The 57,671-nt window shown below is 52.3% G+C and carries 46 protein-coding genes and 2 pseudogenes (2 of these 48 only partly in view); 23 read left to right on the top strand and 25 right to left on the bottom strand.

What is annotated here, in order from left to right; all coding sequences use genetic code 11:
• The 11 genes from ABV298_RS04490 to ABV298_RS04440 all read left to right on the top strand — a co-directional run.
• Positions 1–2,725: the 3' portion of a SusC/RagA family TonB-linked outer membrane protein gene (locus ABV298_RS04490; protein ID WP_353720991.1), read on the top strand. Its footprint begins 473 nt before the window's first position; only the last 2,725 of its 3,198 coding nucleotides appear in the window; its start codon lies beyond the left edge, outside the window; it ends in the stop codon at positions 2,723–2,725.
• A gap of 27 nt (positions 2,726–2,752) precedes the next feature.
• Positions 2,753–4,582 carry a RagB/SusD family nutrient uptake outer membrane protein gene (locus ABV298_RS04485; protein ID WP_353720990.1) on the top strand — a complete coding sequence of 610 codons (1,830 nt, stop codon included), beginning with the start codon at positions 2,753–2,755 and terminating at the stop codon, positions 4,580–4,582.
• 86 nt (positions 4,583–4,668) lie between these two features.
• Positions 4,669–5,565 (top strand): sugar phosphate isomerase/epimerase, encoded by an 897-nt coding sequence (locus ABV298_RS04480; protein WP_353720989.1) that lies wholly within the window; start codon positions 4,669–4,671, stop codon positions 5,563–5,565.
• Between the two features lie 119 nt (positions 5,566–5,684).
• Positions 5,685–7,052 (top strand): DUF1080 domain-containing protein, encoded by a 1,368-nt coding sequence (locus ABV298_RS04475; RefSeq protein WP_353720988.1) that lies wholly within the window; start codon positions 5,685–5,687, stop codon positions 7,050–7,052.
• A gap of 125 nt (positions 7,053–7,177) precedes the next feature.
• Positions 7,178–8,518: a Gfo/Idh/MocA family oxidoreductase gene (locus ABV298_RS04470; protein ID WP_353720987.1), complete on the top strand. Its 1,341-nt coding sequence runs from the start codon at positions 7,178–7,180 to the stop codon at positions 8,516–8,518.
• A gap of 11 nt (positions 8,519–8,529) precedes the next feature.
• A complete protein-coding gene (locus ABV298_RS04465) occupies positions 8,530–9,567 on the top strand; it encodes a PmoA family protein (protein WP_353720986.1) in 1,038 nt (345 codons plus the stop codon).
• A gap of 178 nt (positions 9,568–9,745) precedes the next feature.
• Positions 9,746–10,294, top strand: coding sequence for a DUF1697 domain-containing protein (locus tag ABV298_RS04460; protein WP_353720985.1), 549 nt, complete (start codon positions 9,746–9,748; stop codon positions 10,292–10,294).
• Between the two features lie 93 nt (positions 10,295–10,387).
• On the top strand, positions 10,388–10,801 hold the full coding sequence (locus ABV298_RS04455) for a Dabb family protein (RefSeq protein ID WP_353720984.1): 414 nt from the start codon (positions 10,388–10,390) through the stop codon (positions 10,799–10,801).
• 38 nt (positions 10,802–10,839) lie between these two features.
• A complete protein-coding gene (locus tag ABV298_RS04450) occupies positions 10,840–11,226 on the top strand; it encodes a helix-turn-helix domain-containing protein (RefSeq protein ID WP_353720983.1) in 387 nt (128 codons plus the stop codon).
• A 51-nt stretch (positions 11,227–11,277) separates the two neighbouring features.
• Complete coding sequence (locus tag ABV298_RS04445; protein WP_353720982.1) at positions 11,278–13,014, top strand: glycoside hydrolase family 9 protein; 1,737 nt, start codon at positions 11,278–11,280, stop codon at positions 13,012–13,014.
• A 353-nt stretch (positions 13,015–13,367) separates the two neighbouring features.
• The gene (locus ABV298_RS04440) at positions 13,368–14,726 is read left to right on the top strand and encodes an acyl-CoA dehydrogenase family protein (protein WP_353720981.1); all 1,359 of its coding nucleotides are present in this window, start codon (positions 13,368–13,370) and stop codon (positions 14,724–14,726) included.
• A 34-nt stretch (positions 14,727–14,760) separates the two neighbouring features.
• On the opposite strand, the gene ABV298_RS04435 is transcribed toward ABV298_RS04440, so the two are convergent.
• Positions 14,761–16,131, bottom strand: a complete 1,371-nt coding sequence (locus tag ABV298_RS04435) for a hypothetical protein (protein ID WP_353720980.1) — start codon at positions 16,129–16,131, stop codon at positions 14,761–14,763.
• A gap of 168 nt (positions 16,132–16,299) precedes the next feature.
• Between ABV298_RS04435 and ABV298_RS04430 the strand changes: the two genes are divergently transcribed.
• Both ABV298_RS04430 and ABV298_RS04425 read left to right on the top strand, forming a co-directional pair.
• A complete protein-coding gene (locus ABV298_RS04430; protein WP_353720979.1) occupies positions 16,300–16,668 on the top strand; it encodes a hypothetical protein in 369 nt (122 codons plus the stop codon).
• 51 nt (positions 16,669–16,719) lie between these two features.
• Positions 16,720–17,166 carry a GNAT family N-acetyltransferase gene (locus ABV298_RS04425; protein WP_353720978.1) on the top strand — a complete coding sequence of 149 codons (447 nt, stop codon included), beginning with the start codon at positions 16,720–16,722 and terminating at the stop codon, positions 17,164–17,166.
• A gap of 68 nt (positions 17,167–17,234) precedes the next feature.
• Here the strand turns inward: ABV298_RS04425 and ABV298_RS04420 are convergent, their stop codons facing one another.
• Entirely contained in the window at positions 17,235–17,618 is a 384-nt protein-coding gene (locus ABV298_RS04420) for a hypothetical protein (protein ID WP_353720977.1), read from the bottom strand.
• 221 nt (positions 17,619–17,839) lie between these two features.
• Between ABV298_RS04420 and ABV298_RS04415 the strand changes: the two genes are divergently transcribed.
• Positions 17,840–18,508, top strand: coding sequence for a hypothetical protein (locus tag ABV298_RS04415; RefSeq protein WP_353720976.1), 669 nt, complete (start codon positions 17,840–17,842; stop codon positions 18,506–18,508).
• Positions 18,509–18,546: 38 nt separating this feature from the next.
• On the opposite strand, the gene ABV298_RS04410 is transcribed toward ABV298_RS04415, so the two are convergent.
• Positions 18,547–19,290, bottom strand: a complete 744-nt coding sequence (locus ABV298_RS04410; protein WP_353720975.1) for a lysophospholipid acyltransferase family protein — start codon at positions 19,288–19,290, stop codon at positions 18,547–18,549.
• Positions 19,291–19,431: 141 nt separating this feature from the next.
• Here ABV298_RS04410 and ABV298_RS04405 point away from each other — a divergent pair, with 141 nt between their 5' ends.
• A complete protein-coding gene (locus ABV298_RS04405) occupies positions 19,432–20,421 on the top strand; it encodes an acyl-ACP desaturase (protein ID WP_353720974.1) in 990 nt (329 codons plus the stop codon).
• A 39-nt stretch (positions 20,422–20,460) separates the two neighbouring features.
• On the opposite strand, the gene ABV298_RS04400 is transcribed toward ABV298_RS04405, so the two are convergent.
• The 12 genes and pseudogenes from ABV298_RS04400 to ABV298_RS04345 all read right to left on the bottom strand — a co-directional run.
• Positions 20,461–20,832 carry a gliding motility-associated C-terminal domain-containing protein gene (locus tag ABV298_RS04400; protein WP_353720973.1) on the bottom strand — a complete coding sequence of 124 codons (372 nt, stop codon included), beginning with the start codon at positions 20,830–20,832 and terminating at the stop codon, positions 20,461–20,463.
• A 70-nt stretch (positions 20,833–20,902) separates the two neighbouring features.
• Positions 20,903–22,453 (bottom strand): SprB repeat-containing protein, encoded by a 1,551-nt coding sequence (locus ABV298_RS04395; protein WP_353720972.1) that lies wholly within the window; start codon positions 22,451–22,453, stop codon positions 20,903–20,905.
• Between the two features lie 159 nt (positions 22,454–22,612).
• The gene (locus ABV298_RS04390) at positions 22,613–24,058 is read right to left on the bottom strand and encodes a S41 family peptidase (protein ID WP_353720971.1); all 1,446 of its coding nucleotides are present in this window, start codon (positions 24,056–24,058) and stop codon (positions 22,613–22,615) included.
• Between the two features lie 313 nt (positions 24,059–24,371).
• A complete protein-coding gene (gene iolE, locus ABV298_RS04385) occupies positions 24,372–25,274 on the bottom strand; it encodes a myo-inosose-2 dehydratase (RefSeq protein ID WP_353720970.1) in 903 nt (300 codons plus the stop codon).
• 90 nt (positions 25,275–25,364) lie between these two features.
• A complete protein-coding gene (gene iolD, locus ABV298_RS04380) occupies positions 25,365–27,230 on the bottom strand; it encodes a 3D-(3,5/4)-trihydroxycyclohexane-1,2-dione acylhydrolase (decyclizing) (protein ID WP_353720969.1) in 1,866 nt (621 codons plus the stop codon).
• Positions 27,231–27,290: 60 nt separating this feature from the next.
• Positions 27,291–28,211, bottom strand: coding sequence for a ketose-bisphosphate aldolase (locus ABV298_RS04375; protein WP_353720968.1), 921 nt, complete (start codon positions 28,209–28,211; stop codon positions 27,291–27,293).
• Positions 28,212–28,329: 118 nt separating this feature from the next.
• Positions 28,330–29,940 carry a sodium/solute symporter gene (locus tag ABV298_RS04370; protein ID WP_353720967.1) on the bottom strand — a complete coding sequence of 537 codons (1,611 nt, stop codon included), beginning with the start codon at positions 29,938–29,940 and terminating at the stop codon, positions 28,330–28,332.
• Positions 29,941–30,242: 302 nt separating this feature from the next.
• A complete protein-coding gene (iolG, locus tag ABV298_RS04365; protein WP_353720966.1) occupies positions 30,243–31,280 on the bottom strand; it encodes an inositol 2-dehydrogenase in 1,038 nt (345 codons plus the stop codon).
• A gap of 78 nt (positions 31,281–31,358) precedes the next feature.
• On the bottom strand, positions 31,359–32,825 hold the full coding sequence (locus ABV298_RS04360) for a CoA-acylating methylmalonate-semialdehyde dehydrogenase (protein WP_353720965.1): 1,467 nt from the start codon (positions 32,823–32,825) through the stop codon (positions 31,359–31,361).
• 15 nt (positions 32,826–32,840) lie between these two features.
• A complete protein-coding gene (gene iolC / locus ABV298_RS04355) occupies positions 32,841–33,848 on the bottom strand; it encodes a 5-dehydro-2-deoxygluconokinase (RefSeq protein WP_353720964.1) in 1,008 nt (335 codons plus the stop codon).
• Positions 33,849–34,003: 155 nt separating this feature from the next.
• Positions 34,004–34,726: a 5-deoxy-glucuronate isomerase gene (gene iolB, locus ABV298_RS04350; protein WP_353720963.1), complete on the bottom strand. Its 723-nt coding sequence runs from the start codon at positions 34,724–34,726 to the stop codon at positions 34,004–34,006.
• A 46-nt stretch (positions 34,727–34,772) separates the two neighbouring features.
• A pseudogene (locus ABV298_RS04345) lies at positions 34,773–34,868 on the bottom strand (5-deoxy-glucuronate isomerase); the annotation flags it as partial.
• 126 nt (positions 34,869–34,994) lie between these two features.
• Here ABV298_RS04345 and ABV298_RS04340 point away from each other — a divergent pair.
• Positions 34,995–36,026, top strand: a complete 1,032-nt coding sequence (locus ABV298_RS04340; RefSeq protein ID WP_353720962.1) for a LacI family DNA-binding transcriptional regulator — start codon at positions 34,995–34,997, stop codon at positions 36,024–36,026.
• 87 nt (positions 36,027–36,113) lie between these two features.
• Here ABV298_RS04340 and ABV298_RS04335 read toward each other — a convergent pair whose 3' ends face one another.
• From ABV298_RS04335 to ABV298_RS04320, 4 genes are all read right to left on the bottom strand, one after another.
• Positions 36,114–37,805, bottom strand: a complete 1,692-nt coding sequence (locus tag ABV298_RS04335; protein ID WP_353720961.1) for a RagB/SusD family nutrient uptake outer membrane protein — start codon at positions 37,803–37,805, stop codon at positions 36,114–36,116.
• 10 nt (positions 37,806–37,815) lie between these two features.
• Positions 37,816–40,758, bottom strand: a complete 2,943-nt coding sequence (locus ABV298_RS04330) for a TonB-dependent receptor (RefSeq protein ID WP_353720960.1) — start codon at positions 40,756–40,758, stop codon at positions 37,816–37,818.
• A gap of 526 nt (positions 40,759–41,284) precedes the next feature.
• Positions 41,285–43,828: an FtsX-like permease family protein gene (locus ABV298_RS04325; RefSeq protein ID WP_353720959.1), complete on the bottom strand. Its 2,544-nt coding sequence runs from the start codon at positions 43,826–43,828 to the stop codon at positions 41,285–41,287.
• 13 nt (positions 43,829–43,841) lie between these two features.
• Positions 43,842–44,516, bottom strand: a complete 675-nt coding sequence (locus ABV298_RS04320; RefSeq protein WP_353720958.1) for an ABC transporter ATP-binding protein — start codon at positions 44,514–44,516, stop codon at positions 43,842–43,844.
• A 170-nt stretch (positions 44,517–44,686) separates the two neighbouring features.
• On the opposite strand from ABV298_RS04320, the pseudogene ABV298_RS04315 reads away from it, so the two are divergent.
• Positions 44,687–45,395: pseudogene (locus ABV298_RS04315) on the top strand (arylesterase).
• Between the two features lie 38 nt (positions 45,396–45,433).
• On the opposite strand, the gene ABV298_RS04310 reads toward ABV298_RS04315, so the two are convergent.
• From ABV298_RS04310 to ABV298_RS04300, 3 genes are all read right to left on the bottom strand, one after another.
• Positions 45,434–45,985 (bottom strand): hypothetical protein, encoded by a 552-nt coding sequence (locus tag ABV298_RS04310; RefSeq protein ID WP_353720957.1) that lies wholly within the window; start codon positions 45,983–45,985, stop codon positions 45,434–45,436.
• Positions 45,986–46,050: 65 nt separating this feature from the next.
• The gene (locus tag ABV298_RS04305) at positions 46,051–47,190 is read right to left on the bottom strand and encodes a T9SS type A sorting domain-containing protein (protein WP_353720956.1); all 1,140 of its coding nucleotides are present in this window, start codon (positions 47,188–47,190) and stop codon (positions 46,051–46,053) included.
• Positions 47,191–47,310: 120 nt separating this feature from the next.
• Positions 47,311–47,475, bottom strand: coding sequence for a lmo0937 family membrane protein (locus ABV298_RS04300; RefSeq protein ID WP_353720955.1), 165 nt, complete (start codon positions 47,473–47,475; stop codon positions 47,311–47,313).
• 225 nt (positions 47,476–47,700) lie between these two features.
• On the opposite strand from ABV298_RS04300, the gene ABV298_RS04295 reads away from it, so the two are divergent.
• From ABV298_RS04295 to ABV298_RS04270, 6 genes are all read left to right on the top strand, one after another.
• Positions 47,701–48,519: an alpha/beta hydrolase family protein gene (locus ABV298_RS04295; protein ID WP_353720954.1), complete on the top strand. Its 819-nt coding sequence runs from the start codon at positions 47,701–47,703 to the stop codon at positions 48,517–48,519.
• A gap of 29 nt (positions 48,520–48,548) precedes the next feature.
• Positions 48,549–49,796 (top strand): acetylxylan esterase, encoded by a 1,248-nt coding sequence (locus ABV298_RS04290; protein WP_353720953.1) that lies wholly within the window; start codon positions 48,549–48,551, stop codon positions 49,794–49,796.
• Between the two features lie 35 nt (positions 49,797–49,831).
• Entirely contained in the window at positions 49,832–51,085 is a 1,254-nt protein-coding gene (locus ABV298_RS04285) for a sugar MFS transporter (RefSeq protein ID WP_353720952.1), read from the top strand.
• 138 nt (positions 51,086–51,223) lie between these two features.
• Positions 51,224–52,126, top strand: a complete 903-nt coding sequence (locus tag ABV298_RS04280; protein ID WP_353723136.1) for an ROK family protein — start codon at positions 51,224–51,226, stop codon at positions 52,124–52,126.
• Positions 52,127–52,271: 145 nt separating this feature from the next.
• On the top strand, positions 52,272–53,468 hold the full coding sequence (locus ABV298_RS04275; RefSeq protein WP_353720951.1) for a heparan-alpha-glucosaminide N-acetyltransferase domain-containing protein: 1,197 nt from the start codon (positions 52,272–52,274) through the stop codon (positions 53,466–53,468).
• A gap of 23 nt (positions 53,469–53,491) precedes the next feature.
• Positions 53,492–54,922, top strand: a complete 1,431-nt coding sequence (locus ABV298_RS04270; protein ID WP_353720950.1) for an SMP-30/gluconolactonase/LRE family protein — start codon at positions 53,492–53,494, stop codon at positions 54,920–54,922.
• 22 nt (positions 54,923–54,944) lie between these two features.
• Here ABV298_RS04270 and ABV298_RS04265 read toward each other — a convergent pair whose 3' ends face one another.
• The 3 genes from ABV298_RS04265 to ABV298_RS04255 form a co-directional block, all read right to left on the bottom strand.
• A complete protein-coding gene (locus ABV298_RS04265) occupies positions 54,945–55,361 on the bottom strand; it encodes a hypothetical protein (RefSeq protein WP_353720949.1) in 417 nt (138 codons plus the stop codon).
• A gap of 450 nt (positions 55,362–55,811) precedes the next feature.
• Positions 55,812–57,488, bottom strand: a complete 1,677-nt coding sequence (locus ABV298_RS04260) for an alpha-amylase family protein (RefSeq protein ID WP_353720948.1) — start codon at positions 57,486–57,488, stop codon at positions 55,812–55,814.
• A 128-nt stretch (positions 57,489–57,616) separates the two neighbouring features.
• Positions 57,617–57,671, bottom strand: the 3' portion of a protein-coding gene (locus ABV298_RS04255; protein WP_353720947.1) for an MFS transporter. It continues 1,082 nt past the right edge of the window; 55 of the gene's 1,137 nt are visible here — the last part of the coding sequence; its start codon lies beyond the right edge, outside the window; the stop codon is at positions 57,617–57,619.

Raw genomic sequence — 57,671 nt, 5'->3', positions numbered from 1 at the left:
AAACCCGCAATCGGTCCAGGATGTGCTGCGCGGCAACGTACCGGGGATGAATGTAGGGTTTTCGACCTCCGCAAAAGGCGGCGGCAGCCTTTCGGTACGCGGGCAAAACTCGATTAATGCTGGTTCAAGTCCGTTGATCGTGCTGGACGGTACCATTTACTACGGCGGTTTGGAGGACATCAATCCCAATGATATCGAGACGATCGATGTCCTCAAAGATGCGAGTTCTTCGGCGGTATTCGGTGCGAAGGCGGCCAGCGGCGTTATTCTGATCACCACAAAAAAAGGCAAGGAAGGCAAGCCGGTGATTAACATCAACAGCAATTTCGGTTTTGCGGAAGTAGCTAAAAACCAGCCCGTACTCAGTCCGGAAGGCTTCATTTCCTGGCGGCAGGAGGTTATGCGGAACATCAATGCGACCGCCGAGCCCGCCCGATTCGCCAATCCCAACAAGCTTCCCGCGGGCGTAACGCTCGAAGAATGGCTGGCTTACGATGGCTCCAACGGCGACCCAACGACCGTATGGCTTCAACGGCTTGGAATGCAACCTGCGGAAATTCAGAACTACAAGGATGGCAAGAGCGTCGATTGGTATTCGAAAGTATTTCAAAAGGGTTTCAGGCAGGATCACACCGTAAGCCTTTCCGGGCGAAACGACCGTATTTCGTACTATATGTCGCTTGGCTACCTCAATAACGAAGGCATTGTCGTGGGGGACAAATACAGCACCGTCCGCGCGCGGTTGAACCTGGAAGGGAAAGTCAACAAGCACCTCTCGGTAGGAATGAATACGCAATTCGCCCGAAGGGACGAAAGCCAGGTGCCGGTTAACTATGATCTGGCGAGGATATTGTCGCCCTGGGGGTCCGAATTCGATGCCAACGGCAATTACTCCTGGCGACCGAACGGCGAGGCGAGCGGTGGGAACCATCCCTATTATGCGCCCAGCTTTACCACGCGTGACCAGGGCGCGCAAACTTTGAATTCCGTCATTTTTGCAAAGGTCAATCTGCCGTTCGGGTTTACGTATCAATTCAACTTTACCCCCCGCTTCGACTATTCGCATCGCTATAACGCCGAATCGGCTAAGCATGCCGAATGGGCGGCGGAAGGTGGCCGGGCTTCGAGGAAGGATTCGACCGTGTTCAACTGGCAGGTCGATAACATTCTCAAATGGACAAAAACGATTAACGAGAAGCACAACATCGATCTGACCTTCCTGGCGAATGCGGAACGTTTCAAAAGCTGGCGCGACAGTATTTCGAACAAAGGCTTCACGCCGACCGACGTGCTCGGCTATCATAATATGCAGGCGGGCGGCCTTCCCGTCGTTTACACCGACGACCAGACGAGCACCGCCGATGCATTGATGGCCCGGTTGTTCTACTCGTTTAAAGACAAATACATGATCACACTGTCCAGTCGCCGCGACGGTTATTCTGCCTTCGGGCAGAAGAACCCCCGGGCGGTATTTTCATCGGCTGCGTTGGGCTGGGTGTTTACCGAGGAAAAATTCCTGGGCGGCAAATGGCTGAACTACGGCAAGCTGAGGGTTTCGTACGGGAACAACGGTAACCGGGATATCCCGCGCTATGACGCCCTCGCCGATCTTGCTTCCGGCAAATACCTGCATGTGAAGCCCGACGGCACTGTGTATCAGGTGAGCCAGCTGTATGTAAGCCGAATGGCGAACCCGAATTTGAAATGGGAAAAAACAAGTGCATTGAATGTCGGGCTCGATTTCGCGTTCCTTAATAACCTGGTCGAAGGAAGTATCGAACTGTACAAATCGACGACGAAAGACCTGCTCGTCAAACGTGCGCTGCCGAACATACTCGGTTTCGACAACGTCTGGGATAACCTCGGCGAAGTGCAGAACAAGGGGCTGGAAATCAGTTTGAATTCCAATAATATGCGCCGCGAGAACTTTACCTGGCGCAGCAGTTTCAATTTCCAGCTGAACCGCAACAAGATTGTCCATTTGTATGGCAATTATGTCGATATCAAGGACGCCTCGGGGAATGTGACCGGCCGGAAGGAGGCCGACGACGTCACTAACCGCTGGTTTATCGGCCAAGCGCTCGATGAAATCTGGAACTATCGGATTCTCGGCGTCTGGCAGAAGGAAGAGGAAGCCGAAGCCGCTAAATACGGCGTTAAACCGGGCGATTTCAAGTTGAAGGACGTCAACAACGACGGTAAATTCACCAACGACGATAAGGAATTTCTGGGCTACACTTCGCCTCGTTTCAGATGGACGCTACGGAACGAGTTCAAGCTTTTTAAAAGTCTCGACGTGTCGTTTATGATCTATTCTTACTGGGGCCAGAAAGGCCCGTTCAACCAGATGAAGAACCGCGACGGCTTCGTGGATCGTACCAGTTCCTATGTTTTTCCTTACTGGACCGAAGAAAACCGCTCGAACGAATGGGCCCGCCTGTATTCCAGTGAGGGGTCGGCGACGGGTTACGGCGTTTACAGGAGCAAGTCTTTTGTGCGTTTTGAGAACCTTTCGGTGGCTTATACCGTGCCGAAGGCCGTTACCCGGAAAGTGGCCGTACAGAACCTCCGCATTTATGGAAACGTGCGTAATATCGGCTTTTGGGCGCCCCAATGGAACTTCTGGGATCCCGAGAATGGAACCAACGGCAGCACCAACGCCAGCATCGCCACATCGGTGCCAAGCCCGCGCATCTACACCATCGGGCTAGATATTACCCTGTAACCTTGATCACACAAAACCGCATGGATTATGTTTAACCAAAAACTGAAATATATCGTGGCATTGGGTTTGCTTGGCGCCGGATTGACGATCACGTCCTGCAAAGAAACATGGCTGAAACCCGAACCGCTTTCGTTTTACGAGCCCGATATGACTTTTAAAGACCTGGCCGGGTTAAAAGCGACGCTCGTTGCGTGCGAGCGTAACCTGCGCCAGGAATGGTACGGCGATGCGATGCCGATGATAACCGAGTCGATCTTTTCGGATATTGCCGTCGAAGGTACAACCGACAAATCGGGACCGGCACAGAACCTGAACCTGCTCATCACACCCGATGCTCAGCTTAACCACATCGATTACAACCGGATCGGCTGGTACTGGCTGGAACAGTATAAAGGGATCAAATATGCCAATACGGCCATTTCCCGGATAGATTTGCCCACCTATAAAAACGAGCAGGAGAAAAATGAGCTGCTGGGCGCGGCCTATTTCCACCGCGCGGCACGTTACTACAGGCTAACGCAGCAGTTTGGTGATGTGCCGCTGTTGCTGAACGAAGTAAACGGCCCGAAACTCGATTTCCAGACCACAAAGCGCGAGGTAATCCTGAAAAAAATAAAGACGGACCTCGAATTTGCGGAACAATGGGTACCGGCTGTTACAGATAAGGGGACGGTAAATAAAGGCTCTGTGAGCCATTTGCTGACGAAGGTCAATCTGGCGCTGGGGCTGTTCGACGACGCGATCAAATCGGCGACGAATGTGATCGATGGCGGCACCCACAAGCTGATGACCTCGCGCTTCGGGGCGAACGCGAACGATGCCAGCCGTAATGTGGTCTGGGATTTACACCGGCCACAGAACAAGGCCCTGGCTATTAATACCGAGGGACTAATGCTGGTGATCGACCGGCTGAATATAGAAGGCAATGTCGATGGCGGAATGCTGATCATGCGGAATTGCGTGCCGCTTTGGTTTAACAATATCAACACGCCGAATGGCAACCGGGGTACGATCGATACGTACGGCATCGAAATCGACCAGGTAAGCAAGCTGGGGCGGGGAATCGGACGTTTACGGCCAACCGACTATTCGCAGAATCAGATCTGGGACGATAAAAATGACCTGCGCCACGCGCCGGGCAACTGGATGCGCATGGAGGATATTTTGTACAACAATCCAAAGCTTGTACAAGATAAAGACAGCTATTATGGCAAAAACCTGCAACTCAAAAATGCCGATGGCGTGGTACTCACCATCGACACGATACGCTGCTGGTTCGACTGGCCACATTATAAGCTGTTCGTCGAAGATCCGCAGCGCGTACAGCCCCAGGGAGGCAATTCCGACTGGTACGTGTTCCGACTGGCCGAAACCTATCTGCTGCGTGCCGAAGCCTATGTATGGAAGGGTGATCTGGCAAAGGCGGCGGAGGACCTGAACATCGTCCGCGCCCGCGCCAATTGCGCGCCGATCCCGGCGGGAAGAATCAATATCGGCACGATTCTCGATGAACGAGCGCGCGAGTTGTATTTTGAAGAACCGCGAAAAACCGAGTTGACGCGCATCGCCTACATTTTTGCCCAAACCGGTAAGGCCGCACCGAATGGCAAAACTTACAGCCTCGACAAGTTCTCGGACGACAACTACTTTTACGACAGGGTGATGGAGAAAAACGATTTTTATAATAAAGGCGTCAAAACACGGCACGCCGACGAATACACCATGAGCCCTTACCATGTGTTATGGCCCATTCCACAGTCGGCGATCGACGGAAATACGCAGGCGAGGATCAATCAGAACAAGGGATACGCGGGATATGAGAAGAATGTGCCCCCTTTGACGGAGATCCCGAAATAAATTTACAAGCAATGGCCCGTAAATAGCGGGTCATTGCCATTTTATATCGTCTGGGAGTTTAGGATTTAAACTCATCTTAACCTGAAATGAACAGACGGAATTTTCTGCAAAACACTTCGCTGGCCATGGCCGCCTCCATGGCGGGGACCGGTTGGCTGGAAGCCGCCGTGAAGAAAGGCGATATAAAAATCGGTTATTCGGCCATTACCTGGGGCGGCAAGGACGAACAAGCCATGACGGAGCTGGCAGGCCTTGGTTTCAAGGGCATCCAGTTGAGGGCAAACACGTTCGGACCTTACCGCGGCAAGCCTTCCGAGCTGAAAGATGCTTTGATTAAGAACAACCTGACGCTTTGCATGTTTTCGAGCGGCAATGTGGAGATTGATCCCGCAAAGTTCGATAGCACTGTCGATACTCACGTAGCACATGCGAGTTTTGTAAAAGCATTGGGCGGCAATGCGTTGCAGCTTACGAATAGCCTCCGCCCGAAAGACCGTGCTCCTTCCGTCGACGAGCTCAAAAAACTGGCACAGGTGATGAACGAAATCGGCAAGCAAACTGCCGATCTGGGCGTACAGGCCGTTTACCACAACCATATGAACCAGCTCGGAGAAACACCCGAAGAAGTGGACGTGATCGTACAGGCCATGGACCCGCGTTATATGCGGTTGCTGCTCGATATCGCGCATTACAAGCAGGGGGGCGGCGAACCGCACGAAGCCGTGGTTAAATACAAGGATATCCTGCACTCGCTGCATTTGAAGGATACCAAACCCGCCGAAACCAAGAGCGGCTATAAGTTTGTGGAGCTGGGACAAGGCAGGGTGGATGTTCCGGCGGTTTTCAATGCCCTTGACAAAATCAAATTCAAAGGCTGGGCAGTGGTGGAGCTGGACGGCGTGCCCGATCCGGGAAAATCGCCGCTCATTTGTGCGGAAATCAATAAAAAGTATATTACCGGGGTGTTGAAGTACCCTGTTTAGTCTCCTGAACTGGATTTGTAGGGGTATTCCTATTAATATTTCGTTATTAATGTGATAACTGATATTAGATAGGGTACCCTTTCGCATTTTTCAGTTATTCATCACCATTAATCAATCCAATGAAAAAATTAAGATTACCGCTGGTCGGTCTGGCCGCGTTCCTCCTCGTTTCTCCGCTTCGGGCACAGAAGTCGAAAGACGGGTGGCAGAAACTTTTCAATGGCAGGGACCTGTCCGGCTGGAAACAGCTCAACGGCCAGGCCAAATATGAAGTAAAGGACGGCGCGATAGTGGGTACGTCCGTCATGGGCACGCCCAATTCATTCCTCACTACCGAAAAAGATTACGGAGATTTTATCCTTGAACTGGATGTAAAGGTCGATAACAAACTGAATTCGGGAATACAGATCCGCAGCTTGTCGAAACCGGAATACCAGAATGGCCGTGTGCATGGGTACCAGGTGGAAATCGATCCGAGCGACCGCGCTTATTCGGGAGGGATTTATGACGAGGCGCGCCGCGGCTGGCTTTACCCGCTCGACCTGAACCCGGAAGGTAAAAAAGCGTTCAAAAGGGATGCGTGGAATAACTACCGCATCGAGGCTATCGGCCATTCGATCCGCACGTTTTTGAATGGTGTGCCGGTGGCGCACGTGGTCGATGACATGACGCCGGTCGGATTTATATGCTTGCAGGTGCATGCAATAGGCAGCAAGGAAATGGAAGGGACCCAGGTAAGCTGGAAGAATATCCGGATCAAAACGTCGAACCTGAAACCGAGCCCTGCTACGAATGTCCGTGTCGTGAACCTCATTCCCAACAATCTGGATGCGGCGGAAAAGGCGCAGGGTTATTCATTATTGTATGATGGAAAATCAGTGGACCAATGGCGCTCGTACGGCGGCACGGAGTTTCCGGCCAAAAGATGGAGCTACCAGGACGGCGCGATCGTAATTTCCAAGTCGGACGGGTCGGAGACCGGCAACGACATCGTTACCCGCAAGCTGTATGGCCCCGCATTCGAATTCCAGTTTGAATTTAAACTGACCGAAGGCGCCAACAGCGGCGTCAAATATTTTGTGGACCAGAAATTCAATTCCAATGGCAAATCGGGCATCGGCTGTGAATTCCAGGTTCTGGACGACGAGCGCCATCCCGACGCGAAACTTGGCAAAAACGGTAACCGAACCATCGCTTCGTTTTACGACGTAATCCCGGCCGTTCGTCCGAAAAATGCGGTCAAGAAAATCGGCGAATGGAATCAGGGGCGTATTGTGGTGCAGAAAGACGGCACCGTGCAGCATTTCCTGAACGGATACAAGGTAGTGGAATACGTGCGCGGCTCCCCGCAGTTCAAGGAGTTCGTCGCGGGATCTAAGTTCGCCAAATTCGATGGTTTCGGAATGTCGCAGGAAGGTAACCTGCTGTTGCAGGACCATGGCGACAATGTGTTTTTCCGCAGTTTGAAAGTGAGGGAAATCAAATAGCCCGAAACGCCGGAAAAAAGGTAAAAAAATACAGTAGATAAGCGGGTACCCGGGATTTAGAAACGATTGCCCGCAAATCGGACCCATAGGCAATCATCAAGTCAACTTTTATTCAATCCAATATCATGACCAGTAGAAGGGATTTTCTTAAAAATGCAGCACTGGCTTCTGCGGGTGTCGCAGCAGGCGCCAATGCTTTCGGGGCGGCAAGCTACCGCCGTATTCTGGGCGCAAATGATCGCGTGAGGGTAGGTATCATCGGTTTCTCCGACCGTTTCCGCAGCTCGCTGGCACCTTCCTTCGGAGATCATGCCAAAGAACTGAACTTTGAGTTTATGGGTGTTTCCGACCTCTGGAACCGTCGCCGCGACGAAGCGGAGGCATTTATCAAAGGCAAGCCATATGCGGCCAGCGAATTTGTGAAAGCCCGCAACAACGAAGAACTGCTGGCCCGCAAGGACGTGGACGCGGTGATCATCAGCACTGCCGACTTCCAGCATGCACTGCATTGTGCGGAAGCCGTGAAATCCGGTCGCGACGTGTATGTGGAAAAGCCGTTTGCCGAAACGCTGGAAGATGCGAAAGTGGCTTTAAAGGCCGTCGAAGCATCGAAACAGATCGTACAGGTAGGATCGCAGCGCCGCAGTGCGCCCAACTACTGGGCCGCTTATGAGTATATCAAATCAGGGAAGTTCGGGGATATTACGACAGTAGAAATGACCTGGAACGTGAACCAGCCAGGCCGCTGGCGCCGCAAAGACCTCGTGGCGCAGATCCGCAAGGAGGATACCGATTGGGACCGTTTCCTGATGAACCGTCCGAAAGTAGAATGGAACCCTCGGTATTACCTCGAATTCCGGTTGTTCTATCCATATTCGTCGGGTATCCCTGGACAGTGGATGGCGCACCAGATCGACACGGTGCACTGGTTCTCGGGCCTCGACGCCCCGCGGAGCGTTGTAGCGAACGGCGGCATTTATACCTGGAAAGACGGCCGTACCAATGTGGATACATTCAGCGCCGTGTTCGATTACGGCCCGTTCGAGGACAAAACCAAAGGCTTCCAGGTGATCTACTCGTCGCGTTTCAATAACGAAGCCGGCGGTGTGAAGGAATATTACTTCTCGAACGGCGGGATGATCAACCTCGATACCAACAAAATTTCTCCGGAAGGTGGTTTGAAAGAAAAGGATGCCAGGGGAATGGGTATGCAGGCCAACCTGCTTCCTGAAATGTCGCTGAAATCCGGCGACAAGATCGCGACGGATGCCAACACCGGTGCTGATCCGATGACCTCCCTACATATGCGTAACTGGATGGAATGTATCCGCAGCCGAAAAGAGTCGAATGCGCCCGCACGGGTGGGTTTCAACCACTCGGTGGCGAACATCATGGCAACCAAGGCACTGCATTCGGGGAAACGCGTTACCTGGGATCCGAAGAAGAAGGAAATCGTGCTTAGCTAACCATTTAAAAGATGAATTTGAAACATACTGCTTTGGCACTGACAGCTTTGGCCTTCGCCGGAAACGCTTACGCCCAGAGAGTCGACCTGGTCCGAAATGACAAGGATAAAAAGGTGGAGGTAAAAATCGACGGCAAGCCGTTTACCGCCTACTATTATCCGGGCGAAACAGTGCTTAAAAAAGCTGTTTTATACCCGGTAATGACGCCCCGGGGCACGGTGATCACCCGCGGCTGGCCTCTCGATCCCCGCGCCGGCGAACGCGTGGACCATCCGCACCATGTGGGAATCTGGCTTAATTACGAGGACGTAAACGGCAACGACTATTGGAATAACTCCAACGCCGTAAACCACGAAAAACGTGCTTACGGGACCATTATCCATACGGGGATCACTTCCATAAAAAGCGGCAAGGATAAAGGGGAGCTCACCGTAACCGCCGACTGGGTCGATAAAAACGGCACACTGACGTTGAAAGAGGTAACCAGATATACTTTCAGCGGCAAAGGTAATTCCCGCATTATAGACCGGTCCACGACGCTCACGGCCGCGCTGCCGGAAGTAAATATGCCTGATGTAAAAGACGGTATGTATGCGATCCGCGTTGGGCGTGAGCTCGAATTGCCGTCCACCAAACCCGAGATTTTCACCGATGCAAGCGGTATTGCCACAAAGGTGCCCGTCATGAACAATGAAGGCGTAACCGGCAATTACCGCAACAGCAATGGCGTGGAAGGAGAAGCGGTGTGGGGAAAACGCGCGATCTGGTGCAATCTCACCGGGAAGATCAAAGACGAAAACATCAGCGTCGCGATGATCGACCATCCGAAGAATGTGGGCTATCCGGCCTACTGGCACGCGCGCGGCTACGGGTTGTTTGCCGTGAACCCGCTGGGAATGAAAGCGCTCAGCGACGGTAAGGAAACGTTAAATTTTAAACTGAAAAAAGGGGAATCAACCACTTTTCGCTACCGCCTGGTAATCGCTTCGGAGCATTTGAAAGATGCGACGCTGAACGACCTCGCTGCGGCGTATGCAAAGACGGAATAGATTTGTAACCGGTTGATTGGAAGGGTAGCCAGCGAAAGTCGCTGGCTACTTTTTTTATCCGGGAATCCGCCGGGTATGCGAACGACGCGATTTTGTTAAGAAAGACGTGCAGTGTGCGCGCTTATCTTTTCTTTTTCCGGGGAAATAGTTGAAAATTGTAGCTGCTAATTATTAAGATATGCCTAACGAAACATATATCGCGATCCTCCGGGGCGTCAATGTCGGCAGTACGCAGGTGAAAATGGCGGTTTTGCAAAAGATATTCGAGGATGCCGGTTATGAAAAAGTACAAACGTACATCCAGAGCGGCAACGTGCTTTTCGATACCCGCCGAACGGATACCTTAAAGCTCGCCAGGGACGTCGAAGCATTATTGCGGTCGGAATTGAAAGCGGAAATCCCGGTCCTGGTCCTGGACACCGGGGCTCTGCGGGAAATTCATGAGAGCAATCCGTTTATCGTCGGGCGAAACGAGGACATCGGCAAGCTGCACGTAACTTTCCTGGCCGAACAACCGGAAACCAGCCGGCTGGACAAACTAGAGCGCGACAAATACCTGCCCGACGAATTTTTACCGGGGGAAAAGGCCATTTACCTGTTTTGCCCGAATGGATACGGCCGGACGAAGCTTCACAACAACTTTTTCGAAAGCAAACTGAAAGTGACGGCTACGACCCGTAACTGGAAAACCGTAACGGAGCTTTTGAGGCTTGCGGCCGGGCGCTGAGGCGGACATGTATTTTGATAATGGACAAATAAGCGTTATTCTTGAAGCTGAATGCGGGAATTCGTCCGCCATCCGTTTCACGCTCAATCATTCATGGAAGATCAATCGAGAAGGAAGTTCCTGCAGAATGCGGGGCTTGCTTCGTTAGCCACTGTTTCCGACATCCCCGCCGGGCCCGAAAGAACCAGGGAGCTTTTTATACATCATGTTTTCTTTTACCTGAAAGAGCCCAACAACGCGCAACATGAAGCGCAGCTGCTGGAAGGATTGCATAAGCTGGCAAAAGTACCTTCCATCGAGTACGCACATATCGGGAAGCCGGCGGTAACAAACCGGTCGGTTATCGTGAAAGACTATTCGGTTTCATGGATGTGTTTTTTTAAAAATATCATCGAAGAGGAAATTTACCAGACCCATCCGATCCACCTGGACTTTATCGAAAGCTACGGCCATTTATGGGAAAAGATGGTGGTATACGATTCCGTTGGCCCGAAGAAGGTGGGTTAACGGGCCCTTCATCCAGTACATTTTCAGGGAAGGACAATATGAAAGAGAATTTTAAGGAAAACCACCCCGAATGCAGGGAAATGATCTTGCCGGTACGCGATGCGCTGGACGTAATCAGCGGGAAATGGAAGATTTCGATCCTGATCGCAATGAGCCTGGGGCATAAGCGGTTCATGGAGATACAAAACGCCATTCCGAACATCACGCCCCGGATGTTGTCGAAGGAGTTGAAAGAACTGGAAATGAATTTGCTTGTCGAGCGGAAAGTTTACGATTCGTTCCCGCCCGTGATTGAGTATGAGCGCACGGACCATGCCCGGACGCTCGAACCGCTGATCGAAGAGCTGCGGCGCTGGGGCGAGTACCATCGGCTGGTAGTCACCGGGACGAACATCAACCATCCTGTAAAAGAACTGCAGGATTGAAAGCATCTGTAAACAATGCCTTTTAACCCAAAGAAAGAAATTTCCCCGATTATGAATGCACTTCCGTGTTTGACCGCTCTGCTGTTCCTTAGTTTGCCTTCCCTGGCACAACAGCATCCGGATGCTATTCGGTTGAACCAAATCGGTTTTTACCCCGACGCACCCAAGATAGCCGTTGTGGCAGATGCGAATGCCGAAACCTTCGAGGTAAAGGAGGCCGGATCGGGGAAAACGGTTTTAAAGGGTAAACTGGGTGCGGTCCGTACCAGCCAGCATTCGGGAAAGCATACCCGTTTGGCGGATTTCGGCGCGGTCAGGAAACCGGGGACCTATGTTGTAGAAGTGCCCGGACTTGGGAAATCCGCGACATTCCGTATCAGCAGGGAAGTTCACCGGCAGGTTGCCGAAGCGTCGCTGAAAGGCTTCTATTACCAGCGGGCATCGACCGGATTGCCGGAGAAGTACGCAGGAAAATGGGCCCGTGAGGCAGGACACCTGGACGACAAGGTGCTGGTGCATGCTTCGGCGGTTTCGCGGGGAAGGCCGGAGAATACGGTTATTTCTTCCCCGCGGGGCTGGTACGACGCCGGAGATTACAACAAATACATTGTGAATTCGGGGATCACAATGGGAACCTTGCTCGCATTGTACGAGGATTACCCGCTTTATTTTGAAAATTTCAATGTGAATATCCCTGAAAGCAACAACGGCGTGCCGGACCTTCTCGACGAGCTGGCCTGGAACCTTCGCTGGATGCTTACAATGCAGGACCCGGCCGACGGCGGTGTTTATCATAAACTTACCAATCCGCGCTTTGATGGCATGATTATGCCGGAAGCTGCTAAAAATCCCCGCTATGTGGTGCAGAAAAGCACCGCGGCAACGCTGGATTTCGTAGCGGTGACGGCACAGGCGGCACGGGTTTTCAAGAATTTCAAAGGCAAATTCCCCGGGCTTGCCGACTCCTGTACCACGGTGGCGGTAAGGGCCTGGCAATGGGCCGAAAAAAATCCCGAGTTGTTGTACAATCAGGACGAAATGAACAAGCTATTTGATCCCGACGTCGCCACAGGAACCTATGGAGACCGGTCGGTAAAAGACGAATGGCTTTGGGCAGGAGCGGAAATGTATATTTTAACCGGCAAGCCCGCCTATATTGAAAAGGCAGGGCCAGGCTTGGAGCAGCCATTCGCATTGCCTACCTGGAACCAGGTAAGCGCCCTGGGCTACTATACCTTGCTCAGGCCGCATTACGATGTCGTTGCGGAGCCAAAAGTGTTGAATACCATTAAAAATAATCTTATTACCTATGCAGACGGCCTGCTCACGGACCTCGAAAAGCAGCCTTATTACACAGTAATGGGTAAAACGGCGAAGGACTATTCCTGGGGAAGCAGCTCGGTGGCCGCCAATCAGGGAATCGCATTGCTATACGCTTACCGGCTGACCAAAGACCGGAAGTACCTCGATGCGGCATTGGGTAACCTGGACTATCTGCTTGGCAGGAACGCGACGGGTTATTGCTTCCTGACAGGCTTCGGTACCAGGCGGGTCATGCACCCGCATCACCGGCCTTCGATAGCCGACGGGGTTGTTGAGCCAATACCGGGCCTGCTTTCGGGTGGGCCGAATCCCGGCCAGCAGGACAAATGCACGACTTACCCGAACAAATTTGCCGACGAGTCGTTCACCGACAACGACAAGTCCTATGCTTCCAACGAGATAGCGATCAACTGGAATGCACCTTTCGTGTACCTTGCAGCCGCATTGGAAGCGTCCATGAAATAAAGTAAAGCATGCCCGTTATCCCTTCCTGCCTTTTACAGGGACGGTTTCGGGCGTTTCGTTATAGCCTTTCTTTTTGGTCATATTTACCTTTTCGGACTTGCGGATGGATTCCTGTTTAAGGAGTCCCGAAGGTTTCAGGCTGTCGTCTTTTTGCTTCGACTTACTTCTTGGCCCGCCGTGAGCTCGGTGAGCCGCCTTCTACGTTTCTGGTTTGCGTTTTCATTGTTTTAAGAAGTTTTGACCCGGTACCTGCAATTTCCGTTCCCGCCGGCGTCGGGGTTAGTTTTTCCGCTTTGTGCAGTAGAACCGGCTCGCTGGCCGACTCTTTATCAAATCACAATCCAACAAGCGGTATGAACCTTTTCAAATCCATTTCACAATTACGCAACCTACTTAAATCCATAGACATCGAAGCGGTAAGCAAGCTTTCTCAAAAAGTCGACCTCAATCAGTTGATGGGTGTCGTATCGAAAATGAGTGAAGAAGATCTTGGCAAAATGTTGAAATTCATGCAAGCCGGATCGGGGAAAAAGAAGGCACCGCCGGCGGTCAACGGCGATTTCTATGAACTGGGTTCGACGCTCAGTCCCGAGGAACGTGAAATCCAGCTGAAAGTCCGCGAATTTATGGAAACGGAAATCCGGCCGATCGCCAACTATTACTGGAATAACGCCCAGTTTCCGATGCACATCATTCCATTGATGGCGAAACTCGATATCTGCGGCCTTACCTACAAGGGTTACGGCTGCGCGGGGCGCTCGGCATTGCTGGAAGGGTTCATAGCCATGGAAATTGCACGGATAGATTCTTCCGTTTCGACGTTCTTCGGCGTGCACAGCGGGCTCGCGATGGGCTCGATCTATCTTTGCGGGTCGGAGGAGCAAAAGCAGCAGTGGCTGCCTGTTATGCAGCGTATGGAGCTCATCGGAGCATTCGGCCTGACCGAGCCGGAGGTCGGTTCGGGCGTCGCGGGAGGGCTCATGACCACCTGCAAGCGCGATGGCGACCAATGGGTGATCAACGGGCAAAAGAAATGGATCGGTAACGCAACTTTCTCGGACATAACGATTATCTGGGCGCGCGATATCGATGATAATCAGGTGAAAGGCTTTATTGTCAAGAAGGACAATCCGGGTTTCAAGGCGGAGAAAATGGAGGATAAGATGGCACTTCGTACGGTTCAAAACGCATTGATCACGCTTACCGATTGCCTGGTGCCCGAAACTGACCGTCTCCGGAATGCGAATTCTTTTAAAGACACGGCTAATGTTTTGCGTATGACGCGTGCGGGCGTGGCCTGGCAGGCCGTCGGATGTGGGCGCGGCGCCTATGAGCTGGCTTTGAAATATACCATGGAAAGAAAGCAATTCGGCCGGCCGATCGCCGGTTTTCAACTGGTGCAGGACTTGCTCGTCACCATGCTGGGCGATCTTACTGCTATGCAAACGATGGTTTTCAGGCTTTCGCAAATGCAGGATGCCGGAGAACTCGCCGATGAGCATGCCTCGCTGGCCAAAGTCTTTTGTACGCTCCGCATGCGCTCGATTGTGGACCACGCACGCGAGCTTTTCGGAGGCAACGGGATTTTACTGGAGTACGATATCGCCCGGTTCGTGGCGGATGCCGAGGCGATTTATTCCTATGAGGGCACGAAGGAGATCAATTCGCTGATCGTGGGAAGGGCGATTACCGGCGAGAGTGCGTTTGTATAAGTCCAAAGGGCAGATTTCACTGCCCTTTGGGTTACTATTTGAGTGTTCCTGCTTTCATTTCGGCAAGGTCGTTTTCCATAGAGGCCCACGACATGCCGGTCACTTTCTGTGCTTCGACGGCCTTGGTCTGCCACTCGATGGCCTCGTCTTTCCGGCCCAGCTTGTAAAGCAAATGGGCGTAAGTGTCGATATACGCGGGATTTCCCAGTGGCATATGGTGCTTGTCCTTTCTGAGTTCCTCGTACCATTCCATCGACCGCTTCGACCACATCAATGCGTTTTCCAGCTCGCGGTGATTGTTGCTGAGCTCGTAAAAATGCCAGGCATGTTCATTAAGTTCGATATGAAACCGCTGGGAAGGCGGTGCGAAACGCACTGCCTGTTTCTCTCCCGCCGGGCCGAGAGGCGTCTGATCGGCCAGACTAGTCCTGAGCATTTCCTCATCCATTCTTTTCAGGGAATCGACCGTGAGCAACAGGTGGTTTTGCCGGATAAAACTGCCGCAAGTGCGGAAATACGCGGCCGTGTCTTTCACTGCGAAATAAAAATGCGCCATATTCCTTTCAAAAGCCAGCCTGCCCTTGAGGAAGTCGGTATTGTAAGTGTTTTGTAAAAAAGTGGAGGCCTGATATGCAAGATCGGGGTTTTTTGTTTCGATGGCTTTTTGCATTGTATTTCCGATAATACCGTTGTTGAATGCGGATGCTTCCTGTGAAGGGACGGACTTGTATAAACTATCGATCGTTGAGTAAGGGACGAGAGCTCGTACCAGTTTGTACGCGCGGCTATCGAGCGTTGGGCCCTGCTGATAAATGAATTTGACAACGCGGAAATCGGCGATCGAGTCGATTGGCAGTTTACCAATATACTCGTTCAGCAATTCATTTGTAGGCATATTTACTTCCCGGCGTTTCTGAATATAAGCTTTCAGAAACGCTGCCGATCTTTCCCCATTTTTATATTCCTTTTCAAAATCGCTTAATTGCTTGCCGTTTTTCCGGTTGAGCGCCACCTGTGCGTGTTCGAGGTAAGCATTCGAATTGCTCGTGGAACCATTAAACCGGTTAAGGATATTGCCTTCCGGATCCACGTAAAGTGATACCAGTGCGCCTTTGATCCGGAATTTTTCCGCTAATTTCCGGCCGTTTTCGGAGTCCACATTGCTCCGGACGGAGACGAAGTTTTTCTGGTAAATATCTTTGAGGGCAGGACCCGCAAATCCCTTCGACGCCACTTCGTTGCATTGTTCGCATTGATCGCCTTCGAGATGGATGAAGACGAGTTTCTTTTCTTTTTTTGCTGTTTTCGAAAGCGTTTCCCAGGGCGTGTTTTCGTTAATGAATGTAATCTGACCGCTGCATTGAATGGAGATAATCAGGGCAATCGCTAATACAACTTGTTTCATTGTTTATCGGGTTGATGAGGTTCTTCAAATGTAAATCAATTTTTGTGACCGGCTATTAAAAAATAATGAATTAATGTGCCCGTACGGCGCTGTGCGGAGAAATAATTTACAACGGTTTCTGCTGGAACTGTGTCCCGTTTTCAAATCACCGTTCCAACTCTCAGCCCTATGAAAACTACTTTCCTGTTCCTTTTTTTGTTGTTTGTTTTTTCCTGTAAAGACAAAACTGTTTCTTCCAATCTGGAAGTCTGCGGTATAAAAGACCCCGTTCGTAACTTGCCGTGGCTCAAATCACTGATCGAGGACGCGAAAGCCAACAAACAGGATAATATCCTCACCATTACGGTAGGGAAAATCAAAGGCGAAACGGTATTCGATTACAGCCTTTCGTACATGTCATGCATTGGTTGTGTGGGCTACCATTGCGATGGTTCCCGGCTTGATCCGACAAAATACACCGACCAGGAAATGAAGGATTACTTCGATTCAATCCGCGGGGAAGGCTCCCGCGGCCCGGTTATCTGGCCGGAGAAATAGCTGAATTTTTGCCTTTCAACGCGACGGGGCGTATTTTGTGACATGGAAAACATGCAGGCATCCCTTACTATCCGGCGCGCATCCGCCGCCGACCGCGCGAACATTTACAAGATGATATGCGGCCTTGAAAACACGACGCTCGACCGCGCCGGTTTCGACATGGCTTTCAACCGGAATATCGCAAATCCGGATATTGGCTATTTCCTGGCCGAGATCGGCGGAACGCCGGTGGGGATGGTGAGTTGCCACATTCAGCCGTTGCTGCACCACGCGGCATTGGTGTCGGAAATTCAGGAAATGTACGTGGAGCCGGAATATCGCACCCGGCAAGTCGGGAAGGCGCTAATGGACCGTGTTATCGAATTTGCGAAAGCCAGGGGAGCTATTCAAATGGAAGTGACTTCGCGCGCGACGCGTGAGCGGGCACACCGCTTCTACGAGCGCGAGGGTTTCGAGAAATCGCACGTCAAACTTGTCAGGTATTTCAAAAACGAATAAAAAAGCACCGGGGCATCGTCCCGGTGCTTTCTGCATTACCCTAAACCTTCAACTATAACCTTAATGCTTTAAAACCGGCCCCTGTGGCGACGGTCGCGGGCCCAGCGGTCGCGGTCGTGGCTCAAACGTCGGGTATCGGCCATCAACTCGTGCAGATCGTTGCGGAGTATTCTTTCCTCACGGTTCGACAACCGGCCATGGCGTGCGAATTTCCGTTCTTTGGCTTCGATATTTTCGTAACGGTTCATGAGCATATTTGCCTCGCGGGAGGTAAGCGTGCCCCATTGAACGCCGCTGGCTATATTTTGTCGTACTTCCCGCTGGAGTCTGTTGATGTCGGACATTCTTTCGTGGCTGGCGCCGTCACGGTAATCATAGCGGGGGCCATATTGGGCGGAAGCATTGGTAAATCCTAATGCGAGGACCACTGCGGCAAAAAGTATCTTTTTCATAACCCAAAAGTTTTAAAGTTTGTGGGTTAGAGGGCCGCCCGCCGCGGAAGTTTAAAGCGAGGGTTGTTAACGATTGTTAAGGCAATGTTTTACCCTGACCGGTGGATAGTTGATAGTAGTTATCCGGTAAAAATGAATTGATTTAACGGTGACATCGGAAGCGACTGGTAACTTCCAGGTAAATACTTTGTATATTGCTGGTAACCAAATGTTTAATGGAAATGAAGAAACGTTACCTGCTGAGATGTGCCATGTTTTCAGCCATGCTGGGCATAATCACGGCATTGTCCTGTACCGATCACGTTAATCCGGATCCGCCGTCGAGCTGCGCAACCGTGGCGGGGATTCCGCGTGCATTTCCATGTGAATTCAGGATATTGAAAGTGGAGTTTCTGAGGAAGACATCGGCGACTGAGGTATTTGCGACCGTAACGCCTGACAATCCGGATATCAAACTTCCACCAGGCGAGGCAAAAACGTCGGGCTATGGCTCGGGAAAATCCTACGTATTCATGGCCTTTAATGTGCGGGTGCATATCCAGCGGATCGCCGCACCGTCTTTTCTTCCCAGCGTGGGTTATGAGCTTTTTTATTACACGTATGATCCGCCCCTCACCGACGATAACGTGGGATCGTTCGTGCCGTCGCTGAATCCGGGCAGTCCGCACGCCTTTAATATGCCGATCGGCGGGATCGAGGTTAAAAACCTGGAATTTCTTTATTCGTTCGACCTGGAAAGCCCATGGCGGCGGCAGATTTCCGGTGTGAACCTGGTGAGTGTGGCTAACAACGTAACAGCGAGGACATTGCTTAATGCACCTTACAGTTATCAGTTGCTCAGGGACATTTTTGAAACTAACCTGTACATCAAAGCGTCGCTTTGGGAATAAATTGACAGCATTTCGGAATGTACCTAACCGGTAAGCGCTCAGGCCGCTTGCGGTTGGATCACCTTCCTTATCTCTTCCTGCGCCTCTCCGAGAACATCCTCCACTTTCCTGCCGGCGGGCTCGATACCCGGAAGCACTGTAAATCTTAGTTCGCAAAAGGATTTCAACGGAAAAATACCCTTGGGGTTGAATGCACCGGTACCGTCGATTGCGATAGGGACAATCAATGCGTCGGGGGCGCGCTTCAATAACGTGGCAACTCCACCCGACTGAAAAGGTTTCATGGAGCCGCTGGCCGTGCGGGTGCCCTCGGGGAAGATCATCGCCGAGGCTTTTTCGTCCTGGATCAGCTTGCCCAGCCGGGCAATCTCCGTGATAGCCTGCTTGCCGTCTTTGCGGTTAATGAGCGCCGCGCCGCTTTTGCGCAGGTTATATGAAATGCTTGGAACACCCTTTGCCAGCTCGATTTTGGATACAAAACGCGGATTGTACTTCCGCATGAACCAGTAAATAGGGGAGATGTCGTAGCTGCTCTGGTGGTTGGCAACAAATATGATGGGTCGGTTGTCGGGCAGTTGGGCAAGGTTTTTGAGCTTGATACTTGCACCGGTGAGATAGAGACCGAAAGTGAGGGAAAAATTGAGCCAGTCGACCGACACCTTGTGCGCCTGCTTGCCAAAGACGTTGAATGCGATCACCTGTATAACATGAAAAACTAACAGGGTTAGGCCAAAATGGATCAGATAGAGGATACTTAAAAAGTAATCGAGGATTTTTTTCATTCTGATTTTTTTCGCAAAAATAGTCTAAATCTGTTTGGGTTACTCCATATTCTGAAACCCGAAATGATAATTGTCATTCTAATCTTACGTATAATTCACGTTATTTGTAAAATAGTCAATAGTGTTTAAATCAAAATACCAATGGATATTACGCTTTCAGCTGAACGGCTTGAAGTAATGAAACATATAGGCAAAGACCTCGACGGGCTTATTGCGGAATACCTGAAACCCATCGAAGAAAACTGGCAACCATCTGATTTCCTGCCCGAGGCAACGCATGAGAGTTTTTTGCATGAAGTAAAACTGTTACAGGAAAGCTGCCGGGAACTGCCTTATGACTACATTGCCGTGCTGATCGGGGATACGATTACGGAAGAGGCGTTGCCTACCTACGAGTCGTGGCTGGTTGATGTAATCGGTATCAACCAGGTCGACGAACCGGAATCGGGTTGGGTGAAATGGGTGCGGGCATGGACGGCCGAGGAAAACCGCCACGGCGATCTGCTGAATAAATACCTTTACCTTTCCGGTCGCGTGAACATGCGCGCGATGGAGGTTTCCACCCAATACCTCATCGCCGACGGCTTCGATATCGGAACCGACCGCGACCCGTACCGGAACTTCATTTATACTTCTTTCCAGGAACTTGCTACCAACCTGTCGCACCGCCGTACAGCCACATTGGCCAAGAAATTCGGTAATCCGCATTTGTCCAAGATCTGCGGGGTGATCGCTTCCGACGAAATGCGCCATGCGAAGGCTTACAAGGCATTTGTGACCCGGATACTGGAAGTGGACCCTTCGGAGCTGGTATTGGCCCTGGAAGATATGATGCGCAAAAAAATTGTCATGCCCGCACACTTCATGCGTGAAACGGGGGTGAAAATCGGCGAAACATTCTCGCACTTTTCCGACGCCGCGCAGCGCCTGGGCGTATACACGACGCAGGATTACATCGATATTCTCGAAGATCTGCTTGAAGAATGGAATATCGGGGCCGTACGGGACATTAACGAAAAAGCGGAAAAGGCCCGGGATTACCTGATGGCGCTGCCGGCACGCCTCAGAAGAATTGCGGACCGCACCCGCATTCCAGATCTGGCCTATGAGTTTAGCTGGATAAGCCGTTAGCACAGCCGTCGGTCGGCGCAGTGCCGCCGGCCGGTCGCATTATTGCATGAGCATCACCGCTCCTTTCTTACTGATCACTTTTCCTTTTGTCGAAACTCCCTCGATTTCCCATACATACGCACCCGGAGCAGCCATTTCACCTTTGAAAGAGCCGTCCCAACCGGTGTTGAGTTGCCTGGTAAAGAACACAAGCTGCCCCCAGCGATTAAAAATGCGGAAATAGCGGATAGACCCGATGTCGTTGAGCACCGGCAGCAGTACTTCGTTTTTGCCATCTCCATTGGGGGAAAATGCCGTAGGTACATTGATACTCTCTTGTCGTTTAATAGAGAGATTTACCTTGCCCGATCCTTTGCAGCCCAATTCCGACGTCACATCCACGGTATAGGACCGGTCTTCGCGCAATGTCACGATGGGGCTCCGGGTGTTCGGGTCACTCAGCCCGTCGGCCGGCGACCAGAGAAATGCTGTACGGGAGTAGTCAGTGATCTGGGGGGGAAGTAGCCGTGAGCAAAAAAGGTACATTGTATTCGATCACCGCGTCGGGGGTTACCGTCACTTCGATTTTCGGCGCGACATTCACGAGCACGGTGTCGGTTGCCGTGCAGAAGCCTTTGGTTGCGGTAACGATGTATTGTGTGGTGGCCCCGGGTGTGGCAACCGGCTCGCGGGCACCGGCGTCGTCGAGCCCGGTTTGCGGCAACCACATGAACGATTGCCCGTTGCTTTCCGCGAGCAGTTGCACCGATTGCCCCTCGCACACGGTGGTGTCTGCCATAGCGCGAAGCTCGATGTCGCTCGCAAACTGTACGCTTACGTTTTTGGCCACAACACAATCATTTCCATCCCTGACGAACGCGCGGTAGTTCCCTGCCGGCTTTGTAAAAATATTGGAACTCTGAAAGTTGACGGAGTCCAGCGAATATCGATACGGGGCAAGACCTTCGCTGCCCGTCAGTGTAATGGTGCCATTGGTGCCTGTTTCGCAACTGCCGGCGGTTACCGCGGTGGTGAGGGCCAGTTTGCTGATAATAGCCTGTTTGCGGTTTACCAGCGGGTTGCCGCATGCCTGGCTCGCGACGGTGAGCGTCACATATTTGGTGCCGCCGGTATCCCAGCTTAGTACGTACGGCCCCATTCCCGAACCCGAAATTACTTTTGCACCGTCCCAATCCCATTTAAAATCGTAGCCGGTGCCTGGTGCGGGAATCGGCCCGGTATATTTTACTTCGATATTTTCGGGAAACTCGCAGGTTGGATTTGGCGAGATTGAAAAATCGGCATAGGGGTTGATATTGGCTTCAAAACAGATATCCGACGATGATTTTTCTACATCCGTTTTGGAAAAATACTTGTCGTGGAATGCCAGGTAGGCAAAGCGTGCCTCGCCCGATTCACAAGTCTTTGCTTTGTCGTCGCGGAAAATGTAAATGGGTACGCCGGTTTTGCCTACATAATTCTTGCCGGAATCGGTGAAGGAGGTAAAAAGCGTGTTATCGACGTATACTTCCATTTTATCTGTCGCGCCATCGCGGGTAATGGTGAGCAGGTAGTAAGCGGAGGTATTAAAAAACGGGCAATCGCCGGCAATGCCATTGGGATAAACATCGAGACAACGGTCGGCCGCGGCGCCGCGCTTGGTGAAATAAATACCGTCGTCGAGGCTCCCATTGGAAAAATCGATGATGCGGGTCCTGGAACCGCTCCAGTTGGTCACTTTCAGGTAAAGCTGAATGGTGTAAGTTCCCGTAACGAGGCCTTCGGAATTCGGATAGAGAAAACCCCAGTTGGGATTATTTTGGTAAACGAACCTTTTTACGCCACAAGGCAGCACATCGTCGACAAACAACCCGGGGATAGTTCCCCCGGCGCATGAGCCGGGCGCCTGCGCAAGCGCGAGGTCAGGGCCGCATTCCGGTTGCGCAATCTTGAAATCCTTGTAAAAACGATAGGTATGTTTGCCGGACTGCGCCTGTGCAAAAGACAGAAAGGAGAAGAAAAACAAAAGAATATGTAAAGCGCTCCACTTCATATCAAAGCCTGCGTACCGGACGTGAGTAAAATAGGGAGCCAAAATTACGGAAATACACATTAATAAAAGGGCGGACACCACTTTTTTTGATGCAATGGTCCCAAAATGGAAAAGGCCCGCAATGCAGGCCCGATCCGACAACAATATGTATGTGAGAGTTTACTGAGGAATTGCCCGGATGCTGCCCGGGCGGATCATGAGATTTTCTTTCGTTCTCAGATCGTCATGAAGCATTTTGCGGAAAGTATCCACGTTCTTCGCAGCCGCCAGGCGCTGCCCGCCAGGAGCCGGGACTCCCATGACGTCCAGGGCTTTCCGGAGCAGCGTTTCGTTTTCGTCGCCAAAGGGCAGGTAAGGGACCACGGAGTCTTCTACCAGGTAATCGGGCGTCATTCCGTCGACAGTGCCGTAATCCGATTCGCCATTGGCATTGGCCGTTTGTCCGAGCATAATGTATGCGCCCCACTTCCACCGCTTCTGGTCGTCGCTGACAAGCCATCCGAAGAGATTTTTACCGGCCGTATGCTCACCGATCGTGACGACGTTCATGTAAGGTCTTAATCCGTTGATTACCAATTCGCTCGCCGACGCGGTGCCGTTGGAGGTCAGCACGAACACGCGGCCGAGGCTGTTTCCGATATTGCCGGCCTCATCGAGGAAAGTGTAATTCAATGCATTGGCGCCCTTTGTTTTCTGCCAGTAGGCAGTGTATTTGTCATTCCATTGCTCCTTATAGAAAATTCTGGAGCTCGAAACTCCCTTTCCGATCAGCGAAGCGAGGGTTTCGGCCGAACTGATGTAGCCGCCGGGATTGAAGCGGAGATCGAGCACGAACTCGTTAACGCCCTTACTTTTAAAGTCCGCAAAAACCTGCCGTAGCTCGTTGTCATATTTGGATTGATCTGTCTCCGTTCCGGGAACAAATTGGGTATAAACGAGGTAGCCGATAATCTTGCCATAGGCTGGTTTGGAAATAATGGTCGAGAACAGGACCGGATCTTCGCTTACCTGTGCTTTTGTAATGGTGACCGTCTGGCTGCCAGCCACGATGGAGGAACCCGAGACCTGCCCCAGCGTGAAGGTGACGGTCTCCTTGCTGCCGAGCAGGGAAGTATAGTTGACCGACGTCAGTTGGGTACCGTTGACTTTCATGAGAATATCGCCCCGTTTCAGGCCAGCCGCTTCTGCCGGGCTCCCTTTGACCACGTAATTCAGAAAAGCTGCGATATTCGATTTTCCGTTGTCGATGTACGATAATGAATAGCTGATCCCGAATATCTTGCTGACACCATTGAACTCGGCTTCCAGGGCGTCGATATCATTCGTAACCGCGGAAAAACGATCCACTGTACTGCGCTGGTAAACCAGTTTTTCGAAGTAATTGTGCGGATCGGCGGTATCGTCCAGGCTGCTTTTGGAAGGCAGGTTTTTATACCAGAAATAGGCATCGTCCATGACATCGTAGAGCCAGCTGTTGATAGCGGGGTAATCCACGGCAGTCGTGGAATCGATCGTTCCTATGGCCGGATCGACATCTTTGTCCCTGCAACCTGCCAACGTGAAAATCAGGACATATAGGAAATGTAATCGTTTGAAATTCAGCATAGTGTTCAGTTTAAAGTAATGAGTAAACTGATATGTCATAGGCCGTATCGCGACAGGAATTGTCTTTATATACTGCTGTTACGTCGGGTAAAGAAGAAATGTGGCGCCGGGTGCAATACCTGGCCAAAAAATGTAGATTGATTCCGCGATGCCGGTATCTTTTAGAAGCGCAACATAAAGCGAATGGGGGCTGTGGAAATATCGGGCAAAACGACAAACGGCCCCGGGAAATGCTCCCGGTTCTCAGGAGGCTCGCCCGAAGCCGTTGTATGTGCGCTGCTAATGTAGCAGGGAAGAATGGTTGAGTTTTTGGTTAAATGCCTGTCAACTTCCTGAAAAAGTTCCGGGCGATAATGGCATATTCCAGCGGGTTCGCTTTGGCCGGGTCTTGCTCGGCTTCGAGGACGATCCAGCCGGCGTAGTCGCTTTCTTTGATGATCGAGAACAACGAGGGGAAATCGATACAGCCTTCGGGATCGCCGGGAACGGTGAAAACGCCGTTTTTGACTGCGGTGAGGAAGCTCAGGCGCTCATCGTGTACGCGTTGCAACACATTCGGGCGCACGTCCTTCAAATGGATATGCGCCGTGCGGCCGATGTATTTTTTCAATGCGGCTACCGGGTCCTCGCCGGCGAAATGGAAATGGCCGCAGTCGTAGTTCAGGAATACATAATCGGGGTTGGTCTCGTTCAGAAGCCGGTCGGTTTCCGCTACGGTTTGAATGCAGGTGCCCATATGGTGATGGAAAGCCAGCTTCATGCCGCGGTCGCGGGCAATCTTGCCGAGCTCGTCGAGACCGTTTGTGAAGTTGTTCCAGTCGTCCCGGGTATTCAGCATACCTTTGCCCTCGAATACCGGTACGTCCATTTTGCCCTGGCAACTGTTTCCTGTCTCGCCTCCGCCAATCACCTTGGCGCCCATTGTTTCGAGAAAATCGAGCAGTTGAGTAAAATTCTTACGATTTTCGGCGAGTGATTTGGTCGTTAGTTCATAGCTGTTCCATTGATTGCAGATCTGCAAACCGCGGAGTTCCAACGCTTTTTTCAGCACGTTGGTATCGCGGGGGAATTTATTACCCACTTCACAACCCGTAAATCCGGCCAGCGCCATTTCGCTTACGCATTGCTCAAAAGTATTCTCGCCGCCGAGCTCCGGCATGTCGTCGTTGGTCCAGTTAATAGGCGCAACGCCCAGTCTGATGTTTTCGAAATTCATTTTTTTGTAGGAAAAGGGTGGAAGGAGGAAAGGGAGGAGGGAAGAAGGGGAGGAAAGTAATAGCTCTTCCCTTCTTTCCTCCTCTCTTCGCTATAAAAATATTCTTTGCGTTTTCTTGTTCTCGCGGTAGGTTTCAAATGCTTTTTGAACGGTCGGTGATGTCGACACTTCCGCCACGGGCACTTCCCACCAGGCGTGGTAACCCTTTACCGTGCGGTAAAGGCTCGTTTCGATGTAAATCACCGTCGTACGGTCGGCGGTTTTGGCTTGCTCCAACGCATTTTCGAGTGATTGCCTGTCGGTGGCCCGGATAACGTTCGCTCCGAGGCTTTCGGCGTTCGCGGCAAGGTCCACAGGCAAAAAGTTGCCGGTAAGCTGGCCGGTCGCGGTATCGCGGTATTTATACATTGTTCCAAAACGCTCACTGCCGATGCTTTCCGACAATCCGCCGATGCTTGCATAGCCGTTGTTGTTCAAAAGTAAGATGGTGAACCGGACACCCTCCTGAATAGCCGTTACGATCTCATGGTTGTTCATCAGATACCCGCCGTCGCCGCAGAGCACATACACTTCACGTGAAGGGTCGGCCATTTTTGCGCCAAGGCCGGCGGCGATCTCGTAACCCATGCACGAATAGCCATATTCGAGGTGGAAGTTTTTAGGATCGGTGGCACGCCAGAGTTTATGCAGGTCGCCGGGGGCGCTGCCCGAAGCGTTGATCATCACATCGCGGTCGTCCATGAAGCTGTTTAACGTACCAATCACAACAGCCTGATCGATAGGAGGGACGGTGCCGTTTCCTTCGGCATAGATTTGCGTTACTTCGTCATCCCACGCCTTGTTAATGTCGGCAATGTGCTCGCGGTAACCGGCTGCTACTTCGTAGTTGCCCAGCAATGCGGCCAGCTCTTCCAATGCGGCCTTCGCGTCGCCGATCACCGGCAATGCGGCGTGCTTGAACGCGTCGAATTCGCTGATATTGATGTTGATAAAACGGACGCCGTCGTTTTTGAATATCGATTTGGAAGCGGTTGTAAAATCGCTGTACCGGGTTCCGATGCCAATTACCAGATCAGCCTGGTTCGCTACGTCAATGGCATATTTGGTACCGGTTGCGCCAAGCCCGCCGATACTGTACGGAGCGTCGAACCTGACCGCCCCCTTTCCCGCAAAAGTTTCGCCCACCGGAATGCCGGTTTTCGTAGCAAAATCGTGCAAAACACCCGTGGCGCCACTGTAAATGGCTCCGCCACCGGCTACAATTACCGGTTTCTCCGCGGACCTGATCCATTCGGCAGCTTTCCGGAGCGTAACCAGGTCCGGGCGGGGGCGACCCACGTGCCATACCCTTTTTTGGAACAATGATTCCGGGAAATCGTAAGCGTGAGTTTGCACATCCTGCGGCATAGACAGCGTTACAGCGCCCATTTCGGCCTGCGAGGTAAGCACGCGCATAACCTCGGGCAGCGAGTAAATGAGTTGCTCCGGCCGGTTAATGCGGTCCCAGTATTTCGAAACAGGCTTAAAACAGTCGTTTACCGAAACATCCTGCGACGCGGCGCTTTCCAGTTGTTGCAGAACCGGGTTAGGCTCCCGTGTTGCGAAAATATCGCCGGGAAGCAGCAGCACAGGCAATCGATTGATCGTCGCGAGGGCGGCGCCGGTGATCATATTGGTCGCACCCGGCCCGATCGACGTCGTGCAAACAAACGCGCCCAGCCGGTTTTTTACCTTTGCATAAGCCACCGCCGTGTGCACCATCGACTGCTCGTTCCGGCACTGGTAATACCGGAAATCGGGGTTCTCCTGCAATGCCTGGCCCAGTCCCGCTACATTGCCATGCCCGAAAATACCGAAGCAACCTCCGAAATACGGTTCTTCGACACCGTCGCGCTCGATATACTGGTTTTTAAGGAACATGATGGTGGCCTGCGCCACAGTGAGTCGTCTTGTCATGTCTTTGAATATTTACTGTTCGAAACGGTTCAGCCGGTAATAGTGGCGAAATCGCCCGCTTTACCGGAGCAGCCAAACAATTCGAACTTTTTTAACATAAACTTTTTTGTATTCTTCCATAAAAATCTTCCCTGGGGTAGTGGGAGCGAATTCGTCGGGCCGGTCGCGGAAAAATTCGCGGTTCACCATTGTCCAGAGCAGGCGGGTGTCGGTAGCGATGTTGATCTTGCAGATACCCAGCGGTATGGCCTTTCTTACTTCATCTTCCTGCACACCTTTGGCATCCGTTTTGAGCCGTCCGCCCGCAGCGTTGATGCGTTCGATAACTTCCGGAGCCACATTGGAGCCGCCGTGCAGAACCAGCGGGAAGCCGGGTAAACGGCGCCGGATTTCCTCGAGAATGTGGAATTGGAGTCCCTGGCCGCCGGAAAATTTGTATGCTCCGTGGCTGGTTCCAACGGCAATGGCCAGACTGTCGCAATCCGTGGCATTCACAAAGTCCTCCACCTGCCGGGGATTGGTGTAAAACGAATGCGCGGCATCCACGGTCAGGTCGTCTTCTACGCCTGCGAGCACGCCCAGTTCCGCTTCCACACTAATGCCCTTGGCATGCGCAGCGGCCACAACGGCCCTGGTACGGGCCACATTTGTTTCGAAATCATCATGCGACGCGTCGATCATTACCGATGTATAGCCGCCTTTATCGATCGCGTCGAAAATGTGTTCTTCATAACCATGGTCCATGTGGACGGCGTACACCACGCGCGGGTAGATGCGCGCGGCCGCGCCGATCATGGAGAGGAGCATTTCCGCGTGTGCATAGTCGCGTGCGAAAGGCGTCGTCTGCACGATAAACGGTGCATCGGCTTCCTGTGCGGCGGCGAAAAGCCCGTGGATTTCCTCCATGAAAAACACATTCACGGCCGGAACGGCGTACCGGCCATAGCATTTAAGGAAGAGCTGTTTCGTTGTTAAGAGCATGGGTAAATGGCTTTCGGCAGTCGGCTGTCGAGCGTTGTATGTTAGTTTCTCGCGAGATATATAAAAATTTACCTTGTTTAGGAACCGGAAATATCGAATGTTGATTGACAGCCGACAGCTACCAAAAAATCGTATACAATGCCGCCAGCACGCCACATATCAGCACCGATCCGATTACGAAGCTCTTACCCGGCCGGAACATCGACGCCTCTATATCCAGACCTTTCGGATTGTTTTTGCTCTTAGGGTCGGCAAGCGAAATCGCCGCGATTACAGCACAGAGTATCAGAAAAATGTAGCCCATACGGTCGAGAAACGGGATTTCCGGCGCGAGAAATTTCCCTGCTGTCGACAACGGTATCGTCAACAGCGCGGCGGTCAATGCAGCGGCGGATGTGGTCCGTTTCCAGAACATACCGAGTATAAAAATGGCAAATACGCCCGGCGTGATAAAACTGCTGTATTCCTGAATGAACTGGTAGGCCTGATCGAGCACCCTCAGTTGCGGTGCGATGACGATGCCGATGCCCATCGCGACGTAGATCGTATAGCGGCCCACTCGGACAAGCTGGCGTTCGGTGGCATGCGGGGCGATGTACTGTTTGTAAATGTCTAGTGTAAAAATCGTTGATATACTGTTGGCTTTACCGGCCAGCGACGCTACGATGGCGGCGGTGAGCGCTGCAAAAGCCATCCCTTTCAATCCTGCGGGAAGGAGGTTCAGCAAAACCGGGTAGGCGTGGTCCGGTTTCACGACATTGCCGTCGAGCATTTCCTGCTGGAACATGCCGTTTTGATATAGCACGAATGCGGCGATGCCCGGAATCACGACGATGATCGGAATCAGTAATTTGAGAAATGCGGCAAACAGAATGCCCTTTCGTGCAGTTGGCAAACTGGCCCCGAGGCTTCGCTGGATAATGTACTGGTTGCAACCAAAGTAGGCCAGGTTGTTGATCCACATCGCGCCGACGATGACCGTAAGTCCGGGAAGATCTTTGTAAAACGGGTTGTCCTTCGGCAGGATCATGTGGAAATGCGAATCGGCCTGTTCGCGTAGTAACGCCAGCGCATTAAAAAGGCCCGGCTTGTTGAAATGCTGCGAAACAAGATCCAGGGCAAGATAGGTCGTAGCCAAACCGCCCAGGACAAGTACAACCACCTGTACCACATCGGTATACCCGATCACCTTCATTCCACCGATGGTTATTACAATGGCAAAAAGGCCAAGGCCCACAATCGCGTATTGAAAGTCCAGCCCGGCCGTCACTTCCAGTGCGAGCGCTCCCAGGTACAGGATCGAGGTAAGGTTGACAAACACATACAACAGAAGCCAGAAAACCGCCATAATAGTCGCGACGGTGGGATTATACCTTTCCCGCAAAAATTGCGGCATGGTGTAAATCTTGTTTTTGAGATAGACAGGCAGGATAAACAACGCCACGACAATGAGCGAAGCCGCGGCCATCCACTCATAGGAAGAAATAGCGAGGCCAATGGCAAATCCCGATCCCGACATGCCGATGAAATGCTCGGCGGAAATATTCGAGGCGATAATGGAAGCACCAATTGCCCAGAATGTCAGCGAGCCCTCCGCGAGAAAGTAGTCGGTTGAGCTAACCTCTTTCGAACGTTTCTTTTTGTAAATCCAGTAACCATAAGCGGAAACGCCTATCAGATAGATGAAAAATACTATGTAATCCAGCGATTGCAGACCGGTAGCGGACATTCTTATGAAAGGGTTAGTTGGTTAAAACGGACAAGAATCGGTAATGCGGGTCGGGTATTGATTGGGGGTTGTCAGGTGTTGTCAGGTATGGTCATATTTAGTCAGGGATTGCGGGTTTGCCGGGGCTGTTTTATGATAATTATAGTCAGGTTTATTATGCATGGCGCTTCGCAGGGACCAAACTTATTCAATTTTTGAGAATGAAAGACACTTCAATCCTTTTCTCAACTTTTCCGAACCTCCAAAACCGCAGCAAAAGACAACAATCCCTGACTAAATGTGACCATCCCGACTACTCTTGACTATTCCTGAACCGCCGCCGCATAATGCAGCACCTCGTCCAATTTCACGCTCCGTCCTTCGGTCAGCGACTTCATGGCTGCGATGCCGATAGCGGTTGCCATCAGGCCGTCGTGCGCGTCAACGGGTGAAGGGGTGTCTTTCAGCACGCAATCGATGAACGTCTTGAGGCAAACGCGGTACGCGGTTTCATACCTTTCGAGAAAGAAGTGCAGCGGAAGCGAACTGTGGCCGCCGTTGCTGTCGAAATGGATAAGGGTGTCGGTGGTATTGTTTTCCGCTTTCGCCATACCGTTCGACCCGAATATTTCCAGGCGCTGGTCATAACCGTACACGGCCTTCCGGCTGTTGTCGATAACACCGATGGCGCCGTTTTCGAAAGTTAAAACGATTACAGCCGTATCGATATCGCCGAATTCCTTAATCTCCGGATGAATAAGCGCATCGCCTTTTACGAACACCTCTTTCACCTCGCTACCGACAATGTAACGCGCCATGTCGAAATCGTGGATGGACATGTCGAGGAAAATCCCTCCCGACACTTTGAGGTATTCTACCGGCGGAGGCGCCGGGTCGCGGCTGGTTATGCGGAGAATGTGAGGTTCCCCTATCTTGCCGTTCGCCACGAGGTGCCTTACATTATTGAAGTTGGCGTCGAAGCGGCGGTTGAAGCCAAGCATAAGCTTCACATTGTTGTCGGAAACCGCCTTTTCAGCTGCCTGGATCGCCTCCAAAGTCACATCCAGGGGTTTTTCGCAAAAAACATGTTTCCCTTTTTGGGCCGCCGCCACAGTGTATGGCACGTGAAAAGGCGTCGGGGAACAGATAATCACCGCCTCCACATCGGGGTGGTTGATCACGTCGTAGGCATCGGTGGTTACCTGGGCAACACCCAGATTTTGAGCGAATGCATGCGCGGCAGGCGACAGATCGGAAGCGATAATCACTTCCGCGTCGGGCATGTGGTGTACAAGGTTGCTAAGGTGAATCTGGCCAATGCGGCCCAGTCCGATCACACCGGTTTTAAGTTTTTTTGTCATCTTCGGAAATTGCGAGCGAGTTGCATTCATTTTTTGCCGTCGACTTAATTTGGCGGCAATTGATTGGAGATTTGGATTTTAGAATTTTCTGTTCCACTCTTTCAGCCAGCGTTCGATTACCACCTTGGTTTGGGTGAAGAACTCGACCGCGTGCTTGCCCTGGCCGTGCAGGTCGCCGTAGAAACTGTCTTTCCAGCCCGAGAACGGGAACTGGGCCACCGGCGCCGCCACGCCGATGTTGATGCCGATATTGCCGGCCTCGGCTTCATGGCGGAAGCGGCGGGCATTCAGGCCGCTGCTTGTGAAAATGCACGCCATATTCCCATATTTTCCGGAGTTGATAAAGCGGATGGCTTCATCGATGGTATTAATATGTACCAAACTTAATACCGGCCCGAAAATTTCGGTCGCTGCGAGCTCTCCATCCAGGGGAATGTCTTCTATAATGGTTGGGGCAATGAAGTTACCGTTTTCGTAGCCTTCGATTCTCGCATTGCGACCGTCCACGAGTAAGCGGCCGCCTTCATGCAAGCCTTTGTCAATCAGGCTATGCACGCGGTTTTTGCTCTCGGAGGTTATCACAGGCCCCATCAGCACGTCCGAATCCAGCCCGAAGCCGGTTTTGCGGTTTTTGGCGGATTCAACCAGACTTTCGGTGATGTCCTTGTGCTCGCCGACCGTGATGATCGTCGATGCGGCCAGGCATCGCTGGCCGGCACATCCATAAACGCTGTCGATTACGATTTGCGAAGTCATTTCGATGTCCGCGTCGGGCAGCACGATTACCGGGTTTTTGGCGCCGCCCTGTGCCTGTACGCGTTTGCCGTTGGCCGAACCTTTGGCGTACACATAGCGCGCCACATTGGAAGAGCCCACAAAGCTGATCCCCTTGATTACCGGATGTTCGAGAATCGCGTCTACCGTTTCACGCGCACCTTGCACGAGATTCAAAACGCCTTTCGGAAGGTCGAGCTGCTCCATAAGACCAACGATTTTGGTCATGGTTAGGGGCACCTTTTCCGAAGGCTTGATAATGTAGCTGTTGCCACATGCCAGGGCATAGGGGAGGAACCAGAATGTGATCATGCCCGGGAAGTTGAACGGCGCGATGCACGCGCAAACGCCCAGCGGCTGGCGGATCATATATTCGTCGATGCCTTTGGCAATATCTTCGGAGAATTCGCCCTGGATCAGGGTAGGCATTCCGCAGGCGTTTTCCACGTTCTCGATCGCGCGCACCATTTCAGCCTTCGCTTCGGCGAACGTCTTGCCCGATTCGAGCGTAATCGTTCTGGCAATGTCGTCGGCGTTGTCTTCGAGGAGTGTTTTCAGTTTAAACAAATATTGCACGCGCTTCGAAACCGGCGTACTTCTCCATTCCTGAAATCCTTCATGGGCAGCCGCGGCGGCATCGGCCACGTCCTGCGCATTGCCGTACGGCACTTGCGCCAGCACTTCCTGGGTAGCCGGGTTCAGCACATCCGCAAAATGACCGGAATGGCTGTCGACCCAGCGGCCGTTGATGTAATTCTGTAATTTTTCCATTGTATTTTAAAAAATCTATAATCCTCCGTATCCTTTAACGAATGCCGTCACCTCGTCGTAGGTGGGCATGAAATTGGCGCAACCCTCGCGAGTGACGATAATCGCCCCGCATGCATTGCCCATCCTTACACTTTTATATAAATCCCAGCCGCGCAGCAGCCCGAATGAGAAGCCCGCACAAAACGCGTCGCCCGCCCCCAGCACATTCAGGACTTCCACCGGGAAACCGGGCACTTTCACCTCTTCTTTTCCCGGTTGAAAAATCGACGCGCCGTCCTTGCCGCGTTTCACAACCAGTGTTTCCACGCCGGAAGCAAGAATTTCGTTGATGGCATTCCCGATATTCCCCCGGATTTCCGGAGCGGATATCTGCTGGTGTTTGATCAAAAGCTGTTCCTTATCGGTCAGGAATGTGGCCAGGATTTCCTCCTCCGTTCCGACCACGATATTGAAGCTGCCTAACGCCGCCCGGATCGTAATTCCGAATGCCCGTGGATCAAACCACTGGTCGGCACGGAAATCGATGTCCAGAAGCCGGGTAACCCCATTCTTTTTTGCCAATTCGAGGGCGTAAAACATCGCCGTCCGGCTGGGGTCCTTGCTGAATGCCGTACCCGAGAATGCGGCTGCCTTGAACTCGTGGAACGGTATCGCGGATACGTGATCGATGTTCAGGTTGATATCCGCGCAGTTTTCACGATAATACACCAGCGGAAAGCGGTCGGGAGGCTCGATGCCCAGCACGACTGCCGAGCTGCGGGTGCCTTCGATGGTCGGCACCCATTCGGTAACAATGCCCTCGTTGTCCAGGAAATGTTTGATAAAATTCCCGACCTGATCATTGCCGATCCCGGTCAGAATGGCCGTTTCCAGGCCCAGACGTCTGCTTCCGGTCGCGATGTTGAGCGGGCAGCCGCCCACAAATGCATTGAATGCCTCGATTTTTTCAAAAGGGCTACCCACGTTGGCCGAATAGAGGTCAATGGACGAGCGGCCAAGGGTAAGAAGGTCGTATTTGGACATCGATTTAGTACTTCGGCTGTCGGCTTCGGCCGTCGGCTTCTGTTTTTATGTTTTGATTAAACTTTGGCTTTTTTTGTTATAATTTCTTTGTAGTATTACTCACGTAACCCAACTCTCAGAAGCCGAAAGCCGACTGCCAAAAGCCGAAGTACTTATCACCCATTCATTTCCGCTGTGACGATCGGCAACCTCGGATCGGCCCCCTTCCAGGTTCCGTAGATCCACTCATGCTCGGGATCGGAGGTGTTGGCGAGCGACTGGTCGCTTCCGGCGAGGAAATTGAGATAGTACACATTGTAGCCATGACCGGCAACTACCGGGTGGTAACCCCTCGGAACGAGCACAGCCTCGTTGTTTTTCACACGTATAATCTCATCCAGCGAACGGTCTTCCGTGTAAACCTGCTGGATCGCGTAGCCCTGCGGTTTATCGATTTTGTAAAAATAGATTTCTTCGAGATCCGCTTCGAGTAAAGTGCCGTCCTCGGCTACCTTGCGCTCGTCGTGCTTGTGCGCGGGGAAAGAGCTCCAGTTGCCCGAAGGCGTATACACTTCCACGCACACGATCTTGTGGCAACCAAAGCCCGGTTCGAGCAGACTGTTGATCTGCCGGTTGGCATTGTCGCCTCCGCGGTATTCGATGGCCGCTTCTTCGGGACGCTTCATTCGGGGCGGGAAGTCCTGGTCGGAAAGGACCTTGCAAATGGCAATGTCTGTGCCGGCAGATTGGGCCGTCAATACAAAGGGTGTCCGGCGAGAAAGGTACATCGCATGTCCGATGCCACTGAATACGTCCCTGCGGCCGTTGCCTGTTTCCCATACCTGTCCTGCGGCCTCTACTTTGAAATTTCCCCCCCAGTAATACGAAGCAATATTCATAATCGCCGGTATTTCCCACGATTTGTTCGCCTGCTTCCAGTATTTTAGCTTCGAAGTTCAGATATGTCCAGCCGGCTTGTCCGGCGGTGAGGGAATGATAGGTCTTCTCGTGTGTTTGGGGCTTGATCAGCAGGTCACTCATTGTAGTAAATCCATTACATTTGCACAATGATAGTGTTGTATAAATTAAACACAAAATGTAAATATGTTAATATTGAATGCAAACGTTTGAAAAAATTTCAAAGATTTAATTGTCCTATTCCAACCTATGAATTCTTCACGTCCTGTTACGATCAAAGACATTGCGCGCCGTTTCAGGTGCTCTCCATCCACTGTTTCACGGGCGCTGAACGACCACCCGGCGATCAATGAAGACACCCGCAAAAACATCCAGGAATATGCCAAAGAAGTGGGTTACCAGCGTAACGAAGTGTCGCTGAGCCTGCTCAATAAAAAGACCGCGTCGCTGGGCGTGGTAGTGCCGACAATCAGCAACTATTACGAAACCGCGGTGATCGAGGGCCTGCATACCGTATTGCAGCCGATGGGTTATACGCTCAATATCTGCGTGACAAACGAAAGCTACCTGCTCGAAAAAGAGTCCCTCTCCAAACTGCTTTCCAACCGCACAGAAGGGATATTTCTGTCGGTTTCACAAGAGACTTACGACGCCGGCTACTATGAGCATCTCGAAAACGTGATCCAACGCAAAACACCGCTGATTTTTATCGATCGCGAATATGAGGATTTCGAAACCAGCCGTGCCACCGTGGACGATTACCATGGTGCCTTTGCGGCTGTGGAGCATTTGATATCGATTGGTTATAAAAATATCGCGCATTTGAAAGGTCCCAACGGGCTCACCGTTTCCGAGCAGCGTTTTAAGGGGTATGTCAATTGTCTCAAAAAGTATCATATCCCGATTCGGGAGGACCTGATCATCAATACCAACTTCAACGTCGAAAGCGCCATTCTGCCAACCAAGCGCCTGCTCGAACTGGCTTCCCCGCCCGACGCGATCTTCGGCGTGAACGATCAGGTAGCCATCGGCGCCATGCGCGTTGCCAAAGACAAGGGCCTGCGCATTCCGCAGGATATCGGGTTGGTGGGTTTCGATAATTCCCCGATCTCCGCTTATACTTTCCCGTCGCTCACGACCGTCCACCGGCCGGGACGGAAAATCGGTATGGAGGCTTCCCGTTTGTTTCTCAATCAGTTGAACGGTTCCGGCGATTTTTCGCCGGAAAGCATTGTGCTTCCGTCGGAGCTGGTGATCCGTGAGTCGTCGCTGCGGATTTAGGAAACAGGCCCCGATGCGAATTGGACCTGAAACGAAAACGCCGGTCGGAATTGCTCCGGCCGGCGTTTAGTTTTTGGGAGGCAAATATCAATATCCGTCATTCTGTTTCAGATATCCCGGCTCGTTCGACGCGCCGTCGATGGCCGTTTGGGGGATGGGGAAGAGGCGTTTCTTCACATCCGAATTGGTTTTTTCGGTCCATTTCCCTTCATATTTGCCAAAACGGATCATGTCCGGGCGGCGGAGCATTTCCCAGTAGAACTCGAAACCACGCTCGCGGAAGAGCAGGTCCAGGTTCATGGTTGTCAGTGCGGGAGGGGGCATTGTCTTCGTACGTGACGCGCGTACCGTATTCACATCGGCCAATGCGCCGGCGGCATCGTTGCTCTTGCGTAGTTTCGCTTCGGCACGCATCAGGTACAGATCGGCGAGACGTACGATCACAATGTCGGCTTCGCCCTTGTTTCGGCCGGTGTTCGACTGGCTGCTGAACTCGTATTTTTCGACGCGGTAGCCAGTGTTGTAGTTGCTTCCCGCGGTTGTGAAATCGATCAGCTCAGAGAAATTGACCGGCAGGTCGGGCTTGTTACGGGTTAGATAAGTGAGTTTGCCCACCTTGAGCCTGCCATCAGGACAACGCAGGAACGCGCCGTTGACACGCAACGCCCCATATTGCTGGCCGCGCAGGATACCGCGGTTGATTTTATAATCGGCATCGGCTACGCAAGTGTCGGCCGCATTGGTGTAAATCGACATGTTTTGCTGATAGAAACGCGGATCACGCGAGGGGTCGACTGCGCCGTATGCCTGTACCCAGGTTTGGTAAAAATCGGAGGTGATACCGGGACCGTCCGTACCGTTTGCCGCCGGATATGCCGCGAGGGGGAACTGGTCGCCGGAGATCGAAAAATAAGCCATCCGGTTATGACCATTCAGCTCGGCCCTTTGATCGACGGCAAAAATCAGCTCCTCGTTCGTGTGGTTGTTGTTGCCGAAAATCGCGAAATAGTCGGGAGAAAGTTTCGCCTGGCCGGAATTGATCACTTTATCGGCGTAGGAAATCACCTTGTCCATGTCTTCGGCCTTGAAATCAAATGTGGCGCCGTAGATATTGCGGTAAACCGCCGCATTCAGGTAGAGACGTGCCAGCAAACTCCAGACCGCGGCCTGGTTCAGGCGGCCCGGGCCTACTACCGACTTTGGCTGCACCACCGGTTCCACCGCCAGAAGCTCGCTTTCGATGTATTTCACAGCCTGATCGCCCCGGATAATGGTTGACGTAGCGGACGATTCATCCTTAACGAACACAATACCGAACAGATCGAGCAATACCATATTGTAATAGGCCCGCATTCCACGCGCTTCCGCGGTGTAAAGCGCCGCGTTGGCCGATGTCGAGGTTTTCAATCCTTCAATGGCCGTGATACAACGCGATATGGATTGTACCAGCTGGTTCCAGGTGTTGTTCACATTCGGGTCGGTGCTGGTGGTGTTATGCGCGTGCAAAGCCAGGTAAATACCGTTGTCGCCCCAGTCGGTACCGCCGCGGTAGGGGAGGATTGCCTCGTCCGTCGAGATCTCCTGCAGTGCGAAATAGGTGGTATGCTGGAAAAGGTTCGGCAGCAATGCGTAAGTTGGCGCCAGCAGGCCGTTCGCAGCTTCTTCCGGCGAAAGGTTAGCACTGAGCGTTTCGTCCAGCACTTCTTCTTTCAGGTCGGTACAGGCATTGCCGAACGCCAGCAAACCCGCGGCCAGTATGAGTGATAATTTCTTATTCATGGGTCAATAATTAAAAGCCGAGGTTGATCGAGAAAATGACGGTTTTCGCTTTGGGATAGCTCAGGTAATCGATACCGTACGAGGTAATGCCATTGATCGAACGGTCGTTGTTGACTTCCGGATCGTAACCGTTGTATTTCGTCCAGACCATGAGGTTCTGGCCGGTTACCGATATGCGCGCGGTCTGAATCCACCTGTTGAGGCCGATTTTGGCGGTATTCAGGTTGTACCCGAGCACGAGGTTATTCAAACGCAGGTAGGCGCCGTTTTTAAGGTAGCGCGTCGATACAGGGGCCGAGTTATTGATCGACTCCGCCGGTTCGGCGATGGCTTCAGGTGTTACGTTTACGCCTTTCGATAATTTGAGTTTGTAGAAATTGGAATTGGCGGTGTTGTCATACACTTTGTTTCCGGCCACGCCATTGAAGTTGGCCGTCAGCTCAAAGCCTTTGAAGCTGATATTGCCATTGAAATTGTACATGCGTGTCGGGAGGGCCGTACCGGCTGCAATGCGGTCTTTATCGGTGATAATGCCGTCGCCGTCCACATCGCGAAACTTGCTGATGCCCTTTTCATCGAAGCCAATGAACTCTTTCAGGAAGAATGTTCCGATCGGCTGGTTGCTGATGTAGCCGTTGATCGTCGCCGACGTAAGACCGGAGCCCTGCGCGGAACCCGAGGGGATTACCGAATAAGGCGAGTTTTTAACTTCATTCCTGATAAAGGTAATGTTACCACCCACCGAATATCTGAGCCCGTTGCCGAGTGCATTGCGGTAGTTGAGGTCCAACTCGACGCCCTGGTTGATAATGCGCATGTCGGGAACGTTGGTCCAGAACGTACCCGCTGGCTGAACAGGATCTGCCGGTATCACTTCAAGCAGGATTTTCCGGGAGGTTTTCCTGAAATAGTCGATCTCACCGCTCAATGCACCTTTAAACAACCCGAAGTCGACGCCAAGGTCGGTCTGCCGCGAAACCTCCCACTGGATATTCGGGTTGGCGAGCCGCGTGGACGTAGTACCTGCGGGGTAGATCGCGGAGCCGTCGAGCGGATAGCTCGTTGTACCCGAAACAGCGGAGGTAAAACGGGCCAGGGTGATTTTGGAGGGGATTTCCTGGTTGCCGGTAGATCCCCAGCCACCACGCAATTTCAGTTCGGAGAATGGAGAAGATTTCATGAACGGCTCTTCGGAAACCCGCCAGCCCAACGAGAACGACGGGAAAGACCCGTATTTGTTGTTCGCTCCGAATTTGGACGAGCCGTCAATACGCAGGGTGGCGGTAATAAGATACCGGTCCTTAAAACCATAGCTCGCCCGGCCGAAGAACGATTGCAGCTCGTTGACCGTCGCAAAACCGCCTGGCTGGTTCAGGACAAGCGAAAGATCCTGTCCAAGACCCGGGTTATAAATCGGCTCGATGTCCGAGATCGGAAACTTGTTGATGCTGAAATTTCTGCTTTGGATAAAAATATGCTGGTACGAGTGTCCGAGCAATGCCGTCAGGCTGTGCATTTTCGTGTTCAGCGTATACGTCAGGTAGTTTTCGATCAGCTTGTTGGTGTTGCGCAGGCCGTAGTTTTCTAACCGTCCCGGTTCTAGGGGAACGGTGCTCGGCAGTGTCTGTTTGTCCTGGGTAGCGGTCGAATTGTCGATGCCGAAGTTCAGCTTGTAAACGAGCCCGTCGATGATTTTCACCGAAGGTGATATGCTGGCGAGTACGCGGTTAGTCGTCAGGAGCTCCTTATACTGCCGCAAACTGAACAAAGGATTGGTAAAATCCTGGTATTGCGCAAGTTGCCCGTCCGCGTCGTAAGGCGCGTAGGTAGGATTGATCGTAAGGGCACTACCTATGACGCTCTGAATATTGGGGCGCTGGTTTTTGGTATTGGTCGCGTTCAGGTTCATGTCCAGGGTGACACGGTCTTCGAACAATTTCTGCGAAAGGTTCACCCGGCCGGTGTAACGGTTCTGTTGGCTGCCTTTGAGGATACCCTGTTGTTTTTGGGCACCGAAAGAGGCGTAGTAGGTCATTTTTTCGCTACCTCCGCCAACCGAGATATTATGGTTGTGCGTGGCAGCTGTCCGGAATATTTCCTTTTGCCAGTCGGTATTGGCTTTTCCGTCGTTGGCGGTAGCGCCCAGTTTGGCGGCTTCGGCCAGAAAGTCGGGACCGGAAAGTACATCCAGCGGACGCGCCACGGTAGAAATACCCAGGCTTCCCGAATAGGTAACGTTAGCTTGTCCGGATTTTCCTTTTTTAGTAGTGATCAAAATGACGCCATTCGCGCCCCGTGCACCGTAAATGGCTGTGGCAGAGGCGTCTTTCAGGACATCGATAGACTCGATATCCTGCGGGTTGAGGAAGTTGAGCGGGTTGGTGTCGCCACCCGTTCCGCTGTTATCGAGCGCCATCCCGTCCACGACGAACAACGGTGTGCTGCCTGTACGCACACCGCCGGGGCCACGCACCGTAATGCTCGTTTTCGCGCCGGGTTCGCCGGTGGCCGAGGTAATGTTTACACCCGAAACCTTACCCTGCAAAAGCTGTTCGGGCGAGTTGATGATCCCTTGGTTGAACTCGGCGCTTTTCAGCGACTTTATCGAGCCGGTAATGTCCTTTTTGGTTGTGCTGCCGTAACCAACCACCACCACCTCGCTCAGGTTGGACGCCGATTCTTTCAGTTTGATTTCGATGGAATTGGCATTGGCTTCGGTTAAAAGAAAGTCTTTCAACGACTGTTTTTCAAAACCAATGTAGCTGAACTCGAGATTATACCGTGTTCCGGTTTGCAAATTGGCGAAGCTGAAAGCGCCTGATTCATTGGTGGTTGCGCCCTGCTTATTGTTGCCGTTGGCGTCGGAGATCACGACAGTCACGCCGGGAAGCCCCTCGGAGGAGCCTTCGGTGGTTACTTTCCCGGTGAGGGTGATTTTCTGTAATTGGTTCATGCCGGATTCAACATGCTTTCTGGGCTGGCCTTCGGGAACCGGTATTTCAGCTGCGGCCACGGCATGGAGGCCGCAAACGGCGGTCACCTGCAGAAGGCAGTTTCGGATTATCCCGGTCCTGACTGATAGAGTCCAAGTTTTTCTCATAGTCGTGGATTATTGGATTTTACAATGAATGGAAATAGGGAAGCGAGTTGATTTTTAGCCATAAGAGGGATTTTTAAAAGTCCGGAATTACAAGATTACAAATTGTATTTTTGAAATATAAAATTGAAATAACCCTATACTTAATGCAAACGTTTGAAATTTTGTGCAAACGTTTGAAAAAATACAAAGATTAAATTGGATGAAATTGATACGTCCCGAAGAGGTGCAGGATAGTGAAGTTAATTCATCCAAACGCCTGACAAGGACGCAGAAAGTTGCATTAAAGCAGCACTCCGCGCCGGAAATGGCGCTACCGCGAAGAAAAACGAAGAAATTCGTTTTAAGGAATTGTTAAAATGAATAGCGGGCCGAACGGGGCCTAGACGTCCTGCCGTAACACCTCCAGTGGCGGCCTCGACAGGACACCGCGGCTATTGAGCAGGCCGATGACGACCGTTAGCAGCGATACGAAGAAAAAAATGCCGAAAACGGGCCCTGCCTCCGGATTGAATTCGGATTCGAAGTTAAATTTCGCGAGGCAATAGCTCCCGACAACCGCGATGAAGATGCCCGTGAATGCGGCCAGCGCACCCAGGAAGAAGTATTCCAGCGCGGTGATGACAAAAATTTGCTTACGGCTTGCACCCAATGTACGCAAAAGGACGCTTTCCTGAATGCGCTGGTATTTACTGATCATCACCGAGGCGATCAGCACTATCAGTCCCGTGAGTATGCTGAAACCCGCCATAAAGCGGATAACGAAGCCGATTTTATCGAAAATATCATCCAAAACCCTCAAAACGAGGGCGAGGTCGATGATGGAAATATTGGGATATTGCCGTACCAGCGCCTGTTGAAACCGGGCCGAAACGCCGGGGTTCGGCATATGCGTAAGCATGGCATGGAATTGCGGGGCCTCTTCGAGCACGCCGGTCGGGAATACGACGAGAAAATTCGTGCGCACTTCGCTCCAGTTGACTTCCCGAAGGCTTGAAATGACCGTAGGCATGATGGTTCCCTGGACGTTGAAAACCATGGTGTCCCCCAGCTCCAAACGGCTTCTTTCCGCAAATCCCTGCTCCACGGAAATGGGGATCAGCTCCATGGATTTGTCGTACCGGCCCTGCCATTTTCCTTTGGTTATTTTTTCGGAAGAGGTCGTCGAGTCGCGGAAGGTGACGCGGTACTCGCGGCCGAAGATGCGGCGCGACTGCTCGGCAGTGGTGTCGCCTTCGAAATCGGCCGCCGTTTTGCCGTTTACTTCTTCCAGCCGCATGTTCACAATGGGGACGCTCTGGTTAATGGGCACGTTCTGTGCCCGGGCAATCGCCAGAACGCCTTCTTTCTGGTGGCTCTGAATGTCAAAAAGCACCATATTCGGCTGGTTGCCGCTGCTCGATAGTTGTACGCGGGTAAGGAGGATGGTCTGTATGAAAAAAAGTGTGCATATCAGCGAAGTGCCCAGCCCTACCGATACGATCAGTATGGTGGTCTGGTTATTGGGCCTGTACAGGTTGGCGAGTCCCTGGCGCCAGAGGTAGCTCCACGAAGCCGGGAAAAAGCGGCGCACCAGCCACATCAGCAGGCTGGCGATACCGAAAAGAATGAGGAACGATGCGAGAATGCTTCCTGTGAATACCAGCGCCTGCATCCAGGTTTGCATTTGCAGATAAGCGAACGCGAAAATGAACAGGACAATGAGCCCGTACAATGCCCAGCTCACCGCATCGCGCTCGGGATGGGCGGCGTCGGCGGCCGAACGGAGCACATTCAGCGGCGATACCTTGCGGATGGAAACCAGCGGCGGCAGCGCGAAAAGAATGGATATCAGGATACCGATGGCAAGTCCCTGCCCGATTGCCGGCCAGGAAATGCCCGTATGAAGGTCAAACGGCAGGAGGTCTTTCAGTACCACCGGAAGGAACTGCTGGATGACCGTCCCGAGAATGGCTCCGAGCAGCGTGCCGATCAGCCCGATGCCCGCTATCTGTATAAGGTAAATGAGAAACGCCTGGGTGGCTTTCACGCCGAGGCAGCGAAGAATGGCGATGGAATTGAGCTTCTCCCGCACATATATATGTATCGCGCTCGCTACGCCTATACACCCGAGAAGCAGCGCGACGAAGCCTACAAGCGAGAGGAAGCGGGTAAGATCGCGGAAAGAACGGCCGGTATCCTCTTTCTGGCTCTGTACCGTATTGTAGTCCAGGTCAAAACGCTCGAACTTGGGTTCCAGCGTTTTAACCATCTTTTCAATGTCAGTTTTGGGCGGATATTTGAAATAATACCTGTACCCGACGCGGCTGCCTTTTTGCATCAGGCCGGTCTGGTCGAGGTAACGCATGGGTATGTACACAACGGGGGCTACCGACGCGGTAATGCCGGTGGCGCCCGGTGCCTTTTCCAGGACACCCGCAATGGCAAATGTAACTTCACCGATCTTGATCGAATCCCCCACCTGTGCGTGGTATTGCAGCATCAATGTCTGGTCCACCAATGCTTCCTGACGGTCGCGGAATGTCTTCCCGGCTGATACGGGCAGTGTTTCCAGTTTTCCGTAATAAGGGAAATCGCCGGATAATGCTTTTACCTGCGCCAACCTGCTGCCGCCGGATTTGTTAAAATAAACCATCGAAGCGAATGCCCGCTCTTCGGAGCGTACCTTTCCCAGCGAATCCACGAAGGCCATCGCTTTCCCTTCGATTTTTTTTCCGCTGTAAATGGACAAATCGGCCCCGATGAGCGTCGCGGCCTGATCGTCGATATTGTCGCGCAGGTTATCGCCCAGCGAATAAATGGCCACCAGCGCGGCAATACCGAGGATAATGGACGATATGAAGAGCGCAAGCCGGGCGCGGTTTTTACGACTGTCGCGCCATGCCATTTGCAATAGCCAGGAAAGGTTGAGTGTCTTCGGGTTCATCGGGAATTAATGATTAGCTTGCCGCCGCAATTTTGCCGCCTTTGATACGGATGATCCGCTGGGTTTTGGCAGCTAGGTCGAGGTCGTGAGTAACGACCACCAGGGTGGTGCCGGCCTCACGGTTGAGATCGAAGAGCAGTTTCACTACTTTTTCGCTCGTTTCGGCGTCGAGATTACCGGTCGGTTCGTCTGCAAAAAGGATTTGCGGCTGGTTCGAAAACGCGCGCGCCAGCGAAACGCGCTGCTGTTCGCCGCCGCTGAGCTGGGTAGGGTAATGGTGGCTGCGTTCGGCGAGGCCCACCTTGTCGAGCAGGTCGAGGGCGCGGGGTTTTACATTTCTCTCACCGCGAAGCTCCATCGGGACCATTACGTTTTCCAATGCGGTAAGTGTCGGAAGAAGCTGGAAGTTTTGAAAGATGAACCCCACAAACTGGTTGCGGACCGCCGCAAGCTGGTCTTCGTTGAGGCCGTTCAAGCGCGTCCCATGCAATTCCACGCTGCCGGACGTAGAGCGGTCGAGTCCGGCGCAGAGGCCAAGGAGCGTCGTTTTGCCGCTGCCCGACGGGCCGACTATCGAGACCGTGGAGCCGGTTTCGATGGAAAAGCTGATATTATCGAGGACTTTAAGGGTGCGGTCGCCGCTTTTGTATATTTTACTGACGTCGTGCAGATCGAGTATGGTATTCATCAATCGATTTTCTTTTATGTTTGCGTAGAGCCGGTTCACCGGTAAAGCCTCAATTTGGCTTTTTTCGGTTATTGTTGCTTATAAATATAGTTCAAACGGTTTTTAAATGAGAATGAATGGCCCGGTACGCGTTTTTTAACTATAAAATCCATTCCCCTTCGATACCTATTATGAATGCCGTGCGTCGTTTCACAACAATTATGACATTACTGCTGCTAGCGGGCGTGCTTGCAACCGGGTTGTTTTCTTGCGGTAGCGACAAAAAGAACGGATCGGAGCAGGAAGCCGGTCGTTCCCAAGGAGCAGCCAAAGCGCCTGCCGCTAAAAAGAAGGTGATCGTGTTTTTCGGAAACAGCCTCACAGCGGGTTACGGCCTCGACGACCCTTCGCAGGCATTCGCCGGACTGATCCAGAAGCGGATCGATTCGCTCGGGCTCAACTATAAGGTAATCAATGCGGGCGTGAGCGGAGAAACTACCTCCGGCGGCAATAGCCGCATCGACTGGCTCCTTAAACAACCGCTCGATATTTTCGTGCTCGAACTCGGCGGTAACGATGGTCTCCGCGGTATCCCGGTTTCGGAAACCAAAAAGAATTTGCAGGAAATCCTTGATAAGGTGAAAGCGAAATACCCTGATGCGAAACGGGTGCTGGCCGGTATGCAGATTCCGCCCAACATGGGCCGGGAATATGCAGCGGAGTTCAAGGAGGTGTATGCCGACCTGGCCAAAAAGAACGATATTGTCCTGATTCCCTTCCTGTTGGAAGGAGTGGGGGGGAGAGTCGAAGCTCAACCAGGCCGACGGCATCCACCCGACGGCGGAAGGCCATAAGATATTGGCGGAGAATGTCTGGGTACGGATTAAAGACCTTCTATAATGAAAGAACCCGCCGTCGGGCGGGTCTCTTTTGTGTGGTCAGGCCGTGTAAGTTTCGTTGCCGTGCAGCTGGCGTGCCCCGTAACGCTGCCATGCTTCTATAATTTCCATACGGTCCTCGACGGTCCTTGGGGTAAACGAAATAATAATTCCACCTTCCCGGATGCTGGATTCGAATGCCTCGGCATGCTCTTTCGGAACACCTTTATTGTGCAATGCGCCCACGATGCCACCTGTGAGTCCGCCGGCGCCCGCACCGGTGAGGGCCGCCAGAAGCGGTCCGGCCACCGCAATGCCGAGACCGGGAATCACGACGGTCGTACCAATGGCGAGGATTGCCCCCGCGATGGCCCCGGCCGTGCCGCCAATGGCCGAACCGATGCCTGCATTTTCCATCGTCGAATGCGCGTGCTTTTCCTTGTCAAGTTCTTCATGATGGATACGGTGCGTCTCGTCCGATACGATCACGTTGATTTCCTCCGGTTTGTAACCCCGATAAATCAGCTCGTCGTAAGCCTTCTGCGCATCGGTACGATTGCCGAATGCGGCATTGACGAGCGAGGGGTAATTATATTCAATTGTCGTTTCCATAACATCGCTGTTTAGTTCGAACTATGCGCGCGATGTAACAACAATTATGCCAGCCGAGGCGAAAATCAGTTTGTTTTCACTATCCTGAACTGTGTGGCAAGCCCGTCTTTATCAACCAGTTTCAGCCAATAGGTGCCTGGCTGCCATTGGGCGGTCGGAATCGAGGCCGGTAATATGCCTGCTGTTTGATAAACCACATTTCCCCGGGCATCGATGAGTTCGGCAATACCGAAAGCCCCCGCGTGGTTCACGGAAAACGACAGTAAGGCCGAAAAAGGGTTCGGATAGACGGGCGCTTTCGTTTCAGGTACATACACACTACGCATGCGGCTATACGAGAATGTTTCGTCGCGGTCGTTCATCCGCAGGCGATAAAGACTTTCGCCGGTAAAAGGGACAGCGTCCGTAAAGGTATATTCTTCCCTGTTTCCGCTTTCGCCTCTTGCTTTCACGGCCCCGGCCTTGTGCCAGGTACGACCATCGCGGCTTCGTTCAATGTCGAAATGCGAAGCGTTGGTTTCCGTGGCAGTGGCCCAGCGCAGGCGCACGGCCGGTCCCTCGCCCATGGCGTCGAATTCCGTAAGCATTACCGGCAATGGACCGTTGCAAGCTTCGTATAAGGCAGCTTCATCGGAACAGAGCCCCGCATTGCCCGACACATTCAAATAGGTGGATGAACTGTGGTTACGCTGATAGTTGCAGATGGCGGTGGCGCTGCAGATCGCGAGCACGGGGTTATTGCGGATCGTGAGGTCGCCGCCGATATTCAATGCGGGCGATAACGCGGTGAGCGTGGTAAGCGATGCGTTACCGACAATACTGACCGGCCCCGAAACGGTTGCGAGCGCACCCAATCCGGCAAGGTTGCTCAATGAGCCGTTGAACGAAATTTCCAGCATTCCCGCGCTCTGTAACCCGTTGAGCCCATCGAGCGAGGTAAGTGAATGGTTTTCGGCGATAATGACCGCACCGCCGACGGTCGTCAGGTTCTGCAATGGTGCCAGGCTGGTAACGACGTCGCTCGCAAGACTGGTGATGTAGATATTGCCCGTAACGGACTTCCATTGCGGGTCCCAGGCGTTCAGCGCGCTCTGGCTGGTGAATTCGACGCTTCCGACATAAGTCTGCGCAGAAGAGCGGCCGGATATGCCAGTCAGGGCAAGGAGTAGTAGGAGGACAAGGCGTTTGAGTAAAATCAGCTGCATAGAACGGGGGTTATTTGTATAAAGCAGCTAAAAATATGGCTTGGTTACCCATTGGTGCAAACAAAAACCCGGAACGGTTTGAAATTAACGTCCCGGGCCTTCATGCTAGCGGATGTTTTGTCACACCACCCTGTCGCCACGTATCACACGGAGGATGATCGCGATTACGGCGATCACCAGCAGAATATGAATGATATTTCCTAATCCAAAACTCGCAAAGCCGAAATAGCCGATCAGCCATAGGATCACCAGGATGATCGCTATCGTATAAAGGAGATTGCCCATTGTTGTAATAGTTTGAGTTAGAGTTATTTTAGAGATATCAGGATTACATCAATTTGGATGCCAGGCACATTATGGCGCACTAAAACGGGATAATTCCCCGGTTTCTACAATATTTGCGGCATTCAGGGCGGTGGCTCCCGGCAGTTGTAGAAAATTTTCTCAAAAAGATTTCGGTGAAGGCCACTCCCTTATCGTCATTTTCTCAATTCCCTTTCAATCTTTAAAATGAAAAAAGCATTTCTATCACTCTTTGCATTTGCCTTGTTTATACTCGGCCAGGTTCATGCGGCGCAGGTCGACACGGTGGAGGTGAGCAGCGCGGTTATGAAGCGGAATCTCAAGGTAGTCGTAGTGCGGCCTGCCGCATATGGCTCGGGCAAGGAGTTTCCGGTCGTGTACCTGCTGCACGGTTATAGCGGCAACCATTCCAACTGGGTCACCAAGGCGCCCCGCATCCAGCAGGCAGCCGACCAGTATAATATGATCATCGTCTGTCCGGACGGCGGTTTCAGCAGTTGGTATTGGGACAGTCCGGTTGACCCGCAATCGCAGTTCGAAACTTATGTTTCCAAAGAACTCGTTTCCTACGTCGATAAAAACTATAAGACCATTAAAGACCGGAAAGGCCGCGGCATTACCGGTTTAAGTATGGGCGGGCATGGCGCATTGTACCTTGCATTCAGGCACCAGGATGTGTACGGGACAGCCGGCAGCATGAGCGGCGGCGTAGATATCCGCCCGTTTCCAAATAACTGGGACATGGCCAAACGCCTGGGTTCCTACGCCGAGCAGCCCGAAAGATGGGAGCGGAACACCGTGATCAACATGCTCCATTTGCTAACTCCCAATAGCCTTTCGCTAATTATCGACTGCGGTACCGAGGACTTCTTCTATGGTGTGAACGAAAATCTTCACAAACAGCTCGAATACCGTAAAATCCCGCACGATTACATTTCCCGGCCTGGTGCTCATAACTGGCCTTACTGGGAGAATGCGGTGCAGCACCAGTTGCTTTTCATGCATAACTATTTCAATAAAAAATAAATAATCAAAGCTTTTTTATCTGCCTGAATATGCGGTATTTCCTTCCGTTTCTGGTACTGCTATCGATAGTTTCGTCCAAAAATACCTGCGCTCAGGAGGGCAGCCTGGCTTTGCCTGATCCATTTACTTTTAACAATGGCGAAAAAGTGAAGTCCGTGAAGGACTGGGAGCGCAGGCGGAAGGAAATTCTTGAAATCATGACCCGCGAGATGTACGGTGTTTCGCCGGACCGTCCGAAAAAGATGCACTTTAAAGTTTTCGACCTGGACAGGAATGCACTGGGCGGCAAAGCGACGCGCAAGCAAGTGACCGTCCGTATTATCCGGGAAGGCAGGGAAGCCCGGTTTGATTTGCTCGTTTACATTCCCAATCAGGCCAGGCGTCCCGTGCCGGCCATTATCGGGCTGAATTTCATCGGGAACCAGGCCATCCATTCCGACCCGGGTATCAAACTGACCACTGCATGGGTGGAAAACAGCCGGATGTTTCCGTGTGCCTCCGACGGAAGGGCCACCGACGCCTGCCGGGGTGTGAATGCCTCGCAGTGGGCGGTGGACAGTATCCTCGCGCGCGGGTATGCGCTCGTGACGCTCTACCGGGAGGAGGTCGCGTCCGACCGGAAGGCGCATGCATTTCAGACCGGTGTGCACACGCTGTACCCCGCGTTGCAGCGACGCGAGGACAATTTCGGCACCGTTGCCGCCTGGGCGTGGGCGTTGAGCCGCGGAATGGATTATCTGGAAACCGATAAGGACATCGATGCGAAGCGGGTGGCGGTCTTCGGCTTTTCGAGATTAGGCAAAGCTGCACTTTGGGCCGGTGCGACGGACAGGCGGTTTGCCGCGGTACTCAGCAACGAGTCGGGCGCGGGCGGCGGCAAATTGTTCAGACGGGGCGTGGGAGAGGATATCAACAGGCTTTGCACGATGTTTCCGTACTGGTTTGCGCGGAACCTGGGCAAGTACAAAGGAAAGGATACGGAATTACCATTTGATCAGCATTTTGTCGTTGCGCTGATCGCCCCACGGCCGGTATATCTGGCAACCGCCGGGGACGACAAGAATTCCGATCCGCCGGGTGAGTTTGCAACCGCCCGGGCCGCGGATGCAGTGTACAGGTTTTTAGGGACGAACGGTTTGCCGGACAGCCCGTTTCCCGCATTGAATCAGCCTCTGACGGGCCAAATCGGCTTTCATATCCGGCCGGGCGGGCACGACGTTAAAATGTTCGACTGGATACAGATTTTAAATTTCTCTGATTTACATTTGCAAAAATAGACCGAACCTAATATTTAATTTTACTATTCAGCTAAATGAGCAACCAATCGTCTGTCGGCATCGCCCACACGTCCCCACCCAAGTTTACTGATAAAAAATACCTTGTCACACTGGTTTTCGTTACATCGCTTTTTATGGCATGGGGCATTGCTATTACGATGGGCGACGTGCTCAACAAGCACTTTCAAAAGGTACTCAGTCTGAGCAAGACGCAATCCGCATTCGTTCAGTTCGCGATTTTCGGCGCTTACTTTATCATGGGTATCCCGGCGGGTTTGTTCATGAAGCGTTTTGGCTATAAAAAAGGTGTATTGCTAGGATTGTCGCTATTTGCATTGGGAGCGTTCCTGTTCGTACCAGCGGCGAGCACCGCTTCATTCCCTTTCTTCGGTATTGCGCTCTTTATCCTCGGATGCGGTTTGGCAACACTGGAAACCGTTGCGCACCCGTTCGTGGCTTCGTTGGGCGACCAGCGTACCAGCGACCAGCGCATCAACTTCGCACAGGCGTTCAATGCATTGGGTGCCATTCTCGGACCGGCAATCGGCAGTTTTTTTCTGTTCCGCGGCCATGTGGAAGGCAGTACCGACCTAACTTCCGTCAGGAACCTCTATATCGCCATCGGTTCCGTCATTGCTCTGATTGCCCTGGCTTTTTCGTTGGTGAAGGTGCCCGCGTTGACGGACCCGCACGCAGCGGATATTGATCCCGAAGCCGTGAATGTGGATTCGGAACCCGGAAAGACCTTATTCCAGCATCGCCATTTCGTATGGGCGGTGATTGCACAGTTCTTTAATGTGGCGGCGCAGGGCGGGACGTGGGCATTTTTCATCAACTACGGACACGAAAAAATGGGTTTCCCCGATGAGGTGGCGGCCAATTATATGATCGGTTTTATGGCACTGATGCTGGCCGGACGCTTCGTGGGGACTTTCCTGATGCGCTTTATCGCGCCGCATACCTTGCTGGCCATTTTCGCATTCAGCAACATTGTCATGTGTCTGATCGTAGCACAGGCCTGGGGCTGGCCTTCGTTTATCGCGCTGATGATGCTCAACTTCTTTTTCAGCATCATGTTCCCGACCATTTTCAGCCTCGGCCTTAAAAATCTCGGCCCGCACACGCAGCAAGGCTCATCTTTCATCGCAATGGGCGTAGCCGGAGGGGCATTCTTCCCGTTCCTGATGGGTGCCGTGGCCGAAAGTAATGTGGCGCATGCTTACTATCTGCCGATTATCTGCTACACGGTGATCTTTTTGTTTGGTTTTAAGTTTTACAAAACGCACTGAAGTACTTCGGCTGTCGGCCGTCGGCAATCGGCTTTCAGTTATACATAACTGAAAAGCCGCCGTCGATTTTTGGCGATATGCAGCCGAAAGCCGACTGCAGAAAGCCGACAGCCCATTTATTTAATTAACAAAAACAAAATAATGAAACTCTGGGGAATCGATTTGGGAGGGACCAAAATAGAATGCGCGGTGCTGGATCCCGAAAGGAATCTGGAAGTAGTGGTACGAATGCGCGTACCGACGGAATCCGCGAAGGGCTACGACCATATTCTGTCGCAGATCAAAAAACTGATCGATATGGTCGCCGACCAGGTAGGTGAGCGGCCGCGCAAGATTGGCTTTGCAACACCTGGCGTGCTCGAACCGGACTCGCAGCTGATGAAGAATTCCAATACAACCTGCCTCAACGGTATGCCGCTGAAGGCCGATCTGGAAAAGATCCTCGGCGTTCCCTGCCAGCTCGCGAATGACGCGAACTGTTTCGCGCTTGCCGAAGCACTGATGGGTGCAGGTAAGGATTACCACGGGGCGGAAGTTGTTTTCGGGGTGATTATGGGCACGGGTGTCGGCGGCGGGCTTGTAGTGAACAACAAGATCATCGGCGGACACCATGGTATCGGCGGCGAATGGGGACATAATATCCTCGAAGAAGGCGGCGAGCCCTGCTATTGCGGAAAAGCCGGCTGCGTGGAGCAGGTGATCTCAGGCCCGGCGCTGGAACGTTATTATGAAAAACTAAGTGGAGAGAAAACTCCCCTGAAAGCGGTGCTTGAAAGATATCACGGGGGCAACGACGAACATGCCCGGGCTACCATCGAACGCCTGCTGGAATATTATGGCCGTGCGATTTCCACGCTGATCAACGTCATCGATCCGAACCTGATCGTAATAGGTGGTGGCGTTGGTAATATCGACCTGCTTTATACGGCCGGTTACGAGCGTATCCGCAAGTATATTTTCAACAAAGGAATTGTCACGACGCCTATCGTCAAACCCAGGCTCGGCGACAGCGCCGGGGTTTTCGGCGCGGCGCTGTTGTAGCGGGATCGTACCGTCAACGTCCCGGTATCCGGCAGCCCGGCTGGCACGATACCGGGACTTTTTGTTGCCTTTCATTTGAAAGAATCGGCAGTAAATGAGTAATTTATATGACTTCTTAGGTCAGCTTTTCCAACACCCATTAGTCATGTATACCGCTACCGGCACCCTCATCAACCGCATCCGGTCCATCGACACCGTCCGTGGCCTGATCATCATCATCATGGCCCTCGACCATGTGCGCGACTTCTTTCACATTGCCGGCGCTACCGGCGATCCTACCGATCTGACCACTACCACGCCTGCGTTGTTTTTCACGCGGTGGATCACGCACTATTGCGCACCCAGCTTTATGATGCTCTCGGGGCTGTCGGCCTATTTGTCCGGCCTCAACAAAACTCCGGCGGAGAAGTCGGTATTCCTGATCAAGCGCGGCTTTTGGCTCATTCTGGTTGAAATCGTGTTTATGACCTTCGCATTCACGTTTGACATTACTTATAAAACGCTCTTTTTCGCCGTATTCTGGGCCCTGGGCGGCGCGATGATCGTGCTCGGAATTGCCGTGCGTTTCGCTTCGCCGAAAACCGTCCTGATCCTGGGGCTGGCGTTGGTGCTGGGGCATAACCTGCTGGATTATGTGAAGTTACAGGAAAACACCCCGGCCGATATATTGCTGCGCATATTCTTTACCGGCAGGGGTACATTCCTTCCACGACCGGATGGCGGTGCGGTCATTTTTTTGTATGTGATCTTTCCCTGGGCAGGTATTATGATGTCGGGTTACGGATTGGGAATGCTGTTCAACCGTAATGCTGACCCGGTAAAACGCAGGAAGTTACTCGTCCTGGCGGGCCTTGCGATGACGATCCTTTTTGTGGTTATAAGGCTGATAAATGGCTACGGCGATCCGGCGCCCTGGTCGACTCAGGATAGCGGCATCAAAACGCTCATGTCCTTCATGAACGTCACCAAGTACCCGCCGTCGCTTTGTTTCATTTTCATGACGCAGGGGCCGGTTCTCATCTTGCTAGCCCTGACCGAGCATACAGACAATGCATTCAGCCGCATTTGTACTGTTTATGGCCGGGTGCCGTTCTTCTTTTTCCTCGCGCATTTTTACCTCATCCACCTGATGACCCTGGTGGTTGTATTTCTGTCGGGCTATACCTGGCAACAGGCTACGGACGATAGCTTGTTCTTCAAATTCAGACCCAACGATTTCGGTTATCCGTTGGGGCAGACATACCTGATCTGGATAACGATAGTCGTTGCTATGTACGGACCTTGTAAATGGTATGGCGAGTACAAAGCCCGCAAGCGGACGTGGTGGCTAAGCTATTTGTGATTCATTTTAAATTTAAAACATATATGAAGCAGCTGCTGTTCTTGTTCTGCCTCATTGCTCCGTTCTTCGCTGGTGCCCAGGTTCCGGAAGAGCACTACCCGGTGGACCCGGCATCGGAGGAACATCCAGGCGTTCCGAAGGGCGAAGTTTTGAAATTCGTTTTCGATAAATCCCGAATTTTCCCTGGCACCTGGCGCGAGTGTTGGGTTTATGTGCCCGCGCAATACAAGCCCGATGCGCCTGCATGCGTGTATGTGAACCAGGACGGTATCCAGTGGAAGGCACCTACCGTGTTCGATAACCTCATCCATCAAAAGGAAATGCCGGTGACGATCGGGGTGTTTGTGATGCATGGACGCTTAAAAGCGGCCAATCCCGATGCTGCCAACGACCGGTTCAACCGCAGTTTCGAATACGACGGCCTGGGCGATGCCTACGCGCGGTTTATCCTGGAAGAAATCCTGCCCGAAGTGGAAAGACAAAAAACGAGCGACGGACGGGCAATACGCCTGTCCAAAAACGGTAACGACCGTGCAATAGGAGGGTCCAGCAGTGGGGCTGTCTGTGCATTTACGGCAGCATGGGAGCGCCCGGAGGCATTCTCGCGTGTATTCAGCGCGATCGGCACATATGTGGGTTTACGGGGCGCCGACCGTTATCCGACATTGATCCGGAAAGTCGAGCCGAAGCCGATCCGCATTTACATGCAAGATGGCGCCAATGACCTTAACATTTACGCCGGCGACTGGTGGATGGCCAACCAGACCATGCTGCGCGCGCTCACTTTCGCCGGCTATGAAGTGAAGCATCAATGGGGTGAAGGCGGCCACAATGGCAAACAGGGCACGTCGTTGTTCCCCGATGCGATGCGTTATCTGTGGAAAGACTGGCCGGAACCGGTCAAACAGGGACAGTCTCAGAATGCACTTCTGTCGGCATTGCTGATTCCCGGCGAAGGGTGGAAAAAAGCGGAAGATGCTTTTCCAATTATTGGTAAACCGACACCTTCAAGCACTATTTCTTTGAAAACACTCAAAGCCACCAGCGCGGCCCTTTCGCCTGACCGGACATTGGTTTACACGGTTGACTCGACCTCGCATTGGGTATATTCCTATCAGATCCAACCGAACAGGAAACTAGCGTACAGGCAGCGCTTTGGTTGGCTACATGTATCGGATGCTGAAAATAAAGCAGCGGCAACCGGCATTGTTTGCGACCGCGACGGCCGGATCTACGTAGCTACGAATATCGGTGTACAAATCCTCGATCAGACCGGCCGTGTGAATGCCATTTTGCCGTTGCCGGATGGCAAGGCAACCAAGATTGCTTTTGGCGGAGGCAATTTTGACGTATTATACGTGGAAATCAATCGTAAAAGTTATGGTCGCAGGCTAAAAACCTGCGGAATAAATCCGGAAGAAGCGCCCAACAAGCCGGACGCTCCTAAGTTATGAGTATTTAACCGTTTGAAAGCACCTAACCGTTCAGAAAGATGGCCAGAATCACCAGTGCACCGGCAGCGAGGCTTATCGAGCCGGCAAACGGAAAGAAATAGATGAATTCGATGATTCCCATGGCGACATAGCCGATTCCGATAGGTGTGAGTACTTTGCGGGCAATATCGTTGTTACTATCGGCGAACCTTGCGGCAGACAGAATCAGCGCTATCGACATACCGTATACGACAAAAAGGATGAGGCCGTAACCTTCAAAATAATCGCCCATGCTGCGCATGACGCCCATGAATTCGAACTTGGGGCCGGTCATTTGCCTGATCACCTCCTGTTTGGCGGGATCAGGCGTTTCTTTCCAGGAAAAATGCCCGAAAAAGTGGCCGATTAAATGAATGAGAATACACAGCACGGCAAGGCGTAAGATGAGTCTGGGTTTCATTGGTAGCGTTTGATTTAGTTTACCATTCCATCACAATGCTTTCGAACTCGCCCAGGCGATCGAGCGCGACGTGGATCTTGCCGTCTTTCCAGGTGAAGTTCAGAGGCTTGCGGTTTGTCAATGTAAATACTTTTTTGTGGTTTTTTCGACATGCCGATCGTGAATCGCAGATCGTGAACGGGAAGCGGTTCGAAATAGGTGTTTCCGCTGAAACCGGTGAGGTTGATCAAATGCAGAATTTGGCCGTCGGAGGTGTTTTTAGCCCGATTTTCATAAGAGTTCTTGGTGAATTCCTTCAACACGGTTTCGACCCGGGCGGGCGCGTTTGTCTCTAAGTTTTGTGCAGTATCCGGTAGCAAATGGCGGATCATATCCAGCAAAAGGTTTTTGTGCTCCTGGTAGCCGTGGATGTAGTAAATCTTGCCGAGATTGGCCGGAAATAATGCCGCCTTACTGTTCGGATGATTCTTGATAGCCAATGCAAAATAGCCGGTGGGGTCGTGCCCCCCCTATGATCTCGGGTGGGCCCGGGCGGCCTTTTGCCAGGACGGGCAGTAGTTTCCGATCGGCACCGGAAAAGTCATAAAGTCCCAAATTGAACTTCCAGAAGAGCATTCGCTGGCCTTTGAAGCTTTTGAAAATGCTCCGGTCGTCGGGAACGAGGTAGTTACCGGCGCCGTCGTTGTCCTTTTTCTCGATTTTAGCGCCAAAAAGCGATTCCAGGGTTTCAGGACTATCAAATAGCGTCCGGTTGGTGGCAATGAGGTTTGTACCCTGGCGACTGGCTTCTTTCAGAATACGGATAGCGTCCGGACGGAGGTAAGTGATCTCCGGCATGATGATCAGCTTGTAGCCCTTCACCTTTTGTTCAAGGTGGGCAATCTGGCTATCTTCCACAATGTCGAACGGAATATGCGCCTCGCGGAGCATCAGCTGAATACCGCGATATTCCTGCATCGGTTCGCCGCTTGGCCACGCGCCCGGTGCGATGACGGCGATCTTCGCCACGGATTTGTATTTGCCGAAATAGGCCTCATTCTTTTTGTGAAAGCCGTACACTTTTCTGAAAACCGGGTAGCTGCGCTCGTCTTCATACCCGCGCATGTCGCCCATCATGCTCATATCCAGGCCGGAACCATTGGCGATGTTTTCGTATAGCCTGATCCGCGTTTCTTCCGGCTCCACCGCATTGTACCGCGACTGGAAGGAAATCTGCTGGATGCTTGCATTGCTGATAATGTGGTCGGGAAAGGAGTTGACGGCATTGCCGACGTTGTCCGACGCCGTGTAGGGCCAGTAGGGCAGGGTAGTCATGCTCTGCGACTCGTGACGGATGATGTCCACAAACTTGTCGGAATAGGTACAGATCGCAATCTGCTCGTTTTTGGCTTTAACCAGCTTATGCAACCGTTCCGACCAGTCTTCGACCGTTACTTTTTTAAACTCGAGGTATTTCTGAAAAAGCGGGTCGGCTTTGTTCTCTTCCACCGGCAATGCTTTCCCGCCGCTGAATTCGGCAAAACGTTTTTTGTCATACTCGTTCTGGTCGATGCCATGATATTTGCCTTCGTACGGGTTGTTGACCTGGTAGCCCGGCATATTGAGGAAAATACCGTCGATAGGGAACATATCGATCACCTCTTCGACGATTTTGAAAGCCTTTTCCTGCACGTAGGGGGCATTGATAGATACCACATACATATCCGTATTGATTATGCGCTCGCCTTTTGGTGAAATATAACACCAATCGGGATGGGCCTTGAAAATGCTTTCATGTACGCGACTGAAATCGAACCGGACAATTACCCTGATGTCCTTTTCGTGGCACTTCCGGATGACGTCCGCGAGTACATTATTGTCCTCCAAAAATGGGTTGCGATAGTGGAAATCCAACCTGGTAGGGTAGAATGCCATAATGCCGCCTGCGTTGATCAGCAGTGTGTTCGCGGAGCAGGCAGCGAGATCGGCTACGATCGAGTCGGCATTGATGGTCGCGGCTTCGTAGGCCGGGAGGTTCATTTGAATGACCCTCAGATTGTTTCTTTTCCACCAAAGGTCCGTTTTGTTTTGCGCCAGAAGGCAGCTTGCGTTCAGAAGGAGGTAAAGGAGTAAAATGCGGTTTTTCATGCCGGGGTAGTGGTTTGGTGGAAAAGGGCGTTTCCACATTTCATCTACTGGGCCCGGATTGATTGATTTTATGATACCGGCAGGAGCAATATTCGGCTGATCTTCCTATTTGTTTCCGGCGAAGCATGCTACTCGCGGTGCCTGTAACCGAATGCGACGAAGAACAGGAGCAATCCGACCAGC

The organism is Dyadobacter sp. 676 (assembly GCF_040448675.1).
Taxonomy (GTDB): Bacteria; Bacteroidota; Bacteroidia; order Cytophagales; family Spirosomataceae; genus Dyadobacter.
This window is presented reverse-complemented; position numbering and strand designations above follow the sequence as displayed.

Excerpts from the sequence above, each read along its gene's own strand:
- ABV298_RS04485 (WP_353720990.1), top strand. The coding sequence starts at position 2,753 with ATGTTTAACCAAAAACTGAAATATATCGTGGCATTGGGTTTGCTTGGC.
- ABV298_RS04480 (WP_353720989.1), top strand. The coding sequence starts at position 4,669 with ATGAACAGACGGAATTTTCTGCAAAACACTTCGCTGGCCATGGCCGCC.
- ABV298_RS04475 (WP_353720988.1), top strand. The coding sequence starts at position 5,685 with ATGAAAAAATTAAGATTACCGCTGGTCGGTCTGGCCGCGTTCCTCCTC.
- ABV298_RS04470 (WP_353720987.1), top strand. The coding sequence starts at position 7,178 with ATGACCAGTAGAAGGGATTTTCTTAAAAATGCAGCACTGGCTTCTGCG.
- ABV298_RS04465 (WP_353720986.1), top strand. The coding sequence starts at position 8,530 with ATGAATTTGAAACATACTGCTTTGGCACTGACAGCTTTGGCCTTCGCC.
- ABV298_RS04460 (WP_353720985.1), top strand. The coding sequence starts at position 9,746 with ATGCCTAACGAAACATATATCGCGATCCTCCGGGGCGTCAATGTCGGC.
- ABV298_RS04455 (WP_353720984.1), top strand. The coding sequence starts at position 10,388 with ATGGAAGATCAATCGAGAAGGAAGTTCCTGCAGAATGCGGGGCTTGCT.
- ABV298_RS04450 (WP_353720983.1), top strand. The coding sequence starts at position 10,840 with ATGAAAGAGAATTTTAAGGAAAACCACCCCGAATGCAGGGAAATGATC.
- ABV298_RS04445 (WP_353720982.1), top strand. The coding sequence starts at position 11,278 with ATGAATGCACTTCCGTGTTTGACCGCTCTGCTGTTCCTTAGTTTGCCT.
- ABV298_RS04440 (WP_353720981.1), top strand. The coding sequence starts at position 13,368 with ATGAACCTTTTCAAATCCATTTCACAATTACGCAACCTACTTAAATCC.
- ABV298_RS04435 (WP_353720980.1), bottom strand. The coding sequence starts at position 16,131 with ATGAAACAAGTTGTATTAGCGATTGCCCTGATTATCTCCATTCAATGC.
- ABV298_RS04430 (WP_353720979.1), top strand. The coding sequence starts at position 16,300 with ATGAAAACTACTTTCCTGTTCCTTTTTTTGTTGTTTGTTTTTTCCTGT.
- ABV298_RS04425 (WP_353720978.1), top strand. The coding sequence starts at position 16,720 with ATGCAGGCATCCCTTACTATCCGGCGCGCATCCGCCGCCGACCGCGCG.
- ABV298_RS04420 (WP_353720977.1), bottom strand. The coding sequence starts at position 17,618 with ATGAAAAAGATACTTTTTGCCGCAGTGGTCCTCGCATTAGGATTTACC.
- ABV298_RS04415 (WP_353720976.1), top strand. The coding sequence starts at position 17,840 with ATGAAGAAACGTTACCTGCTGAGATGTGCCATGTTTTCAGCCATGCTG.
- ABV298_RS04410 (WP_353720975.1), bottom strand. The coding sequence starts at position 19,290 with ATGAAAAAAATCCTCGATTACTTTTTAAGTATCCTCTATCTGATCCAT.
- ABV298_RS04405 (WP_353720974.1), top strand. The coding sequence starts at position 19,432 with ATGGATATTACGCTTTCAGCTGAACGGCTTGAAGTAATGAAACATATA.
- ABV298_RS04395 (WP_353720972.1), bottom strand. The coding sequence starts at position 22,453 with ATGAAGTGGAGCGCTTTACATATTCTTTTGTTTTTCTTCTCCTTTCTG.
- ABV298_RS04390 (WP_353720971.1), bottom strand. The coding sequence starts at position 24,058 with ATGCTGAATTTCAAACGATTACATTTCCTATATGTCCTGATTTTCACG.
- iolE (WP_353720970.1), bottom strand. The coding sequence starts at position 25,274 with ATGAATTTCGAAAACATCAGACTGGGCGTTGCGCCTATTAACTGGACC.
- iolD (WP_353720969.1), bottom strand. The coding sequence starts at position 27,230 with ATGACAAGACGACTCACTGTGGCGCAGGCCACCATCATGTTCCTTAAA.
- ABV298_RS04375 (WP_353720968.1), bottom strand. The coding sequence starts at position 28,211 with ATGCTCTTAACAACGAAACAGCTCTTCCTTAAATGCTATGGCCGGTAC.
- ABV298_RS04370 (WP_353720967.1), bottom strand. The coding sequence starts at position 29,940 with ATGTCCGCTACCGGTCTGCAATCGCTGGATTACATAGTATTTTTCATC.
- iolG (WP_353720966.1), bottom strand. The coding sequence starts at position 31,280 with ATGACAAAAAAACTTAAAACCGGTGTGATCGGACTGGGCCGCATTGGC.
- ABV298_RS04360 (WP_353720965.1), bottom strand. The coding sequence starts at position 32,825 with ATGGAAAAATTACAGAATTACATCAACGGCCGCTGGGTCGACAGCCAT.
- iolC (WP_353720964.1), bottom strand. The coding sequence starts at position 33,848 with ATGTCCAAATACGACCTTCTTACCCTTGGCCGCTCGTCCATTGACCTC.
- iolB (WP_353720963.1), bottom strand. The coding sequence starts at position 34,726 with ATGAATATTGCTTCGTATTACTGGGGGGGAAATTTCAAAGTAGAGGCC.
- ABV298_RS04340 (WP_353720962.1), top strand. The coding sequence starts at position 34,995 with ATGAATTCTTCACGTCCTGTTACGATCAAAGACATTGCGCGCCGTTTC.
- ABV298_RS04335 (WP_353720961.1), bottom strand. The coding sequence starts at position 37,805 with ATGAATAAGAAATTATCACTCATACTGGCCGCGGGTTTGCTGGCGTTC.
- ABV298_RS04330 (WP_353720960.1), bottom strand. The coding sequence starts at position 40,758 with ATGAACCAATTACAGAAAATCACCCTCACCGGGAAAGTAACCACCGAA.
- ABV298_RS04325 (WP_353720959.1), bottom strand. The coding sequence starts at position 43,828 with ATGAACCCGAAGACACTCAACCTTTCCTGGCTATTGCAAATGGCATGG.
- ABV298_RS04320 (WP_353720958.1), bottom strand. The coding sequence starts at position 44,516 with ATGAATACCATACTCGATCTGCACGACGTCAGTAAAATATACAAAAGC.
- ABV298_RS04310 (WP_353720957.1), bottom strand. The coding sequence starts at position 45,985 with ATGGAAACGACAATTGAATATAATTACCCCTCGCTCGTCAATGCCGCA.
- ABV298_RS04305 (WP_353720956.1), bottom strand. The coding sequence starts at position 47,190 with ATGCAGCTGATTTTACTCAAACGCCTTGTCCTCCTACTACTCCTTGCC.
- ABV298_RS04300 (WP_353720955.1), bottom strand. The coding sequence starts at position 47,475 with ATGGGCAATCTCCTTTATACGATAGCGATCATCCTGGTGATCCTATGG.
- ABV298_RS04295 (WP_353720954.1), top strand. The coding sequence starts at position 47,701 with ATGAAAAAAGCATTTCTATCACTCTTTGCATTTGCCTTGTTTATACTC.
- ABV298_RS04290 (WP_353720953.1), top strand. The coding sequence starts at position 48,549 with ATGCGGTATTTCCTTCCGTTTCTGGTACTGCTATCGATAGTTTCGTCC.
- ABV298_RS04285 (WP_353720952.1), top strand. The coding sequence starts at position 49,832 with ATGAGCAACCAATCGTCTGTCGGCATCGCCCACACGTCCCCACCCAAG.
- ABV298_RS04275 (WP_353720951.1), top strand. The coding sequence starts at position 52,272 with ATGTATACCGCTACCGGCACCCTCATCAACCGCATCCGGTCCATCGAC.
- ABV298_RS04270 (WP_353720950.1), top strand. The coding sequence starts at position 53,492 with ATGAAGCAGCTGCTGTTCTTGTTCTGCCTCATTGCTCCGTTCTTCGCT.
- ABV298_RS04265 (WP_353720949.1), bottom strand. The coding sequence starts at position 55,361 with ATGAAACCCAGACTCATCTTACGCCTTGCCGTGCTGTGTATTCTCATT.
- ABV298_RS04260 (WP_353720948.1), bottom strand. The coding sequence starts at position 57,488 with ATGAAAAACCGCATTTTACTCCTTTACCTCCTTCTGAACGCAAGCTGC.